Source organism: Comamonas sp. SY3 (assembly GCF_041730275.1).
GTDB classification, from domain to species: Bacteria; Pseudomonadota; Gammaproteobacteria; order Burkholderiales; family Burkholderiaceae_C; genus Comamonas; species Comamonas sediminis.
Genome location: NZ_JBGTYN010000029.1, coordinates 1 through 54,591 on the forward strand (window position 1 = coordinate 1; position 54,591 = coordinate 54,591).

Annotated in this window: 63 protein-coding genes (1 of these 63 only partly in view); 54 read left to right on the top strand and 9 right to left on the bottom strand. The window is 65.3% G+C overall.

All coding sequences use genetic code 11. The features are described 5' to 3' along the window. Positions 1-310: 310 nt before the first annotated feature. Positions 311-631 carry a transposase gene (locus ACCQ08_RS23480; RefSeq protein WP_074167576.1) on the bottom strand — a complete coding sequence of 107 codons (321 nt, stop codon included), beginning with the start codon at positions 629-631 and terminating at the stop codon, positions 311-313. A gap of 300 nt (positions 632-931) precedes the next feature. Next, positions 932-1,072, bottom strand: a complete 141-nt coding sequence (locus ACCQ08_RS23485) for a hypothetical protein (RefSeq protein ID WP_153573857.1) — start codon at positions 1,070-1,072, stop codon at positions 932-934. Between the two features lie 27 nt (positions 1,073-1,099). On the opposite strand from ACCQ08_RS23485, the gene ACCQ08_RS23490 reads away from it, so the two are divergent. From ACCQ08_RS23490 to ACCQ08_RS23670, 37 genes are all read left to right on the top strand, one after another. Beyond that, on the top strand, positions 1,100-1,846 hold the full coding sequence (locus ACCQ08_RS23490) for a hypothetical protein (RefSeq protein WP_003821040.1): 747 nt from the start codon (positions 1,100-1,102) through the stop codon (positions 1,844-1,846). Positions 1,847-1,964: 118 nt separating this feature from the next. After that, positions 1,965-2,177, top strand: coding sequence for an AlpA family transcriptional regulator (locus tag ACCQ08_RS23495; protein WP_003821041.1), 213 nt, complete (start codon positions 1,965-1,967; stop codon positions 2,175-2,177). A gap of 42 nt (positions 2,178-2,219) precedes the next feature. Then, on the top strand, positions 2,220-3,095 hold the full coding sequence (locus ACCQ08_RS23500; RefSeq protein WP_003821043.1) for a ParA family protein: 876 nt from the start codon (positions 2,220-2,222) through the stop codon (positions 3,093-3,095). Continuing rightward, positions 3,079-3,327 carry a hypothetical protein gene (locus tag ACCQ08_RS23505; protein ID WP_003821044.1) on the top strand — a complete coding sequence of 83 codons (249 nt, stop codon included), beginning with the start codon at positions 3,079-3,081 and terminating at the stop codon, positions 3,325-3,327. The genes ACCQ08_RS23500 and ACCQ08_RS23505 overlap by 17 nt, the downstream gene beginning before the upstream one ends. After that, positions 3,320-4,957, top strand: coding sequence for a ParB family protein (locus ACCQ08_RS23510; RefSeq protein ID WP_033470938.1), 1,638 nt, complete (start codon positions 3,320-3,322; stop codon positions 4,955-4,957). The genes ACCQ08_RS23505 and ACCQ08_RS23510 overlap by 8 nt, the downstream gene beginning before the upstream one ends. 15 nt (positions 4,958-4,972) lie before the next feature. Further along, positions 4,973-5,533, top strand: coding sequence for a DUF2857 domain-containing protein (locus ACCQ08_RS23515; protein ID WP_003821054.1), 561 nt, complete (start codon positions 4,973-4,975; stop codon positions 5,531-5,533). Positions 5,534-5,535: 2 nt separating this feature from the next. Then, complete coding sequence (locus ACCQ08_RS23520) at positions 5,536-6,798, top strand: STY4528 family pathogenicity island replication protein (protein WP_003821055.1); 1,263 nt, start codon at positions 5,536-5,538, stop codon at positions 6,796-6,798. Between the two features lie 315 nt (positions 6,799-7,113). Next, entirely contained in the window at positions 7,114-7,887 is a 774-nt protein-coding gene (locus ACCQ08_RS23525) for a PFL_4669 family integrating conjugative element protein (RefSeq protein ID WP_003821056.1), read from the top strand. Next, a complete protein-coding gene (locus ACCQ08_RS23530) occupies positions 7,884-8,411 on the top strand; it encodes a DUF3158 family protein (protein WP_003821057.1) in 528 nt (175 codons plus the stop codon). The genes ACCQ08_RS23525 and ACCQ08_RS23530 overlap by 4 nt, the downstream gene beginning before the upstream one ends. A gap of 73 nt (positions 8,412-8,484) precedes the next feature. Further along, entirely contained in the window at positions 8,485-8,937 is a 453-nt protein-coding gene (locus ACCQ08_RS23535) for a single-stranded DNA-binding protein (RefSeq protein WP_003821059.1), read from the top strand. Positions 8,938-9,211: 274 nt separating this feature from the next. Further along, positions 9,212-11,236, top strand: coding sequence for a DNA topoisomerase III (locus tag ACCQ08_RS23540; protein WP_003821061.1), 2,025 nt, complete (start codon positions 9,212-9,214; stop codon positions 11,234-11,236). A gap of 537 nt (positions 11,237-11,773) precedes the next feature. Beyond that, entirely contained in the window at positions 11,774-13,372 is a 1,599-nt protein-coding gene (locus ACCQ08_RS23545) for a DNA cytosine methyltransferase (protein WP_003821062.1), read from the top strand. Between the two features lie 243 nt (positions 13,373-13,615). Next, the gene (locus ACCQ08_RS23550) at positions 13,616-14,173 is read left to right on the top strand and encodes a hypothetical protein (RefSeq protein ID WP_033470935.1); all 558 of its coding nucleotides are present in this window, start codon (positions 13,616-13,618) and stop codon (positions 14,171-14,173) included. A 330-nt stretch (positions 14,174-14,503) separates the two neighbouring features. Then, the gene (locus ACCQ08_RS23555) at positions 14,504-14,728 is read left to right on the top strand and encodes a hypothetical protein (RefSeq protein ID WP_033470933.1); all 225 of its coding nucleotides are present in this window, start codon (positions 14,504-14,506) and stop codon (positions 14,726-14,728) included. A gap of 22 nt (positions 14,729-14,750) precedes the next feature. After that, positions 14,751-15,143, top strand: coding sequence for a hypothetical protein (locus ACCQ08_RS23560; RefSeq protein ID WP_003821065.1), 393 nt, complete (start codon positions 14,751-14,753; stop codon positions 15,141-15,143). 143 nt (positions 15,144-15,286) lie between these two features. Next, positions 15,287-15,973 carry a hypothetical protein gene (locus ACCQ08_RS23565; protein WP_003821066.1) on the top strand — a complete coding sequence of 229 codons (687 nt, stop codon included), beginning with the start codon at positions 15,287-15,289 and terminating at the stop codon, positions 15,971-15,973. Positions 15,974-16,053: 80 nt separating this feature from the next. Continuing rightward, complete coding sequence (locus ACCQ08_RS23570) at positions 16,054-16,791, top strand: hypothetical protein (protein WP_003821067.1); 738 nt, start codon at positions 16,054-16,056, stop codon at positions 16,789-16,791. A gap of 94 nt (positions 16,792-16,885) precedes the next feature. Then, positions 16,886-17,164, top strand: coding sequence for a hypothetical protein (locus ACCQ08_RS23575; protein WP_003821068.1), 279 nt, complete (start codon positions 16,886-16,888; stop codon positions 17,162-17,164). Between the two features lie 284 nt (positions 17,165-17,448). After that, the gene (locus ACCQ08_RS23580; protein ID WP_003821069.1) at positions 17,449-18,252 is read left to right on the top strand and encodes a hypothetical protein; all 804 of its coding nucleotides are present in this window, start codon (positions 17,449-17,451) and stop codon (positions 18,250-18,252) included. A gap of 78 nt (positions 18,253-18,330) precedes the next feature. Then, positions 18,331-18,684 carry a DUF3085 domain-containing protein gene (locus tag ACCQ08_RS23585; protein ID WP_003821070.1) on the top strand — a complete coding sequence of 118 codons (354 nt, stop codon included), beginning with the start codon at positions 18,331-18,333 and terminating at the stop codon, positions 18,682-18,684. Positions 18,685-19,045: 361 nt separating this feature from the next. Next, positions 19,046-19,963, top strand: coding sequence for a DUF3577 domain-containing protein (locus ACCQ08_RS23590; RefSeq protein WP_031692692.1), 918 nt, complete (start codon positions 19,046-19,048; stop codon positions 19,961-19,963). A gap of 57 nt (positions 19,964-20,020) precedes the next feature. After that, a complete protein-coding gene (locus tag ACCQ08_RS23595) occupies positions 20,021-20,710 on the top strand; it encodes a DUF3275 family protein (protein ID WP_003821074.1) in 690 nt (229 codons plus the stop codon). A 94-nt stretch (positions 20,711-20,804) separates the two neighbouring features. Beyond that, positions 20,805-21,128 (top strand): hypothetical protein, encoded by a 324-nt coding sequence (locus tag ACCQ08_RS23600; RefSeq protein WP_003821078.1) that lies wholly within the window; start codon positions 20,805-20,807, stop codon positions 21,126-21,128. 100 nt (positions 21,129-21,228) lie between these two features. After that, complete coding sequence (locus tag ACCQ08_RS23605; protein ID WP_003821084.1) at positions 21,229-21,636, top strand: hypothetical protein; 408 nt, start codon at positions 21,229-21,231, stop codon at positions 21,634-21,636. A gap of 16 nt (positions 21,637-21,652) precedes the next feature. Continuing rightward, positions 21,653-21,913 (top strand): hypothetical protein, encoded by a 261-nt coding sequence (locus tag ACCQ08_RS23610; RefSeq protein ID WP_003821086.1) that lies wholly within the window; start codon positions 21,653-21,655, stop codon positions 21,911-21,913. Positions 21,914-21,989: 76 nt separating this feature from the next. Beyond that, positions 21,990-22,640, top strand: a complete 651-nt coding sequence (locus tag ACCQ08_RS23615) for a hypothetical protein (RefSeq protein WP_003821087.1) — start codon at positions 21,990-21,992, stop codon at positions 22,638-22,640. 40 nt (positions 22,641-22,680) lie between these two features. After that, positions 22,681-23,814 carry a DUF6094 domain-containing protein gene (locus tag ACCQ08_RS23620; protein WP_255632234.1) on the top strand — a complete coding sequence of 378 codons (1,134 nt, stop codon included), beginning with the start codon at positions 22,681-22,683 and terminating at the stop codon, positions 23,812-23,814. A 103-nt stretch (positions 23,815-23,917) separates the two neighbouring features. Continuing rightward, positions 23,918-24,229: a hypothetical protein gene (locus ACCQ08_RS23625; protein ID WP_003821089.1), complete on the top strand. Its 312-nt coding sequence runs from the start codon at positions 23,918-23,920 to the stop codon at positions 24,227-24,229. A 102-nt stretch (positions 24,230-24,331) separates the two neighbouring features. Next, on the top strand, positions 24,332-26,611 hold the full coding sequence (locus ACCQ08_RS23630) for a helicase-related protein (RefSeq protein WP_021205692.1): 2,280 nt from the start codon (positions 24,332-24,334) through the stop codon (positions 26,609-26,611). A gap of 113 nt (positions 26,612-26,724) precedes the next feature. Beyond that, entirely contained in the window at positions 26,725-27,594 is an 870-nt protein-coding gene (locus ACCQ08_RS23635; RefSeq protein ID WP_003821092.1) for a hypothetical protein, read from the top strand. 158 nt (positions 27,595-27,752) lie between these two features. After that, on the top strand, positions 27,753-28,352 hold the full coding sequence (locus ACCQ08_RS23640; RefSeq protein ID WP_003821093.1) for a PilL N-terminal domain-containing protein: 600 nt from the start codon (positions 27,753-27,755) through the stop codon (positions 28,350-28,352). Further along, entirely contained in the window at positions 28,349-28,990 is a 642-nt protein-coding gene (locus tag ACCQ08_RS23645) for a hypothetical protein (protein ID WP_003821094.1), read from the top strand. The genes ACCQ08_RS23640 and ACCQ08_RS23645 overlap by 4 nt, the downstream gene beginning before the upstream one ends. A gap of 14 nt (positions 28,991-29,004) precedes the next feature. Next, on the top strand, positions 29,005-29,730 hold the full coding sequence (locus ACCQ08_RS23650; RefSeq protein ID WP_003821095.1) for a TIGR03759 family integrating conjugative element protein: 726 nt from the start codon (positions 29,005-29,007) through the stop codon (positions 29,728-29,730). Continuing rightward, positions 29,712-30,302 (top strand): transglycosylase SLT domain-containing protein, encoded by a 591-nt coding sequence (locus ACCQ08_RS23655; RefSeq protein WP_003821096.1) that lies wholly within the window; start codon positions 29,712-29,714, stop codon positions 30,300-30,302. The genes ACCQ08_RS23650 and ACCQ08_RS23655 overlap by 19 nt, the downstream gene beginning before the upstream one ends. Beyond that, complete coding sequence (locus ACCQ08_RS23660) at positions 30,299-30,838, top strand: integrating conjugative element protein (RefSeq protein ID WP_003821097.1); 540 nt, start codon at positions 30,299-30,301, stop codon at positions 30,836-30,838. The genes ACCQ08_RS23655 and ACCQ08_RS23660 overlap by 4 nt, the downstream gene beginning before the upstream one ends. Positions 30,839-30,842: 4 nt before the next feature. Further along, positions 30,843-33,035 carry a type IV conjugative transfer system coupling protein TraD gene (traD, locus tag ACCQ08_RS23665; protein ID WP_003821101.1) on the top strand — a complete coding sequence of 731 codons (2,193 nt, stop codon included), beginning with the start codon at positions 30,843-30,845 and terminating at the stop codon, positions 33,033-33,035. Further along, on the top strand, positions 33,032-33,793 hold the full coding sequence (locus ACCQ08_RS23670; protein WP_003821103.1) for a TIGR03747 family integrating conjugative element membrane protein: 762 nt from the start codon (positions 33,032-33,034) through the stop codon (positions 33,791-33,793). Before traD ends, ACCQ08_RS23670 begins: the two co-directional genes overlap by 4 nt. 46 nt (positions 33,794-33,839) lie before the next feature. On the opposite strand, the gene ACCQ08_RS23675 is transcribed toward ACCQ08_RS23670, so the two are convergent. Beyond that, the gene (locus ACCQ08_RS23675) at positions 33,840-34,769 is read right to left on the bottom strand and encodes a hypothetical protein (protein WP_003821104.1); all 930 of its coding nucleotides are present in this window, start codon (positions 34,767-34,769) and stop codon (positions 33,840-33,842) included. Positions 34,770-34,977: 208 nt separating this feature from the next. On the opposite strand from ACCQ08_RS23675, the gene ACCQ08_RS23680 reads away from it, so the two are divergent. The 16 genes from ACCQ08_RS23680 to ACCQ08_RS23755 all read left to right on the top strand — a co-directional run bounded on the left by ACCQ08_RS23680 (position 34,978) and on the right by ACCQ08_RS23755 (position 49,035). Continuing rightward, positions 34,978-35,358, top strand: coding sequence for an RAQPRD family integrative conjugative element protein (locus ACCQ08_RS23680; protein WP_003821105.1), 381 nt, complete (start codon positions 34,978-34,980; stop codon positions 35,356-35,358). Continuing rightward, positions 35,355-35,588 carry a TIGR03758 family integrating conjugative element protein gene (locus ACCQ08_RS23685; protein ID WP_003821106.1) on the top strand — a complete coding sequence of 78 codons (234 nt, stop codon included), beginning with the start codon at positions 35,355-35,357 and terminating at the stop codon, positions 35,586-35,588. Before ACCQ08_RS23680 ends, ACCQ08_RS23685 begins: the two co-directional genes overlap by 4 nt. A 16-nt stretch (positions 35,589-35,604) precedes the next feature. Further along, positions 35,605-35,964: a TIGR03745 family integrating conjugative element membrane protein gene (locus ACCQ08_RS23690; RefSeq protein WP_003821107.1), complete on the top strand. Its 360-nt coding sequence runs from the start codon at positions 35,605-35,607 to the stop codon at positions 35,962-35,964. A gap of 12 nt (positions 35,965-35,976) precedes the next feature. After that, positions 35,977-36,387, top strand: coding sequence for a TIGR03750 family conjugal transfer protein (locus ACCQ08_RS23695; protein ID WP_003821108.1), 411 nt, complete (start codon positions 35,977-35,979; stop codon positions 36,385-36,387). Further along, complete coding sequence (locus ACCQ08_RS23700; RefSeq protein WP_003821110.1) at positions 36,384-37,076, top strand: PFL_4703 family integrating conjugative element protein; 693 nt, start codon at positions 36,384-36,386, stop codon at positions 37,074-37,076. Before ACCQ08_RS23695 ends, ACCQ08_RS23700 begins: the two co-directional genes overlap by 4 nt. Beyond that, entirely contained in the window at positions 37,073-37,990 is a 918-nt protein-coding gene (locus ACCQ08_RS23705) for a TIGR03749 family integrating conjugative element protein (protein WP_003821112.1), read from the top strand. The genes ACCQ08_RS23700 and ACCQ08_RS23705 overlap by 4 nt, the downstream gene beginning before the upstream one ends. Then, on the top strand, positions 37,980-39,398 hold the full coding sequence (locus ACCQ08_RS23710) for a TIGR03752 family integrating conjugative element protein (protein ID WP_003821113.1): 1,419 nt from the start codon (positions 37,980-37,982) through the stop codon (positions 39,396-39,398). The genes ACCQ08_RS23705 and ACCQ08_RS23710 overlap by 11 nt, the downstream gene beginning before the upstream one ends. Next, positions 39,379-39,819, top strand: a complete 441-nt coding sequence (locus ACCQ08_RS23715) for a TIGR03751 family conjugal transfer lipoprotein (RefSeq protein WP_003821115.1) — start codon at positions 39,379-39,381, stop codon at positions 39,817-39,819. Before ACCQ08_RS23710 ends, ACCQ08_RS23715 begins: the two co-directional genes overlap by 20 nt. After that, positions 39,819-42,695 (top strand): conjugative transfer ATPase, encoded by a 2,877-nt coding sequence (locus ACCQ08_RS23720; RefSeq protein WP_003821116.1) that lies wholly within the window; start codon positions 39,819-39,821, stop codon positions 42,693-42,695. Before ACCQ08_RS23715 ends, ACCQ08_RS23720 begins: the two co-directional genes overlap by 1 nt. Positions 42,696-42,708: 13 nt before the next feature. Next, on the top strand, positions 42,709-43,494 hold the full coding sequence (locus ACCQ08_RS23725; RefSeq protein ID WP_012614069.1) for a thioredoxin domain-containing protein: 786 nt from the start codon (positions 42,709-42,711) through the stop codon (positions 43,492-43,494). A gap of 182 nt (positions 43,495-43,676) precedes the next feature. Continuing rightward, positions 43,677-44,171, top strand: coding sequence for a JAB domain-containing protein (locus ACCQ08_RS23730; protein ID WP_003821118.1), 495 nt, complete (start codon positions 43,677-43,679; stop codon positions 44,169-44,171). A gap of 162 nt (positions 44,172-44,333) precedes the next feature. Next, positions 44,334-44,780 (top strand): TIGR03757 family integrating conjugative element protein, encoded by a 447-nt coding sequence (locus ACCQ08_RS23735; RefSeq protein WP_003821119.1) that lies wholly within the window; start codon positions 44,334-44,336, stop codon positions 44,778-44,780. Beyond that, positions 44,777-45,724, top strand: coding sequence for a TIGR03756 family integrating conjugative element protein (locus ACCQ08_RS23740; protein WP_012614067.1), 948 nt, complete (start codon positions 44,777-44,779; stop codon positions 45,722-45,724). The genes ACCQ08_RS23735 and ACCQ08_RS23740 overlap by 4 nt, the downstream gene beginning before the upstream one ends. Positions 45,725-45,733: 9 nt before the next feature. Then, complete coding sequence (locus ACCQ08_RS23745; protein ID WP_212136804.1) at positions 45,734-47,131, top strand: integrating conjugative element protein; 1,398 nt, start codon at positions 45,734-45,736, stop codon at positions 47,129-47,131. Then, a complete protein-coding gene (locus ACCQ08_RS23750; protein WP_003821125.1) occupies positions 47,128-47,499 on the top strand; it encodes a hypothetical protein in 372 nt (123 codons plus the stop codon). The genes ACCQ08_RS23745 and ACCQ08_RS23750 overlap by 4 nt, the downstream gene beginning before the upstream one ends. A 15-nt stretch (positions 47,500-47,514) precedes the next feature. Continuing rightward, positions 47,515-49,035, top strand: coding sequence for a conjugal transfer protein TraG N-terminal domain-containing protein (locus ACCQ08_RS23755; protein ID WP_003821126.1), 1,521 nt, complete (start codon positions 47,515-47,517; stop codon positions 49,033-49,035). A gap of 11 nt (positions 49,036-49,046) precedes the next feature. Here ACCQ08_RS23755 and ACCQ08_RS23760 read toward each other — a convergent pair whose 3' ends face one another. The 3 genes from ACCQ08_RS23760 to ACCQ08_RS23770 all read right to left on the bottom strand — a co-directional run bounded on the left by ACCQ08_RS23760 (position 49,047) and on the right by ACCQ08_RS23770 (position 50,768). After that, positions 49,047-49,412 carry a DUF3742 family protein gene (locus ACCQ08_RS23760; protein ID WP_003821127.1) on the bottom strand — a complete coding sequence of 122 codons (366 nt, stop codon included), beginning with the start codon at positions 49,410-49,412 and terminating at the stop codon, positions 49,047-49,049. Positions 49,413-49,496: 84 nt separating this feature from the next. Continuing rightward, on the bottom strand, positions 49,497-50,129 hold the full coding sequence (locus tag ACCQ08_RS23765; protein WP_012614066.1) for an RES family NAD+ phosphorylase: 633 nt from the start codon (positions 50,127-50,129) through the stop codon (positions 49,497-49,499). A gap of 12 nt (positions 50,130-50,141) precedes the next feature. Continuing rightward, entirely contained in the window at positions 50,142-50,768 is a 627-nt protein-coding gene (locus ACCQ08_RS23770; RefSeq protein WP_003821129.1) for an integrase, read from the bottom strand. Positions 50,769-51,084: 316 nt separating this feature from the next. Between ACCQ08_RS23770 and mobH the strand changes: the two genes are divergently transcribed. Further along, entirely contained in the window at positions 51,085-52,956 is a 1,872-nt protein-coding gene (gene mobH / locus ACCQ08_RS23775) for a MobH family relaxase (RefSeq protein ID WP_003821130.1), read from the top strand. A gap of 50 nt (positions 52,957-53,006) precedes the next feature. Here the strand turns inward: mobH and kdsA are convergent, their stop codons facing one another. From kdsA to ACCQ08_RS23790, 3 genes are all read right to left on the bottom strand, one after another. Next, complete coding sequence (gene kdsA / locus ACCQ08_RS23780; protein WP_024082531.1) at positions 53,007-53,852, bottom strand: 3-deoxy-8-phosphooctulonate synthase; 846 nt, start codon at positions 53,850-53,852, stop codon at positions 53,007-53,009. Positions 53,853-54,053: 201 nt separating this feature from the next. Next, positions 54,054-54,311 carry a glutaredoxin family protein gene (locus ACCQ08_RS23785; RefSeq protein WP_003821132.1) on the bottom strand — a complete coding sequence of 86 codons (258 nt, stop codon included), beginning with the start codon at positions 54,309-54,311 and terminating at the stop codon, positions 54,054-54,056. 10 nt (positions 54,312-54,321) lie between these two features. Next, positions 54,322-54,591, bottom strand: partial view of a DUF305 domain-containing protein gene (locus ACCQ08_RS23790; protein WP_003821133.1) — the final stretch only. The gene runs 432 nt beyond the window's last position; only the last 270 of its 702 coding nucleotides appear in the window; its start codon lies off the right edge, out of view; the stop codon is at positions 54,322-54,324.

Genomic DNA, 54,591 nt, shown 5'->3' on the forward strand with positions numbered 1-54,591 from the left:
CGTCGACCTATACCTTGGCAAGGTATCGCTCTACCAACTGAGCTATTCCCGCAAAAACCAGCATGAACGGATCCACACCAGCTTTGAAACTGGAGCGGGAAACGAGACGTTTACTAAGACCGTAAGCCGTTGTTTCCCAATCACTTTCTTCGCTGGCTTGACTAGCGAAGACCTTAATTGTAGCCTCATTTTTCACCCTCGGCAACAAGTTCGTCCAGAAACTTCCAGTAAGGTCCAAGGACACCTCCTCAGCGCATCGTCCCCACACCTCGTTCATCGCCGGCTACGGTGGTCTCGAACTCACCAATGATCACCTTTCCATATGCTTGGCTAGCTGCGTCGAAAGGCATTCGAGCACGTCACGCAAGTCCGCATAGAGGTCATGCCCGTTGGGCCGAGCCGAGCGCACCAGGCTCATCACCGAAACAGCGCGCTGACCGGCACGCAAGCTACCGACGAACAACTGGTTCGCCCTTTGAAGTGCCACTGGACGAATTTGCCTCTCGACGCGGTTGTTGTCTGGCGGCAGACGCCTGTCGTCGTTAGCGCCTCCCGGCGACCAAGGTTGGACTGCATGGCTCTCGCCGTGCCTGAGCTGTTCGGCACACCGGCTCGCTGCAGAAGCGACCACCCATACCCGTCTGCGCAAGTTGCGCGGGAAGAACCCATACGCTTGTCACTGGGACTGGATGCGCGATTCTTTATCGGTATATCAGGATACCTGGGAACGCATGACAGGCTCGGGATCAGTACGCCTGCCTTGGCATCTAGAAGCCACTGCGCGCCTATTGCGCCCTGTGAAACCGCAGGGGTATCACACCATGACAAATTGCTCTTGATGAGATTGCGGTAACGCATGACGCTGCCAGTGTGAGCGCCATTCTTCGTGTTGATCAGCGACAGGACCGATCAACCTACCACTCACGGATTCTTACACATTGAGCACATGGCGGCTACCACTGACTTGAGCTACTGAAAAGTGCTCAGGGCTCATGAAGAAGCGAGACTCGGGACTCGCTTCATCCACAGACAACTGCCCGGCCATGAGGTTGGCGCCAAAGGAGTCGGCCATGTAGTTCTCCTGGAAGGAGATGGGAGCATGAACCACAATGCACCAGCATCGAAGGTGTTCTATCGTCCGATCGAAGCCTCCCTCCGGTGGGCTGGGCTTCTGCGGTTTGAGCATGTCATCCTCACTTCGGTCTCGTCGTCAAGGAACCTGCCACAGTCGTTGGATTGCCCACGTTGGGGTGAGCTGAGGCTGTATACCGAACGCATCTACGATGGCATCCTCAATGCGGAACTTCCTTTCGGGAGGAACGGCATCACGACGCACGACACCGCGCTGATCGACTCCCCTGATCTCACTGTCCGTCACGTCGATCTGAAGCGTTGGATGCGCCAGCACTACCCCGAACAGCGCCCCGGCTTTCTCTTCTCGCGCAGCGAGCGCATCGCCCATCCCTCCATCTCTCTGGAAACCGGGCAGGCCATGCTGGTCGAGCGCTTGGCCCTCAAATCTGCCCTGGAGCAGTCCAAGCGCCAACTCCGCGAGCTGCAAGACAAGCACGACGCACTGCTCAAACAGTCCAAAATCATCCCGGCCTGCGCGCAGTACCCAATCAGTGATCGGGCCGAAGCCACCTACCTGAACATCATCGGCGGCATATTGGAGCTGATGCTCGGCCAATCGCCCTCGGGCACACCGTACTCCAGCTTCAAAACGCAAGAGGCTGTCGTAAGCGCATTGGTCGCCCATCACCACGGCGTCATGGGGATCGCCGAGCGGACGTTGAACGGCAAGTTCGCCACGGCCAGACGCCGGCTGCATAGCGCCACCCTCTGAGGATTGCCAGCTTGTATGTGCAGTCGCGGAGATTGCATTTGCAATGTCTTTCCGTAGCCATGTCTATTGAATAGAGGTCACGCCAACAAACGCCACTGAGCGTTCAGGAGTGACCACCATGTCGCAAACACCTGTTCTGCCGCCCAACGAGCGCCGCATCCTGCGCTTGGAAGAAGTCGAATCGAAGTCCGGCTTCAAGCGCGCCCACCTCTACAACCTGATGCGCGCGGGCAAGTTCCCCAAGGCGCTGCGCCTGGGTGTGCGCGCCGTCGGCTGGGATTCCATCGAAATCGATCAGTGGATCGCCGAGCGCGTCAACAACCGGGCCTGACCCATTCTCCCGCGGACCTTCCATCCTCACACGGAGAACGCCATGCAGGTTGTATCCATCATTTCAACGAAAGGTGGCGTCGGCAAGACCACCACTGCCGCGAACCTGGGCGGGCTCGTCGCCGACGCGGGGCTGCGCGTGCTGCTGCTCGATCTCGACGTGCAGCCCACCTTGTCGTCCTACTACGAACTGGGACACCGTGCGCCTGGTGGCATCTATGAGCTGCTGGCCTTCAACGAGCGCGACCTCGGCCAGCTCGTGTCCCGCACGATCATTACGGGTCTGGACCTGGTGCTGTCCAACGACCACCGGGGCGAGCTGAGCACCTTGTTGCTGCACGCGCCGGATGGGCGCCTGCGGCTGCGGCACCTGCTGCCCATGCTGGCTCCTCTCTACGACCTGGTGCTGATCGACACCCAGGGCGCGCGTTCGGTGACGCTGGAGATGGCGGTGCTCGCTTCCGATCTCGCGCTGTCACCCGTGACCCCGGAAATCCTCGCCGCCCGCGAACTGCGGCGCGGCACCATGCAGTTGCTGGAGGACATCGCTCCGTACCGGCACCTGGGCATTGAGCCGCCGCCGCTGCATCTGCTCATCAACAGGGTCCACCCGGTGTCGGCGAACGCCCGGCTGATCCAACAGGCCTTGCGCGACCTGTTCCAGGACCACGCCGGCATCCGCGTGCTGACCACCGACGTGCCGGCCATCGAAGCCTATCCGCGCGCCGCGACGCGCGGCCTGCCAGTGCATCGGGTCGAATACCGCCAGCCACCGGGCAGAGTCGCCCCCGCCGCGCTCGACACCATCCGCGGCCTCGCCGGCGAACTGTTCCCGCAATGGCAGCACCGATTTGCCACGGTGTCCGGCCGCCCGCCATTTCCTCTGGATACCGGGAGGCCCCATGGCGAGCGCACATGAACTGGCCCGAGGCCATAAGCGGCTGCGCGCCCTGATCGAATTCGCCGTCGGCGAGGGCTGGCACGTCAAGCGCACGCCGGGCGGCCACCTCAAATTCACCAAGGCCGGCTGCGCCGCGATCTACACCAGTTCGACGGCCAGTGACCACCGGGCCGCCCTCAACGCCCGCGCGCAGATCCGCCGCGCCGAGCGCGAGGCCCGGTCCCCAGTGCAGGGAGGCCGCCATGGCTGAAATGACCTCCCAGCAGATGGCCGGCAAGCTGCTCGCGGCCGGGTTCGAGCGCAGCGGCCCGTCCACCTCGGCCTTGAGCGACCCGATCGCCGACACGCCCATGGTCGTGACCCTGGACCAGTTGCGCCCCTACGACCACGATCCCAGGAAGAAGCGCAACCCGGCCTACGAGGACATCAAGGCGTCCATCCGCGAGCGCGGCCTGGACGCAGCCCCGGCGATCACCCGGCGCCCGGGCGAGGACCACTACATCATTCGCAACGGCGGCAACACGCGCCTGGCGATCCTGCGCGAACTGTGGTCGGAGACCAAGGACGAGCGGTTCTTTCGCATATCGTGCCTGTTCCGGCCGTGGCCCAGCCGCGGCGAAGTCGTCATGCTGACCGGCCACCTGGCCGAGAACGAATTGCGTGGAGGCCTGACGTTCATCGAGCGCGCCCTCGGCGTCGAGAAGGCGCGCGAGTTCTACGAGCAGGAAAGCGGCGCCGCCCTGAGCCAGTCCGAACTGGCACGCCGCCTCGCCGCCGATGGTTTCCCGGTCCAGCAGTCGCACATCAGCCGGATGAACGACGCGGTGCGCTACCTCCTGCCGGCGATCCCGACCGTGCTCTATGGCGGGCTCGGCCGCCACCAGGTCGAACGCCTGTCGGTCATGCGCAAGGCCTGCATGCTCGCGTGGGAGCGCTACGCCAAAGGCCGCACACTACTGGTACAGGACTTCGATGACTTCTTTCAGGAGGTGCTGTCGCAGTTCGACACGCAGGCCGACGAGTTCGCCCCCCAGCGCGTGCAGGACGAGCTGATCGGCCAAATGTCCGAACTGCTCGGCATCGACTACGACGTACTGGCGCTCGACCTCACCGAATCCGAAAGCCGCCATCGCGCCCTGGTCAGCGATCCGACCCCACCAACGGCACCCCCCACGCTGCCTGAGCCTGACACCATGGCACGCCCGCCCGCGGCGCCGGCCCCATCGGCCCCGACGCCGGCAACCACACCTGGGTCGCGCGAGCGCGAGGGCGGCTCAGGGTCGGACGGCTCACCCGCAGGAAGCCCCATGGCTGCTCCTGGTGATCGGCTGCAGGGGCACATCGTTTCGCCTGCACCGACGACGGAGCGGCTGCAATCCATTCAGCGGATGGTCGCCGACGAGCTGGGGGATGCGCTGCCCGATTTCTCGGCCAACGTCTTGCAGTCCATTCCCGTCCAAGCAGGCGGTCTCTACCCGATTTCCGACGTCTGGCACATCGACGCGAGCCTGGACACGCCCGAGCGCCTGCGCATCCACGTCGCGCAGTTCGCCCGCGAGATCGCGGGCGAGGCTCGCCTGGACGAGTGCATCGATGACCGTCCAGACGGCATCGGTTTCGCCTGCCGTGCCCACGCCCAAGACCTGGAGCCGCTGGGCCGTGCCGTCCTGGCGCTGCTGGCATGCATGGCCGGTCAGCAGCCCGCCGACGTCGGCTTGGATAACAGGCAATTCGTCATCGACCTGTCGGCGTTGCTGCACGGACAAGGCGACGCAACCCGGCGACTGAGCGACACCGCACTGGTCAAGCTGTTCCGGCTGCTGCGGCTGGCCCGCCGTCTGCTCGACCTGGACGCCGGCGCTGCGGACCCTGGAACGTGACCGAGGGAGACCAGCATGTCCGCACCACACCCACTCAACCAGGCCGTCATCGCCCAGGCCCTCTATGACCTGCGCAATGGGCAACTGCGCCGCTGCAAGCTGATGGGGTTTGGCGAGGAAGAGCTGGACGCCCTCAAGCATCCCGCGCTGATCAGCGTGCTGGCCAACGCCAACGTCTCGTGGTGCTCGGTGACGGTCAACCGCGAAGTGCTCCGGCGTCTGCTCAGGCAGGCGCAGGATGTGGAGAAGGAGATCGCCACGGTCGATCGCATGCTGCGCCTCGGCGCGAGCACCGAAATGGTCAGCCGCTTCTACGGCCTGACCCACCAGGAAGTGGCGCTTCGCCGCGAAATCCTCGGCCTGCCCAAGCGCAAGGGTCGCCATCCCGTGCTGGACGAGAAGCAGGACACGGAGCTGTGGCGGCAATGGAAGGCCGTGACCAGCAGCAGGAACGTCGATCTCGAAGACGAAACCTCCATCCTCGATGCCGCCATGGACCTCGCCGAAGGCATGTCGCTGCCTCTGTCGGTGGTCTGGGCTTCGATCAAGAGCTGGGTCGATCAAGGATTGGGTTAACCATGGCCGTGGACGACACCGCACCACGTCGTGGCCCCATCGCACTCGCAGACCTGTTCGACGCTGCGCTGAAAGACCTTGTGCCCAAGCCCAACGCCGACGCGCCCCCGCCCACACCTACACCTGTCGCGATGCCCACTGGTCCGGCGTCTGGCGATGCCTTCCTGTTCAGCGGCAACCGGCACGAGACCGTACCGCGACGGCTGTTCCTCGACCGCCGCCTGACGCCGCTGGAGCGCAATGCCTGGCAGGTCTTCCGGCTGATGCTCAACGACGATGGCGTGACGGCGTTCCCGACGTATGAACAGCTTCGGCCCTGGCTGGCGTCGATGCCCTGCGCCGGGCAAGCCTCGCACGAAACCGTGGCGCGAGCACTGACGCTGCTGCGGCTGACTCGATGGCTGAGCCTGGTGCGGCGACGGCGCGACGCCAAGACCGGCCGCATCCTCGGCAACCTCTATGTCCTGCACGACGAGCCGCTGACCCCCTTTGAAGCGATGCAGCTCGACCCGGACTACCTGCAACTCGTCAGCCAAGCGCTCGGCCATTCGGCCAAAGCCGTGCAGATCGTAGGCCTGCACACCCTCAAGGAAATCGGCGAAGACCCGATGCTGGCCGGGCGCACCCTGCCATCGAGGCTGCAAGTCCTGGCCGAACGCCTCGCCAGCCAGGGCGTCGGGGCGCACGAAAGTTATCCACAGGAGGACGCCACGCACGAATCCGAAGAAGGGGCGACGAGCCTTCTTCGGAATCCTGACGATCCCACTTCGGAATCCGAAGCAGGGTCGAAACCCGCGCCAGACGCCTCTCTTCGGAATCCGAAGCAGGCCCGTACAGTACGTAGTAGTCGTATTAATGAAGTACGTACTACCGCGCAGGCACAAGCGCATGCGCGCGCGCTGGGCGACCTGCAATGGCCCAAACGCTTCGCGGAACTGAAGGCAGAGCAGCAGACAGGTGCGAGGGTGGCACTACAGCAGGTCGATGCTGCGCTGAGGCAGGCCGTGCTGGACGAATGGGCTGCACGATGCAGCAACCATGGCATCCGCAATCCTGCAGGGTATCTGTTCGGCATCATCCAGCGGGCCATCCATGGCGAGTTCAACGCCTGGGCCAAGAAGGACGCGCCATCGGCGCCCGTTGCGCCGAACGAGCGGCCGCCACCACCAGCACCGCCACCATCCCAGCCGCAGGGCAAGCCTGTGCCGCCAGAAGTCGCCAGGCAGCACATCGAGCGGCTGCGCAACCTGCTCGCCAGCAAGTGAGCGGGCCTGCAAGGTGGTGAAGTGGATGCCGGTGGCTTCCAGTAGAGCTATCCCCTGGGGATAGTTCCACTGACGGCTACACGTCGAACCGCTGCACGCCAGGCCTCGATCGCCTGCAGCGGGATCGGCCTTGTTCGCGCTGATCCGGGTGTGCAGCGTTCCTTGGCGCTCCATGGCGCTATCCCCAGGGGATAGATCGCGACGCATGCACCCACCGCGCCGTGAACCGGGGACGGGCGGGTTTCGGTTTGTTGACTGACTGCCTTCCGCTACCTGCCGAAGCTGTCCGCTCTTTTCCAACAACGAGCGGACACCATGGCAACCACCAACGAACCCCTGCAACTGAATCTCGGCTCCTTGCGCAGCGCGATGTCGCTGACGCTGCACACGCACCACGCCTCGCGCATCTGGCACGGCCGCGCCGCCGCCGAAGGGCGACCGGGCATCGTCGGCCTGAACGGCTACATCGCCCAGATGAACAAGATGCGGCGCGGCTCGGAGCAGGACGACCCGTACAGCGACTTCTGGATGCTCCGCATCGAGGACAAGCTCGACCAGACCAAGGCCACGCTGCAATCGCTGCGCGAACAGGTGGACCAGGCCCTGGCGAGCGTGCCGCCGGCACTCACCCTGGGCGAAAACCTCAACGTCCAGCCGGTCAAGCTGCCGCTGTTCGTCAATGCGCAGCTCGGCTTTGCCGCCGTGTACCTGCTCGCCGACTACGACGATATCGCCCGCAAGCTGATCCTCGCGCACCACACCGCGCTGATCGATCGCTCGACGCTCGAACGCTGGCTCAACGAAGGCGCGCATGCACTGCGCAGCCTGTTCTCGCTGGCCCAGCAGTACCGCTACTCGGGCTGCACCCGCGACGACTTCGCCGCCAAGAATGCCGCAGCGCGGGCGGCGTTGGAAAAGTTCGGCGAGATGCCGCCGGACGTGCTGGAGGGCACGCGCCGCTCGAAGTTCGCGCCGCCCATCATGCGCCGTGGCCTGCAGCAGCGCGGTGACGGTCCTGCCGCAGCCGCATCGCCCAGCGACGAGGCCGCCGCCCCCGAAGCGACGGCCGGCGAGGACGCGCAGGCATGAGCGACCCAAACCGCGACACCCGCTACTTCCGCCCTCTGCAACAGACAGCCTTCATGCAGTTGGAACACGCAGCCTCTCAAAAAGGCCTTTTAAAGCCCTTTAAGGGTAAAGGGGACTTGGAGGCCTGGGCCAGCCAGTGCTTCGCCATGCGCGACGAGTTGATTGGCTTGGCGCAGCGACAGGTGCTGCAACAAGCCCTCGGGCATCCCTTCCACCTGCTCCCCATCGAACTGGCCCAGCAGACAACTGGCGCAGGCACGGCGTTTCTTCGCTGGCGCAAGCACGACCGCTCGGCCATGGGCGTGGCACTGTGGCAGGAGCTGATGGCGAGTACCAGCACGCCGGTCAACCTGCTGGCCGACTTGCACGCCATCGAGCTGCAGCGCATCACGCTGAACATGCAGATCAGCCTGTTGCACACCTTGGGCAGGCTGGCCCAGGAGTGTGCCAGCAAGGCCACCGAGGCGGAAGACGCTTACCTGCGTCGGCTCAAGTCCATCCCACCCGCACTGCGCGATCAGTGATCGCGCCGGGCAACCCAGCACGCGCTCGTCACCGACCAGGTGCGGGTATTTCAACCACCACGGAGATTGCAACATGAGTACGCATTTTTCTGGCGAGGGCAACATCGGCTCGCCCCCCGAGTACCGGGAGTTCCCCAACGGCAACGACGAGCCCAGCCGCCTTCTGCGCCTGAACGTCTATTTCGACAACCCCATTCCCAAGAAGGATGGCACCTTCGAGGATCGCGGCGGCTTCTGGGCGCCGGTGGAAATCTGGCACCGCGACGCCGCGCACTGGAAGGACCTCTACCAGAAGGGCATGCGCGTGCTGGTCGTCGGCCGGATGGAGCGCGAACCTTGGACGGACAACGAGGATCAGCCGCGCGAGACCTGGCAGATCAACGCGCGCAGCGTCGGCATCCTGCCGTTCCGCATCGAGTCCGTAGCCCTCAGCCCCAGGCAGCAAGAGGCCGCGCAGGATGCGCAGCCGAAACCCCCGGCCGCCCAGGAACCGACCGCGCCGAAGGAGCCGAAGCGCAGGAAGTGATCCGGCATGGGGCGGTGGCAGTCGTCCGTCGCCCCCATGCCCTCGCGAGCTATCCCCAGGGGATAGCTCCATCAACGTCCACCGGCGTCCGTGCGCTCCAAAAAATCGCGGCTCCCGGCCCGCACATCCCCGGCCGAACGCCACTCCCGTCCCCGCCATCCCATCCCGTAAAAGTGGTCGCCACCGCATGCGGCTTGTTTGCTGCTGCCCTTGGTGGTGTTCGGCATCCTCGATTCCCGCAACTCAATGAACCATGGAAATCGGATGGACTGACATGCGGCTGTTCTTGTGCGAGAAGCCCTCCCAGGGCAAAGACATTGGCCGGATTCTCGGCGCGACGCAGCGCGGTGAAGGCTGTCTCAGCGGCTCCGGCGTCACCGTCACCTGGTGCATTGGCCATCTCGTAGAAGCAGCAGCTCCCGAGGTCTATGACGCGGCGCTCAAGCGCTGGTCGCTGGAGCAGTTGCCCATCGTTCCCCAGCAGTGGCGGGTCGAGGTCAAACCGAAGACCGCCACGCAATTCAAGGTCGTCAAAGCGCTTCTGGCGAAGGCGACCCATTTGGTCATCGCCACCGATGCCGACCGCGAGGGAGAGCTGATCGCCCGCGAGATCATCGACCTGTGCGGTTACCGCGGCCCCATCGAACGGCTGTGGTTGTCGGCGCTCAACGATGCGTCGATCCGCACCGCGCTCGGCAAGTTGCGGCCCTCATCCGACACGCTGCCGATGTACTACTCGGCGCTTGCGCGCTCACGCGCCGACTGGCTCGTGGGCATGAACCTCAGCCGGTTGTTCACGGTGCTCGGGCGTCAGGCCGGCTACGACGGCGTGCTGTCCGTCGGGCGCGTGCAGACGCCGACCCTGAAGCTCGTCGTGGACCGCGACCGCGAGATCGCGGCCTTCAAGTCGGTGCCGTTCTGGGCCATCGACGTGTCCCTGTCTGCGGGTGGACAGGCTTTCAGCGCGCAGTGGGTTCCGCCCGATGGCTGCACCGACGACGCTGGCCGCTGCCTGCAACAGCCGGTTGCCCAGCAAGCCGCGCAACAGATCCGCGCTGCGGGTAGCGCTCAGGTGGTGTTTGTCGAGACCGAACACATGCGTGAAGGCCCGCCGCTGCTGTTCGACCTGGGCACCTTGCAGGAGGTCTGTTCCAAACAGCTTGGGCTGGATGTTCAAGAAACCCTGGAGATCGCCCAGTCCCTGTACGAGACCCACAAGGCCACTACGTACCCGCGTTCCGATTCAGGCTACCTGCCCGAAAGCATGTTTGCCGAGGTGCCCACTGTTCTGGACAGCCTGCTCAAGACCGATCCCTCGCTGCGCCCGATCATGGGCCAGCTCGACCGCTCCCAGCGCTCGCGCGCCTGGAACGACGGCAAAGTGACGGCGCACCATGGCATCATTCCCACCTTGGAACCCGCGAACCTCTCGGCCATGAGCGAGAAGGAACTGGCGGTGTACCGGCTGATCCGCGCGCACTACCTGGCGCAGTTCCTCCCTCACCACGAGTTCGACCGCACTGTCGCCAAGCTGTCCTGCGACCAGCAGAAGCTGGTGGCCACCGGAAAACAGGTGATCGTCAAGGGCTGGCGCCTGGTGCTGGCCGAGCCGCAAGCGGACGAGGACGGTGAAGCCACGGCACGCAGCCAGGTACTCCCCGTGCTGCGCGAAGGCATGGCGTGTCAGGTGACCGAGGCCGAGATCAAGGCGCTCAAGACGATGCCGCCCAAGCCTTACACGCAGGGCGAGCTGGTCAAATCCATGAAGGGGGTCGCCAAGCTGGTGACGGACCCGCGCCTGAAGCAGAAGCTCAAGGATACGGTCGGCATCGGCACAGAGGCCACGCGGGCCAACATCATCAGCGGGTTGATCGCCCGCAGCTACCTTGTGAAGAAAGGACGCTCCATTCGCGCATCGGATGCAGCGTTCACCCTGATCGACGCCGTACCCGCGGCGATTGCAGACCCCGGCACGACGGCAGTGTGGGAACAGGCGCTCGACATGATCGAGGCTGGTCAGCTCACCCTGGATGTGTTTATCGGCAAGCAGGCCGCATGGATTTCGCAACTGATCGCGCAGTACGGCAGCACCTCGCTGTCCATCAAGGTTCCCCAGGGACCCGCTTGCCCGCAGTGCGGCGCACCCACGCGCCAGCGCACCGGCAAGACCGGCCCCTTCTGGTCGTGCAGTCGCTACCCCGACTGCAAAGGTACGCTGCCGGTCGAATCCGGCGCGTCCAAACGCGGAGCCTCGCGATCTCTACGCCTTTATGGCAGTAGCGGCCGCAAAGGCTCTTGACCGACCCCGTTCCCCGAGAGCCGTGTCCGCCATCGGCGGCGTGGCCCATGTCCCGCACGCCCTGCGGGACGCCCAGCGCGCAACGCCTTCTCTTGTCCGTGTGCGCGTCCCGCCCGGCCGTCCCCGGCCGCGGGACCTGAAGGTAGCTTCTCCACGAACCATGTCCGGGGTTTCCCGGCGCGTTCTACTGATCTGCATTTTTCCGCTTCTGCGAAGGGTCCCCCGATGGCTTGCCCGCCTGCGAGCCACCCGGAGACCCTTCGTGGTCAGCGGTATTCGATGCCGTGCCCAACGGCGAAAAACTGGGCTCCTTTTGTGCGCGGATGTGCGCCAGAAGATGCCGGCGCCAACCACGACATGCGCCGGGTGCGATTGCTTGATGAGCAGCCGGTTCTAGCGACAACCGGGCCTGCAACAGCCCACGGGTGGTTCTGTCATCCCGAGCCGGAGGCCACTGGGCCTTCGGCGCCTTTCTCCTGCCGATCAACGTCCCGGCCCGGCCACACAGTCCAAGGCCACACAAACAGGAGACCCGACATGAACCCGCAACCTCGCCCCCCACGCGGTGTGCCCCAAACCGCGCCACTGCTGTACGGCAGCGTGTGCAGCGGCATTGAGGCCGTGAGCCTCGCCTGGCAACCTCTCGGCCTCGAAGCCGCATGGTTCGCCGAGATCGAGCCGTTCCCGAGCGCCGTGCTCGCCCACCGTTACCCCCGCGTGCCCAATCTGGGCGACATGACCGCGATCGCCCGCCAGGTGCGTGCCGGCACTGTGCCAGCGCCCGACATCCTGGTCGGCGGCACGCCGTGCCAGTCGTTCAGCGTTGCAGGTAGCCGTCGCGGGCTGGATGACCCGCGCGGTGCCCTTTCCCTTGCCTATGTGGAGCTTGCCAATGCCATCGACCAAACCCGCCAACAAGACAGCCGCCCGGCGGCCACGCTCGTCTGGGAAAACGTCCCAGGCGTACTCAACGACCGCAGCAATGCCTTCGGGCATTTCCTGGGCGCACTGGCCGGAGAAAGCCGTGCGCTCCAGCCGCCAGGGGAAAAATGGGCGTACGCTGGTTGTGTGTCTGGACCCCGCCGCCGCATCGCCTGGCGCGTGCTCGATGCTCAATATTTCGGTGTCGCCCAACGCCGCAAGCGTGTGTTTCTTGTGGCAAGTGGTGGAGATGACCTCGATCCCGCAGAAGTACTTTTTGAGCGCGCAGGCCTGCTCGGGGATTCTTGTGCGGGCAGCGCGCCGTGGCAAGAAGCTGCCTGCACTGCTGAACCTAGTGTTGACCCAGCAGACGGATATGCAGGACTGAAGCAGCCCTGCGGCAAGGTCACGACGACGTTTGGGTTCAGCAATGGGCGTGGCCCGACCGATCTTGCAGCCAGTTTGATGGCTGGCGGCCCGAAGCACGACATCTGCACCGAGACCTACTTGGTGCAATCCGTCGCAGGCAACATCAGCCACACCCTCGACACCGCCAACAACGGCAAGGGCAGCAGCGAGGACGGCACCGGCAAGGGTGTTCCGATCATCGCCTTCATCGCGCAGGGCAGCGGCGCCGATGCCACGCTCGACCTGACACCGACGTTGCGCGCTGGCGGCCATTGCAACAGCCATGCGAACGCCGGGGTCGTGCCCGCCATCGCGTTCGCGCAGAACAACCGCGGTGAAGTGCGCTTCGAGTCGGGCCATGGCCAGGTCGCTTGCACCGTGCTGTCCAACGGCAAGCCGGGCTACGGCGTACCTATGGTGGCCTGCGTGTCTCTGCACGGCCGCGAGCAGGGTCTTGCCGCCGAGCTGGGCGGCAGCGTAGCGGGCGCACTGCGCACCAGCGGCGGCGGCGCGGACAAGCCCTATGTCCTGGCTCCCGACTTCGAGGCGCATTTCCGCTACGACTGGAACGACCCTGGCCCCGGCGACTGGTCGCATTGGCGGGTGCGGCGGCTGATGCCCGTGGAGTGCGAGCGGCTGCAAGGCATGCCCGACGACTACACGCTGATCCCGTACCGCGGCAAGCCCGCTGCAGATGCTCCGCGCTACAAGGCGATCGGCAACTCCATGGCCGTCCCGTGCATGGCGTGGCTGGGCCAGCGCCTGGTGCAGTACCTGCACAAGACGGGCTCGACCGCTTCGGATTGATCGGCGACGCAGCCTGCGGGCCACTCCATTCTCCCTCTTGCATTGCCGATGGTTCGGCAACAGCCCGTAGCCAGGGTGTCAAGGCTGCCGCGGGTTTCACCCACGCCACCCGCCAGTTCGCCTCGGCATCTCACCGGCGAACGCTGCCCACTGGGCATCGATGCCTCATTTCTCCAACCCACGGGATGGCCGCCACGTCCCGTCAGGAGCATGTCGCCACCCGGTCGATCTCAGGACTTCCCCATGGACAACATCACCAAGCAAGACCGCATTACGCTGAAGAACCTCAAGGTGGCCGACTTCGCCAGCGAGGAAACACTGTGCTTCAACGCAACCGTCGTGTTCGACGGTACTCCCATCGCCGAGGCCCGCAACGACGGCCACGGTGGCTCGACGTTCCTCCACGCGCTCAACGGCAAGGCGGGGCTACTGGCGCAGGCCGAAGCCTTCGCCAAGGGCCTGCCGCCTGCGCCGCTTGACCTCGGCCACGAGAGTGAAGACCCTCACTACATCGACATGACGCTCGACTTCCTGGTCGATGAGCTGGCCGACGCCATGCACGCGGAACGCAAGGTGCGAGCCGCATTCAACCGCGACATCGGCAACAAGGTGCTGTTCATCAAGGAAGGCAAACTGCTGTTTATCAAGGGCATCAAGCTCAAGGCCATCGCCGACCGGAAGGCGTACTTCGCTTCGCTGCGCGCCCGGCAGGCCCAGCCCATCGTCATCCTGGCCGAGCTTCCACCCGAGCAGGCATTCGATTTGTGGAAGCAGTATGTCCTGGGCGACAAGCCCGACTGACCCAGCGTCACCGCACCCTCCTGACAGCCCCGCACTCGATGCGGGGCTTCTTTCTTTCGGTCCCCATCAATCGGGTCTGGGCTGGATGCCATTTTCCAACTGACGCAGCGCGGTCCGCGCACGAAGCTGCCCGCATGTTCGCTGATTCGTCAGCACATGCCAGCAGCCAGGGTTTTAGGCTGTCGCGGGTCTCTCCCGCGTTACCCACCAGTCCGCATCGCATCAAGTCTGCGGACGCGCGTCCTCGTGACGTCGATGCCTTTTATCAACCGCGTGCGGGAGCCGCCATCCCGTGAGGGACGAGGCCCCGCTTTTCCAAGGAGCCTATCCATGTCCCAGCAAGCCTCTTTCGGCCAAACCTTCGGGCAATTGGCCTCGACCTACTGCGGCAAGTTCCTGCCGCTCGAAGTCCTGCAAAGCGCCGCCGGCCACTACATCGGCACGCGCGATACCGAAGGCCCCGTTTCGCGGGAATCCCGCGAGTACTTCCGCAGCTATGCCGCGGCTCAACGTGCCCTCGAAAGAGGCGGCTGGTCCCAGCTCGCCGTTCCTTGATCCAAACTGGAGGAATCACGTCATGAACCAGCTACTGCCGCGGGAAGTCGTCGATCAGATCATGCGGGAAGAACAGCATTTCGCCGCCGCGCCTCAAGCCTTTTTCGAGGCATGGAAGCGTGGCGTCGAGATTGCTGGCCCCGAGTGGTTCGGCGACGGCACCCGTGAAGGTCTGAACCAGGCCAAGAGCAAGTGGGATCTGCGTCCCAACATGCTGCGGCTCAACGACGCCCTCGGCGTCCTGAGCAGCGGCGAACGCATGTTCCTGTCTGCCATGGTCAGCTTCTACAACGCGCGTGAGGGCGGTGCCATGCTCAAGCGCTGCCACTTCCACGGGCTGTCGGACTTCGACGGTCTCGACCTGCAACGCCGCAAGGTCATCGCCGACCTGCTCGTGAACTACAACGGTTGGTGAGCCGGTCTCCGGCACACCACTGTCTTTCGTTCCCCCCGAGAGGGACATGCGCCCAAAAGGCCATGTCCCTCAATTTCTTCTCCATCACCCTGCGGATGCCATCGTCCGCATGGGCTGGCTCCGCTTTCTCGAAAGGAGCCACCATGGCGAACAACTACTACGAAGGCACGGGCGTTCTCGTGCTGGAGCGTGTCACCCCCGTCATCAAGGCGCTGTTCGGCGCCTTCGCGCTGAACGAAGGCCATCCCGGCAACGGGCAGGCCTACATCGCCCAGATCGCCGAGACCAATGATCCGCGCTGGACGGATGTGCTGGACGGCCTGGAAGACCTGGCCGCACAACTCGGCATCCCCATGCCCGACGACGAAGAGTTGTCGATTCCACCTCTGCTCGAACGGCTGGCCGCGCACTTCGGTGCCGAGCAGGACGCGGAGCTGGAGAACCTGATCGAGCACCACAAGTTCGAGGACAGCGCCGACCTGGAAGCCTTGCTTCTGATCGCTTCCTGCTTCGATGACGGCCATCGCCTGACCGCCATCCAGTTCGAAGGCTGCTGGCATTGCAGCAGGCCGAGGCTGTTCGAGTTCGGCGGCAACGGCTGCTACCTGAGCCGCGAGGTCCAGGTCTTCAGAACGTCCTCGCAGGCGCTCCAACTCGGCGACCAACTGCGCAAGACGATCCTGTCCGCCGACATCGAAGAGGCCTCGGCATTGATCGCGCTGGAGGCCGCCAACCTGCTCGCAGGCATCAACGACGAGCAGTTCCGCCTGAATGTGCGCCGTCGCGTCGCCGACCGACTGGCCCAGATGCCAACGATCAGCGCCGCCTGACGCATTTTCCATTTTCAACCCACCGGGTCCAATTCCCGGTGGCGGGAATTGGCTCCATTATTCAATCTGGAGAGTTCCCAATGTCCCAGAAACCCAATCCCTTTCACCGTGGCTACTGGAATCTGAAAATCGTCCGCACGCTGTGCATCAGCTACGAGGACGGAAGCCCGCATGTCTGGCGCAACATCCACGCGAGCCAGCAACACCTCTCCGACGAGGAACTGGTTTCATCGTCCTGCATCGTCGCCAACGATTTCGCCGTGGTCAGCGATGGCCGCGAAGCCGTGAACGCCGAGGTACTGGCCGAATGCGATGCCGGTGAAGGCGTCAGCGGCGAAGGTGTGATCGGTGCCGTGGTCTATGCCATCCATGGCGAGGACTTCGACGGCCGCCCAGTCCACGTCGGTGACGCCTATTCGGCCGAGGCCGCGCGGGAAGCGATGCAGCGCCTGAGTTTCGAGACCGGCTACTACAGCCGGTGCTGGGAAATCAGCCGTGAGCACATCACGGTCGATAGCTGGCACTACCTCGCCGGCCTGGCGGACATCGCCACGCCGGAGGCCATGTTGTTCATCGCCTTCCGTGTGCCGTACAGCCCGGCGATCGGCGTCAAGCTGATTTCCACGCCCTGGACGGACCAGAACCTGGAGCACGCCGAGGGCATCACCGCCGAGCAGCTTCGACAGGAGCACCGGAACAAGGGCATGCCGGACGACCTGGCGAACATCCTTGAACTGGCTGGCCAGGCCGATGTGCGCATCCTCATCCTCGATGCAGACGCACCCGCGTTGCTGGGCCTGCCGCTGGCCGAGGGCTAGCAGCCGCGCGACACGCGGGTCTTCCTCTTTGTCCCCTCATGCCAGCCCGTCTCCCCCAAGAGTCGGGCTGGTCCATTTTCATAGGAGCAACCTCATGTTCCCCAACCTCATTTCGCGCGCACCGGACTTCGAGCACCAGCTCGGAGCCTGCGTCAACGCCATGAGCCAGGACGACGCCATCGGCCAGATCCTGGTATTCGAGCGCACGCACGGCACGCTGCACATGCGCCATATCGCCGGCGCCGACTTGGTGGACACCGACATTGACGACTACGAGATGGTCGTCTTCGACGGTGGCAACACCGGCGGCGACACGTGGAAGCATGTGTTCTTCCCGCGTCAGCGCGAACACTACTTCGTGTACCAAGCCTGATCCAACCAGCCCCTTTCGAGGGGCCTTTTTCTTGTCCCCAGCGCGGGAAACCGGGTGCGGCGCAGTGCCGTTTCATGCGGGCGGGTAGCCCGGCCCAGGGCCATCCTTGCCCCCATGTTCGTCGGCGTTGCCGACACATGCCCAGGCAGCCGAGACCTTCGAGGCTGCAAGCACGGGAAACCGCGCTGGTTGTTTCTTCCTACGGACGCACCGCGTCCATCCACCCACAAGGGACCTCTCCCTTGCGGGCGGGGAATCCCTTGTTCTTCCTCAAGGAGATTCCCATGGACCGTTCCCTCATCAAATCCATGATGCCTTCGCTTGTCGCAGGCCATGTGCCCCGCAACGTGCGGTCGTTCAAGTATCGCGTGTTCGATGATCAGCCGCAGTCCTCGACGCTGGGCTTCGCCATCGACCCCCAGCCCTTCGACGGCAAGGTGGTCGCGGCCAGCGACGACGCCATCGTCGTCAAGCTCAAGCCCAGCGAGTTCGCGGTGCTCGACCCCCACCTGGTGACCACCCTTCCCAGCGAAGGCGCCAAGGTGCATGTCCAACCGTATGCCCGCCGCCGCTTCGACGGCCTGCGCGCGGACACCCCGGAAGTAATCACCGAGAAGACCGCGGACGGTGTTCCCTACACCATCACCAGGCACATCCTCGGCTCCGCGCCTGCCAAGCTGCCCATCCCCGAGCCGCAGTGCATGGAACTGGGACAGCTCATCCAGCAGTTGGAGGAAATGCCGGCTCCCGATGGGTTCCGGCGCATCACCCACATGCTGGTCGATGCGGGTGCCCGCGACTTCACCTGGGTCGATCCGAAGCCGTCCAAGATCATCGAGACACCCCCGGCGATCAGCTTCTCGGTTTCGACCTCGAAGTTCGAGGGCCAGGTGACGATCCTCTACGACCGCGGCGGCGACACCTACGCGGTGGAACTGAGCCGCGACGGCGAACTGGTCGATCGGCACGACGAGGTGTATTTCGACATGCTCGGTGAAGTGCTGGAGCGGCTTATCGACGACGGGCACTGGCGTCTGATCGACGTGAGCGTCATCGACGCCAAGGCAACCAAGCGGCGCTACGGCTGACCGCAGCCTACCGGCGACTTGCCCCCATAGGCCTTCCATCCATTCGGGTGGAGGGCCTTTTTCTTCAGGAGATCAACCATGTCACTGCGATTCAAAGGTTCCGACCTGCGCCCCGTGCTGGCCGAGGCCGTTGCCAACCAATGCCGCGTCGTCCTCGCCAAGGACCAGGGCGTGTACTTCCTCGCCGAGCAGGGAGAGCGCCGTCCCGATGGCCGCGTGAAGCTGCTGGCCTATGCCGTCGGCTGCAACCCGGATACCGACCCGTTTGACGGCTGGTGGGAACTGGCGCGTGCCGAGCTGGGTGGCGACGACTTCGGCGAGTTCTTCGATCCGAAGGAAGGCGTCTTCGCCCGCATCCTGCGCGGCATGGACGATCTGATGCTATCCGCCACCACGACGCACCTGTCGCTGGAGGTGGTGCCATCGATGTAGTGCGAATACCACTGTCCCCTCACGGCCCCCTTCATGGGGGCTTCTTTTTTTGCGGCGCTGGCGGCATGGACAAAGGGAAGCGTCCGGATGCCGATTGATTACTGCCGCGCGCGCGAAGCCCGTCCATGCTGCCCCCATGCCTGCTGACGTTGTCAGCGACATGCCAGGCAACCATCGGTCTTCGAGGTTGCCGCGCAGTTTCCACTGCGTGACCGAGCCAGCTCGCACCGCATCCATCCGCGAGCGGCCACCAGTCCTGGTGGCGGATGCTTTCGCCTTATCAACCCACCGCGGGGTTACGCACCTTTCCCCGCATGCGTGGGGCCGGTGTGTCTCCGCTTCATCCCAATGGAGATTCACCATGAGCACCACGTCCAACGAGAAATCGTATTTCGACCTCCACACCTCGGGCATCGGCTACATCCAGCGTGTCCGCGAGGTTCCCGTCCGGGGCGGCCGCCGTGCGCAGCCCTTCCTGGCATGCACCATCGCCGCGCTGGTCGGCTCCGCCAAGGACCCCAGCTACCGCTACTTCGACGTCAAGGTCTCGGGTGCCGAGGCCAAGAAACTGGTCGAGCGCTACATCGGCGTTGACGATCCCAAGCAGCGGCCGCTGGTGCGCTTCCGCCTCGGCGACCTCTGGGGCGATGCGTACATCCGCGACAAGGGTGAGCACAAGGGCCAGGCCGCCGCGTCTCTGAAGGCGCGACTGCTGAAGGCCGAGCCGCTTGACCGGGCCGAACTGGCTTCGATCAAGCTGCACGAGCTGATCACCCGCGGCATCGGCTACCTCAGCCGCCCGAAGGACGTCTCCCCCAAGGATGGCGATCCGTTCCTGTCGTGCTGCGTCGCGGCGCTGGCCGGACCTGTCGGTGAACCGGAATATCGGTACTTCGACACCATCGTCGCCACCCCTGAAGCCGAGCACCTGGTTCGCCGGTGCGTGCAGGCCATCGAAGGGGACCGCAAGGTGCTGATCGCCTTCCGTCTGAACGACATGAAGATCGATCCGTACATCCGCACCAAGGGCGAGCGCGCCGGGGAACCGGGAGCGAGCCTGGAATCGACGCTGGTCCACATCGGTCTCATCAAGATCGACGGCACCCAGGTCTATCCGACGAGCCAGGCGCAAGCCGAGGCGCCGCAAGCCGAGGACGCACCCGCGCCCGAAGCCGAGGTTGCCGCCGACACCGCTGCCGACCAGCCTGTCGAGCCCGCCGTGCGCGAGCCCGCAGGTGAAGTCGAGGAGCAGGAGCCGGCATTGGCTGCTTCGTTCTGATCCGGCATGGCCCCTCACGGGGCCTTGCCTTTTTCCTATTCCCCAAGGAGAACCATCATGGCAGTCACATCGGCGCCCGACCAATCGGGTTCGCCCATCACCGTCCCAGGCCAACTCACGCTGCGCACGATCCGCGGAAGAAACGGCCCTTTCAACGTCGGCCGACTTGTCACCCCCATCGGCAAGTTCGCGGTGAAGGATGCGGAGCTGGAGCAGTACCCCGAAGGCAAGTACGACGGGGAGTTCGTCATCCGCTACATCTTCCCGAAGTCCTATCCCGTCGGCGACGGCATGCGGTTCGAGATCCGTGCCAACCTGGACGGGATGACGCTCAACGGCATCGACAAACTGAGCCGTGACGAGGCACGCAGCTTCACCACCCAGGAAGTCGATCCGCTCGATGAAGAACTGGGCGCGCAGCCTGCGTCAACGCCGGCCAAGCCCGCCAAGGCATCCAGACCCGCCAAGCCCGCATCCGTGCAGGCGTCCGCGGACCCGCTGATCGATACCACGCCTTTTGGTGTGGATGCCCCGCCGCCCGCTGCGGCTGCTGCCCCCGGCAGCACCGAAGATGGCGACGCCGCGCTGTTCGGGCTGCTCTGGCCGCTGGGAGAGTCCGTGAAACTGGATTCGACCATCGACCGCCGCACCCTGCGCGCGCAGATCGCCCGCCTGGGTGAACTGGGCTACGCGCTGGACTTCAAGACGCAGGAGTGGAGCCGCCAGGCCGAACTGCAACCTGCGTGATCGCAGACGCCGCATCCGCGGTGTTCTTGATCCATCCGCCGGGGTTCCTTCCCCATGCGGGGGAGGCTCCGACTTTCTTCTGGAGGTCTCCATCATGTCCACCATCGCTTGCGATGCACCTCATTGCACGCTGGACGAACCCGCGTGGCGCGCTGTCTGCAAGACGGCCGCCGAGCACGCCCAGCGTGGTTGCGGCCTGTCCTGGGATCACTGGGTCACGCTTTTCAGTTCGGAGATCGACGCGCAAGCCAGTCGGTTGCCGGAAACCCAGCGGGCTCAGGCCCTGGAAATCGCGACCCAGGAATGGGACTACGCAACCCCTGCCGAACGGCAGGAAACGCAGGAGTGGAACGCTGCGAACGGCTACTGCTCCCATGGCATCGAACTGGGCTACTGCCCAGCCGGTTGCGGCTCCTAGTCCGCACCGGACTCCATCGCCGCACGCGCGGCATTCCATCACCCGCTGGGGGCTCTCCCCCACGGGGAGGCCTCCGGCTCGATTCTTCAGGAGGCCTTTCATGGGCTGGTATTTCTCCCCCCAATCGCGGTCTGAACTGATCGCGGAACTGATCGCACCGCAAGAGACCGAGCGCGCCAGCGTCAAGGTCATCGCCCACGCGCTGCGCGGCAACGTCCTGTGGTCCGTCACGGAAGTGACGGCCAAGGTCGAAGGCGTGCATCGTCATCTGGCGCCAGGCCAATCCCTGCGCTACATCCGCTGCGATCTTCTCGAACGCAGCGGCGACCAGTGGGGCTACAAGCCACTGGACGAGTCCATGCACCCGTACTACTACACGTGCCCGCTGTCCTATCTGGACCTCGCACCAGAGCAGTCCGCCGACTGGCGTGCAGGCGTTCGCGCCTACCACGCGCGGCGGCGCACACCCACGGCACCTGCGGCACCCACCGCAGCGCTGATGGCCTGAGCCAGGAGGAACCGACATGGACCCGATCCTGGCTGCGCTTCCGCCCTCGCTGTTGAAGCTCGTTGAAGGGAGTTTGTCCAACGACGAAGTTTCTTCCGACGAGGAAATGCTGGAGTACTTCATCAGCAACGGCCTCACCGAGGCACAGGCACGGCAGGCACTGACCCACCGCGACCAGTACCTCAACAACATCTACCTGGAGGGCTTCACGCCAATCACTTCGGTAGATGAGGCGCTTCACTTCAACCCGCACACCCGGCAGTTCGAGCCGGACTGAGCGGCTTTCTTCCACCCCCTGGGGCAGTACTTGCCCCAGCGGGCGGTGCTGTTCCCGTTCATCCGAGGACACCACCATGCCCGAAAACACTTCTTCCACCACGCTGTATCGCATCGACGAATGCTCCGACGTGATGGCCGATGCTTGCGTCGGCGATGACCAGGGCAATCTGATCTTCCTGTCGATCTGGGCGCGCGACACCGCCGTCCAGCAGTTCCTCGCTCGTCTGACCCTCGGGCGCGACGAACAGGGCCTGGACCAGTTCCACGTCATCACCGACCAGGGCGGCAGCGTCCCGGTGTTCGTCAGCAACGTCGATCGTCTGGAAAAGCGCATGACCCGCGCCTACCGGCGAACGCTGTTCGGTTCGCTGTCCAACGTGTGGCTGTTCGACCGCCGCTGCGTCAAGCCCGACAAGGCCAACGCCAGCGCACTGGCATTGCTGCCCAAGGGCAGCGCCCACCGGCTTGACCGCCTGTGGATGCTGGTGCGGGACACCTGCCCACTGCCGCTGCTCGACCACTGGCGCGAAACCGTGCTGGAGCTGCTACAGACCCGCGAGATGCTGGCCCGTCTTCCGTTCGCCCTCGGGTCGCTGGAAGGCCATCGGCTCGCCATCGACGTGCCGGCGCTGACCCTGGCGCTGGGCTCCCTGATCCGCAGTGACGTGCTCACCGCCTATCCGTATCCGGCCAAGATTTGGACGCCGGAAGCGGTAGCGGCTTGACCCGCCCGCGAGAGCACGCCAAGGCGTGCTTTCGCACTTCATCCCCGCCAACCAGGAGACTTCCATGGCCCTCATGTTCCCGCGGCTCGCCCGCAATTTCTCCAAGAACGGGTACTACCCGACCGACGAACCCACGCTCGAAAGAGCCCTCAACGCACTGATGCCCAGCGATGGCCCGATGTGCATCCTCGATCCCTGCGCCGGCGAAGGCGTGGCGATCGCCGAAGCCGCTCATGCTCTCGGGCGCGAGCAAGCCAAGGCGTTCGCCGTCGAGTTCGACGCGGAGCGGGCACGCCATGCCCGCGGCCTGGTCGATCATTGCCTGCACGCGGACCTGATGGACACGATGATCTCAAAGCAGTCGTTCGGGCTGCTCTGGCTCAACCCACCGTATGGCGATCTGTCCAAGGACGTCAACGGCAACATCGGCTATCAGGGCCAGGGCCGTGCCCGCTTCGAGAAGCTCTTCTATCAGCGCAGCCTCTCGCTATTGCAGTATGGCGGCGTGCTGGTCTTCATCGTCCCTGGCTACGTGCTCGACGCCGAGCTGGTCGGCTGGCTGACACGCCACTACACGGACCTACGCATCTACCGAGCGGTGGAAACGCAGTTCAAGCAGGTGGTGATCTTCGGCCGCAGGGTGCGCCAGCGCGAGCTGGCACCCGATGGTCTCAAGGCCGTGCGCAATCTGCTGCTGCAGATCGGGCTTGGTGAAGTCGAAGCCGAGGAACTGCCGAGCGAATGGCCGTTCCTGCCGTACATCGTCCCCGCCAGTCCGGCCGAGCCGGAGCATTTCTTCCGCGTGACGATGGAGCCAGAGCAGTTCGCCGATGAAGTCGGCCGGCTGCAAGGCCTCTGGCCGTCGCAGGACACGCACCTGGGGGCCGCGCAGCAGTCGCTGCGTCCACCGGCGCGTGCCTTGTCCCACTGGCATCTCGCCCTGGCTCTGGCCGCGGGCGCGATCTCGGGGGTTGTGCGCTCCAAGACCGGGCGCGTGCTCGTCGTCAAAGGTGACACCCACAAGGACAAGACGCTCCAGCGGGAATTCACCGAACGCGAAGACGGCTCCATCGCCGAGACCCGCATCCTCACCGACAAGTTCGTGCCCGTCATCCGCGCGTGGGACATGACGCCCGGCTCCGCCACGCGGGGCGAGGTGTTGACCATCCGCTGATCGCTTCTCTACCGCTGACGGTCACCGTCGGCTTCCTCCACCCACCGGGGTCCAGTCGCCCCGAGGGGGCGCCGTGGCCCCTTCATCTTCAAGGAGCCTTTCCATGGCAGCCCAAGCACTTCCCATCGGCCAAGCATCGAGCCGGCGCTTCTTCCCTGGCGAGACCGTCGTGACCTGTGGCGTTGACGCCCTGGTCCAGCAGGGCCGGCTCAACCCGGTGCCGTATCTGCACCGCCACCTCAATGGCGACTGGGGCGACCTCGACGACTACGACAAGCGGCAGAACGATGCCGCGCTGGAGTCCGGCGAGGACCGCCTTTTCTCTTCCTACCAGGTCGCACCCGGCCTGCAGCTTTGGATTATCACCGAATGGGATCGCAGCGTGACCACGCTGCTACTGCCCAGCGAGTACTGATCTCTCCCAGACGACGGCCGCCTGCCGTCTCTTCATCCCACCACGGGGCATGCCATCGCCCCGCGGGGGTGGTGCATGCCCCATTTTCTTTGGAGCATCACCATGTCCCTCGATCTCGAAACCACTGCCGCTGAAGCCGCGCCCGTACAGGGCGAACTGCTCGATGCGGAATCTTCCCCTCTGACCCTGAGCCTTCAGGATTTCGTCGGCGAGTTCGGCGACGAACTGCTCGACGCCCTCAACAGCGCGAACCCGCCGGTCTATAACGGCCAGCCGCAGGCGCACCGGCAACTCGTCGTCGCCAGCCTCAAGCGCAAGCTGTTTCCGGCCCAGGCCGAAGTCGTCCACGCCGCCGCCGAGCTGCTGATCGACCGTGGCGAACGCGCCGCGATCGTCAATGGCGAAATGGGCTGCGGCAAGACGACCGTCGGCATCGCCACGGCCGCCGTGCTCAACGCCGAAGGCTATCGCCGCACCCTGGTTCTTTCGCCGCCGCACCTTGTTTACAAGTGGCGGCGCGAGATCCAGGAGACGGTGGCAGGCGCCAAGGTGTGGGTGCTCAACGGGCCGGACACGCTCATCAAGCTCATCAAGCTGCGCGAGCAGTTGAATGTCCAGCCCACGGGCCAGGAGTTCTTCGTCTTGGGCCGGGTCAGGATGCGGATGGGGTTCCACTGGAAGCCCGTCTTCACCCAGCGGCGCACCCGTCACGGCAACGTGGCGGCGTGCCCGGACTGCGGCACGGTCATCACCGACCTCGACGGCGAGCCGGTCAATCCGGTCGCGCTCCAAGCCGAGGAATACCGCAGGAAGTGCAGCCATTGCGCCGCCCCCCTGTGGACGCTGATCCGCCCGCGCAGCCTGTCCGGCAGCGACCAGTCCTCGGCCGTGCTGAAAGCCCTCAAGCGCATCCCGACGATCGGGGAAGTCACCGCGCAGAAGCTGATGCAGAAGTTCGGCGAAGGCTTCCTCGCGTCGATGCTGGGCGACAACATCCATGAGTTCATCAACCTCATGGACGGCAACGGCGAACTGGTCTTCTCTGACCGCCAGGCGCATCGCATGGAAAGAGCGATGGCGAACATGGAGTTCGGCTTCGGCGAAGGCGGCTACCAGCCGTCCGAGTTCATCAAGCGCTACCTGCCTCAAGGCACGTTCGACCTGTGCATCGCGGACGAGGCCCACGAGTACAAGAACGGTGGCAGTGCCCAGGGCCAGGCCATGGGCGTGCTGGCGGCGAAGGCTCGCAAGACCTTGCTGCTGACAGGCACGCTGATGGGCGGCTACGGGGACGACCTGTTCTACCTGCTGTTCCGAGCCCTGCCTGGGCGGATGATCGAAGACGGCTACCGCCCGACCACGAGCGGCAGCATGACCTCGGCGGCCATGGCGTTCATGAGGGACCACGGGGTCCTCAAGGACATCTACTCCGAAAGCACCGGCACGGCGCACAAGACGGCCAGGGGCACCAAGGTATCGGTGCGCACGGTCAAGGCTCCCGGCTTCGGGCCGAAAGGGGTCTTGCGGTGCATCCTGCCGTTCACGATCTTCCTCAAGCTCAAGGACATCGGCGGCAACGTCCTGCCGCCGTATGACGAGGAGTTCCGTGAAGTCGCAATGGACACGGCGCAAGCCGCGGCCTACCGCGACCTGGCGGGTCGGCTGACCGCGGAGCTGAAACAGGCTCTGGCGCGACGCGATACGACGCTGCTGGGTGTGGTGCTCAACGTGCTGCTGGCCTGGCCGGACTGCTGCTTCCGGTCGGAAACCGTGGTGCATCCGCGCACGCGCAACACCTTGGCGTTCGTCCCGGCTCAGTTCAACGAGTTTGAGGTGACGCCGAAAGAGCGCGAGCTGATCGACATCTGCAAAGAAGAGAAGGCGCAGGGCCGCAAGGTCCTGGCCTACACGGTCTATACCGGCACGCGCGACACCACGTCGCGCTTGAAGGTGCTGCTGGAGCAGGAAGGTTTTCGGGTGGCGGTGCTGCGCGCAAGCGTGGACGCCAGCCGCCGCGAGGACTGGATCGCCGAGCAACTGGACCGTGGCATCGACGTGCTCATCACCAACCCCGAGCTGGTCAAGACGGGCTTGGACCTGTTGGACTTCCCGACGATCGTTTTCATGCAGTCGGGCTACAACGTGTACTCGCTCCAGCAGGCGGCACGCCGCTCCTGGCGCATCGGACAGAAACAGCCGGTGCGCGTGATCTACCTCGGCTACGCCGGTTCCTCGCAGATGACCTGCCTGGAGCTGATGGCCAAGAAGATCATGGTCTCGCAGTCCACCTCGGGCGACGTGCCCGAATCGGGCCTGGATGTGCTCAACCAGGACGGTGATTCCGTCGAGGTCGCGCTGGCCCGGCAACTGGTCGCCGCCTGATCCCCACGCCAACGCCGGCCTCGCGCCGCCGGCTTTCCATTGTTCCCACCTTGCAGCCACGCCCACGGTCTCCGTGGACGTGGCTGCGCATTTTTCATTCCAAGGAGATTTCCATGAACACCCATACCCAATCCACGCCCGAAAACGTGAAGGCCCGCCTGACGCTGGACGTGACCTGTTTGCTCAACGGCGAGGCCGCGTCGGAAATACTGGCACGGCTGCAACGCATGTGGGTCCGCGCCATCGGCGAGAGGTTGCTAATCGATGAGACCGCCGCGAAGGTGGATGTTTGGTCGATCGAGGTGACCGAGTTGCCCTCGGCGACTAACAGCGATGCGCTCGAAGCCGAGATCGCCGCCTTCATGCAGCAACGCATCGGGGACGGCAACCTCTGTGCAGAGGACATTCCCTTGCGCCTGGCGAGCTATGGCCTGATGGCCCCCGAGGATTTCATCGACGAAATGCGCGAGCGCATGGGCATGGAAGACGACGCCCCCACGGGCCGAGCCGTCATCCCCTCGACCGAACCTGCCGACGGCGGTGAGATCGAGATGCAAGTCGCGGTCGTCTGCATCGGTGCCTCCGGTAGCCCCAACGTGCCGGTCTTCAAGGTCAGGATCACCCAGGAGGAATACGACCTGGGTATCCACTACGACAAGGCCAGGGACCTGGCCGAAGAGGCCCGGTACGAAGGGCCGTTCATCTGCTTCGACGCCGCCGAATATGGCCCCATCCTGTCGGCCGCCCGCGAACTTGGCCTCGTTCCGCAGGTCGTCGTGGTCGATATGACCGACGGCCAGATCCACTCCATCCGCTGCGACAGCGGCGAGATCAAGGTCATCTGCTACGACACCAGCGACACTGACGAGTATTCGGCGGCGGTGGCGAACCGGCCGCTCGGCGAGAACGGGCAGTTCGTGCGCTGCTGGTCGCACACCCAACTGGCACGGGTCGATCCCGGCCTGAAGCTGGCTCGGGATTGATCGGGCGAAGCCCGATGCGTTTTCACAGGCCCCTTCGGGGGCCTTTTCCTTTGGAGGGAGGCTGCCGGGAAATCGGGCGCTGCCTGGTTCGCATTGTTTGCTGCCGCTCGTGGCCCGAGCGGCGATGGTGAGGGCTCGATGTTTCAGGACGACGCGCCATGTGCCCCTCTCCACCTTGGTTTCACCATCCCGAACGCCGTCTGCTGGCGGGTTTTCTCGGCCTGCTTTGGTCGGTGCTGGCTGGCGGCTGCGCGACGACGAGCGCGCCGGTCGCGCCCGACACCATCGAGGAAGTCTCGGCCGCACCCGTACCCGAGGCGCCCGAATACATCCCCGTTGTGCGCTACGGCCGCTACACCCTCGTGGAACTGGCACCGACAGCAGCGCAGCGCGACCTGCTGTTGCAGACCATCGACGTGTCGATGCCCGAGGATGCACGCGCTACGGTCGGCGACGGGCTACGGCATGTGCTCAAGCGCAGCGGTTACGGCTTGTGCCAGACGACGCACGCGGTGATCGAGCTGTACGCACTGCCGCTGCCGGCGGCCCACCTGCACCTCGGCCCCATGACCCTGCGGGATGCGCTGCTCACCCTGGCTGGTTCGGCCTGGGAACTGCACGCGGATGACCGCGCGCGGCAAATCTGCTTCGAGCGGCCCGGCGACAGCATGACCGCCGACAACGTACCCGCGCCGCCTGCCACCGAGGCGGTGCAGACGTTCCCGCTGGCGCCCGCGGCATCGGGAGGCCAGCCATGAACGCCCCGCAGCCCGCCCATCGTTCAACGGCCGCCGTGGTGGTGCAGAGCCTGATGTGGCTCTGGCTGATCGGCCTCAGTGTCCTCGTTGCCCTCGGCTACCAGACGATGAACGACCAGGCCGACCAGGAGCGCCTCGATTCCCGCCTGCAACGCCTCGAAGCGCAGGCAACAGGCCTGGCCGAGACCGTCGAGGCCATCCAGCAGCGTCCAGCCGTCGCCACGGCGGCAGACCTCAAAGACACCCGCCAAATCCTGGAAGCACGCGCGGCCCAGGTCGAGAAATCGCTGAGCGCCTATGCCTCCGCCGACGACCTTCAGGCACTGCGCGCCGAAGTCGAGCAAATCAAGGCGCGGCAGACCGCTGCGCGCGCCGCTGCACCCGCCCAGCCGCGCACCAGGAACAAGCCCACCGCCAAGCCCGAACCGACGCCGCTCCCGTTCCGCATCGTCGGTGCCGAACTGCGTGCCGGCGAGCGCAGCGTGTCCGTCGCGCCGAGCAATGGCGACTTCACGCCCGACCAGCTTCAGGTGCTGCTACCCGGCGATGCGGTCGGCCCGTGGCGCTTGCAGGCCGTCGAGGGCAGCACTGCGGTGTTCCAGGCCGGCGACCAGACCCGCCACGTGGCGATCCCCTGAACGGAGCACACCACATGAAGCCGTCGATCATCCTTTCCGCGCTTCTGCTGGCGTCCACCCAGTTGCCCGCGTGGGCGCAGCAATCCGCCACGGCTCCCGCCCGCAATGCGCAGAGTCAGGAACGCCCGCTGGTCGCCCGCATTCTGGACGACCGGGTGGCGAGCGACTGGGGCCTTCAACCTCAGGAGTGGGCGCGCTATCGCGAACTGATGGACGGTCCACTGGGCATCTATTCGCCCAACCTGGACCCGCTGTCGGCCCTGGGCATCGAGGCGCGTACCGAAGAGGAACGGCGACGCTACGCCGAGCTGCAGGTGCAGGTCGAAGCGCGCCGCGTGGAGAAACTGCTCGCTTATCAGCGGGCCTATGACGAGGCCTGGCAGCGCCTGAACCCCGGGATGCAGCGGGTGAACCTGCCGGACGACAAGCCGGTCGCCGGGGCCACGCGCGGCTCCGGCCGCACGGCAGTGTTCGTGAAAGATAACTGCGTGGCCTGCGGCCAGCTCGTGCAGCGCCTGCAATCCTCGGGCGCCGAATTCGACCTGTACATGGTCGGCAGCCGCCAGGACGACGCGCGCATCCGCGATTGGGCCAAGCGCGCGAACGTCGATCCGGCGCGCGTGCGCAGCGGCAGCATCACGCTCAACCACGACGGCGGCCGCTGGTTGACCTTGGGGGTACCCGGCGACCTGCCGGCGGTCGTGCGCGAGGTGAACGGCCAATGGCAGCGCCAGCCATAGCCGCCCCCCTGCGCACACTGGTGCTCGCCGCTGGCCTATGCGCCTGCGTCGCCCAAGCCCAGGAGGTTCCGCCACCGGCCTACCAGCTCGCCGCGCAGCGCGCAGGCATCCCCTCGACGGTGCTCTACGCCGTGGCCTTGCAGGAGAGTGGCATCCGCCGTAACGGACGCATCGTCCCGTGGCCGTGGTCCCTCAACGTCGCCGGCCAATCACGCCGCTATGCGACCCGCGCCGATGCCTGCGCGGGTTTGCAGCAGGCGATGCGCTCCACGCCGCACACGCGCATCGACGCGGGCCTGGGCCAGATCAACCTCGGCTACCACCAGCAGCGCTACGCCAGCGCCTGCGACCTGCTCGACCCGTACCGGAATCTCGCCATCGCTGCCGAGATCCTGCGCGAGCAACACGCCCCCGGCGAGGACTGGTTGCTGGCGATGGGCCGCTACCACCGCCCCGCGGGTGGCGAGCCCGCCGCCCGCTACCGGCGCAGCGTGTCGCGCCACCTCGCCCGGGTGCAGGGCGCACGCCCAACCGCCGCGGTTCTCGCCGCACGCAAGGAGACATCCCCATGACGACATCCCATCTGGCCTTGCGTGGCCTGCTCGTACTGCTGGCGGGTCTGCCGCTGGCCTCGCTTGCCGGCGAGCCGCTGATCGTGGTCGAAGACCGCGGCGGCGCGTCGGCGCTGCCGTACTACGAAGCCCTGAACCTCCAGCCGCGCACCAACGCACCGGCCCGGCCGCCGATCCCGACGCCCCAGGTTCCCGCCACGCCGGCGGACGAGGCCGCGATGCTGCCGGTGCGCAGCGCCAAGCTCACCCCCGGCACCGTCCCGCGGCGTGTCATCGAGGCTCCGGGTCTGCGGCCTTTCGTTGTCGTCGGCGACGACGAGGCATCTCGGGCCTGGCTGCGCAGCCAGGCAGCCGCGCTGCGCGAGCGCGGCGCGGTCGGTCTGGTGGTCAACGTCGAGACCGTGCAGGGCCTGGCGCGGCTGCGCACCCTGGTGCCCGGCGTACCCCTCGCGCCCATGTCCGGCGACGACCTGGCCGAGCGCCTGGGCCTGCGGCACTACCCGGTGCTGATCACAGCCACCGGCATCGAGCAATGAAGCCATGTCGGGGAAACAGCCGGTCGAGGTACTGCTTCGCCCAGCGGTGGAGCTATACACCGTTGCCGCATGCGCGGGCGCCGCGTTTCTGTCCCTGGTGGCCCCATGGTCGCTCGCGCTGAGCCCGTCCATGGGCGTCGGCAGCGCGCTGGCGTTCGGCGCCTACGGTGCCATCCGCTACCGCGATGCCCGCGTCATCCTGCGCTACCGGCGCAACATCCGCCGCCTGCCGCGCTACGTGATGACCAGCAAGGACGTGCCGGTCAGCCAGCAGCGGCTGTTCGTGGGGCGCGGGTTCCTGTGGGAGCAGAAGCACACCCATAGGCTCATGCAAACGTACCGGCCGGAGTTCCGCCGCTACGTCGAGCCCACACCAGCCTACCGGCTGGCGCGACGGCTGGAAGAACGGCTGGAGTACGCGCCGTTCCCGCTGTCCCGGCTGTCGAAACTCACCGGCTGGGACGTACCTTTCAACCCGGTGCGGCCGTTGCCGCCTGTGGGCGGCCTGCCGCGCCTGCACGGCATCGAACCCGAGGAGATGGACGTCAGCCTGCCGCTGGGCGAGCGCGTCGGCCACTCGCTGGTGCTGGGCACGACGCGCGTCGGCAAGACCCGGCTGGCCGAACTATTCGTGACCCAGGACATCCGGCGCGTGAACGCCGCGGGCGAGCACGAGGTGGTGATCGTCATTGACCCCAAGGGCGATGCCGATCTCCTGAAGCGGATGTACGTCGAGGCTAAGCGCGCCGGCCGCGAAGGCGAGTTCTACGTCTTCCACCTGGGATGGCCGGACATCTCCGCGCGCTACAACGCCGTGGGGCGATTCGGGCGTATATCGGAAGTCGCCACCCGCGTTGCGGGGCAGCTTTCCGGTGAAGGCAACTCGGCCGCCTTCCGAGAGTTTGCGTGGCGGTTCGTCAACATCATTGCCCGCGCCCTGGTGGAGCTGGGACAGCGGCCCGACTACATGCTGATCCAACGGCACGTCATCAACATCGACGCGCTGTTCATCGAGTACGCCCAGCATTACTTCGCCAAGACCGAGCCCAGGGCCTGGGAGGTGATCGTCCAGATCGAGGCCAAGCTCAACGAGAAGAACATCCCGCGCAACATGATCGGGCGCGAGAAGCGCGTGGTGGCGCTGGAGCAGTACCTCTCGCAGGCGCGCAACTACGACCCGGTGCTGGATGGCCTGCGCTCGGCGGTTCGCTACGACAAGACGTACTTCGACAAGATCGTCGCATCGCTGCTGCCGCTGCTGGAGAAGCTCACTAGCGGCAAGATCGCGCAGCTCCTGGCCCCGAACTACTCCGACCTGGCCGACCCGCGCCCGATCTTCGACTGGATGCAGATCATCCGTAAGAGGGCCATCGTCTATGTGGGCCTGGATGCGCTCTCCGACGCCGAGGTCGCCACCGCGGTCGGCAACTCGATGTTCAGCGATCTCGTGTCGGTCGCCGGGCATATCTACAAGCATGGGATCGACGATGGCCTGCCGGGCGCATCGGCCGGTGCGCGCGTGCCGATCAACGTCCATGCCGACGAGTTCAACGAATTGATGGGCGACGAGTTCATCCCGCTGATCAACAAGGGCGGCGGTGCCGGCCTGCAAGTCACTGCGTACACGCAGACCCTGTCGGACATCGAGGCCCGCATCGGCAACCGCGCGAAGGCAGGCCAGGTGATCGGGAATTTCAACAACCTGTTCATGCTGCGCGTGCGCGAGACCGCGACCGCCGAACTGCTGACCCGGCAATTGCCGAAGGTCGAGGTCTATACGACCACCATCGTCAGCGGCGCGACCGACAGCTCGGACATTCGCGGGGCGACGGATTTCACGTCGAACACTCAGGACCGCATCAGCATGTCCAGCGTGCCGATGATCGAGCCGTCGCACGTCGTCGGCCTGCCGAAAGGCCAGTGCTTCGCGTTGCTGCAGGGCGGCCAGCTTTGGAAAGTGCGCATGCCGCTGCCGGCGCCGGACCCGGACGAAGTGATGCCGGCAGACTTGCAGCAACTGGCCGGGTACATGCGCCAGAGCTACAGCGAAGCGACGCAGTGGTGGGAGTTCACCAGTTCCCCCGCCTTGCAGGACACGGGCCTGCCCGACGACCTGCTGGATGACGCCGCTGCGGCCGAACCTCCCGCGGTGGCCATTGCCACCGACGAGGACACCGGCAACAAGGCCTCGCCATGAAGGACGCCGCCTCGACTGCACAACGGGAGCAGAACCAGCGCCAGGGCCTGATCGTCGGCACCATCACCTTGCCGTTCCGGCTGCTCGGGGTGCTGATCGGCTCGCTGCTGTTCTCGATCGTCGTGGAGTGCGTCGGCATGCACCTGTTCTGGAAGGACCAGGGCTGGCGGCACTCGCAGCAGATGTTGCAGTACGAACTGGGGCACCTGTCCAGCCACTTCACGCGCAGCGTCGTCGTGCAGGAGCCGGGGCGCACCGCGCACGAACTGGTGGATACCGGCTACGAATGGGTATTCGTTCGCTCCGGGCTGCTGGAGCGCATGAGCCAGACCGCCGAGCGCGCCCGCGCGCCGAGCCACGGGAGGATCCAGGACGGGGGGCGCAACTTTCGCTACTACATCAGCCAGGTCTATGTCTGGACCGAGAACTACCTGATTGCCGCGGCCTTCACCACCCTCACGTTTCTGGTGCGCCTGCTGGTTCTGGTGCTCACGTTGCCGCTGATCTGCACCGCGGCGTTCGTCGGCCTGATCGACGGTCTTGTGCGGCGGGACGTGCGCCGGTTCGGCGCAGGCCGGGAATCCGGCTTCATCTACCACCGCGCGAAGGCGAGCCTGATGCCGCTGGCCGTGCTGCCGTGGGTCACGTACCTGGCCTTGCCGATCTCTGTGCATCCACTGCTGATCCTGCTGCCCAGCGCAGCCTTGCTGGGACTGGCCGTGAGCCTGACTGCGGGCAGCTTCAAAAAATACTTGTGATGACAGAGAAACCAGATCATTAGGCAACTCATTCAGTATTTCTTATTTATTGAATTTGCTGACCAAGGATTTTCTCGCGATACATATTGGCCAAATGGCGCGCCCTCATGCTCCACTGCTCTGTAATCTTTGGGAAATCTGTTGCGCCGCGCCCATCCATTCCTTGCAATGTAACGTAGCCCTGCCCATCCTGTCCGCGTACAAAAGCTATGTAGTTATATATTGAATCTCGAAATTCAGTGAGAGCATAAAAGAAGGCATCGCCAGCCGGAAGCGCACGAGATAAGTCAATGCGACCTTGGGCATATAAAAAATCATTGACACCCTTCATTCCCCATCCTACCCGATCCAACTCAATGTAAAGATTGTCCACGGCGTCATAATGCACAGATGGAATGTAACCACATGAAAAGTCCCATGTTTCGAGCCAGTCGAGAAAGTCAGACCTGAAATATGAAGGAACAATATTTTGAAGTGTGGCTATGGAATCCGCCATCTGCTGAGGCGTTAATGCGCTCCTGGCAACTTGAAATGCTGATGGGAAAATTCTCTTACAGACATCTTGTGGGATAAAACTAATATCAGAAATTTCACCCCAATAGACCACGTGAACCGGAAAAATCGATCCATCCAGCCTTTTGTGTTGAGTGCCATGGAACTGATGATGATTTATGCTGGTATGGCGATTTGCCGTTGTGAAAATCACATAACAACCAATCGGCTCAGGGAAGGAATCGGTCTTACTCAACTCAGCCGTAACGTCTGTAGAGTTTAGTTGATTAACAAATTTTGCCTGCCCAAACACTGAGTAGCCGCCAACGGCAGGAAAAATGTCAATGCCATGCTGCCTTTGCCCATTTCCGCCGTATCTTCTGAATTGCACGTCATACCTCATATTCCGCGCGACCCAGTCCCTCATGAGGTAGCAGCAAATTTCCTCAAAATCTTGATCAGTTCTAAAGGTCAGTCCTTGCATTTTTATCCTGGATCTTTGTAAGAGCGTTGATATTTTGCCACGCGGCCGGTGGAAATTCCCTTCTTGAATTCTGGCCTGACGACCACTCCCTGAGCGAACTGGACGCACGCTGCCAATCAAACCGATCAGCGCAGTTTCCTATTGTTTGCTGCCTGCAGTCACCCTGAACTCCACCATCGCACTATTCTGATCACACAGGAATGGCGCGATGTTGGCTCCGATCTGGCAGCGCGCCGCGCATCGCGGCGTGCCCATTTTTCTCGTGACGGCCCTGCTGCTGGGTCAGTCCCCGATGGCGTTGGCCGAGTCCCCCGCACAGCGCCAGGAGCTGGTCGCCGCGCTGCGCCAACTCGACGCGCTGGAGCGCACCGTCGCCGACAGCGCCGCGCGTGCCCCCATCCAGCCGGGCGAGCGCTACCACTTCGATTACCCGCGGTTGCTGGCTGACTTGGCGCGCGTGCGCGCCGGCATCCAGGCCCATCTCACACCGTCGCGTGCCCAGCCGCGCGACCCCTCCGAACTGGCCAGCGACTACCGCACCGAGCGGTCCGCTTCGCCATCGCCGACGACTACGGAAGCCAAGCCATGAACGGCGCCCAGGTCTCGGCATTTCAAGCCAACAGCGGCATCGCGCCTTCGGCGATGGCGACCGTCCTGGTCGGCGCCGTGTTCGCGGTGCTCCTCGTCTGGGGCGTCTGGGCCATCCGAACGGCCTACGTGGGGTGGTCCGAGAGCCGCCTCAACCAGCGCCAGTTCCTCGGCGTCTGCATCCGCTTCGTCGCGATGTACCTCGTCCTGAGCTTCTTCCTCCTCTCCTGACCTGAAAGGCACGACCATGCAAAACCGCATCCTCCATTCCCGCCTTGCCCAGCGCGCCGCTGTGGCACTGGGCTCCGCCGCGCTGCCCGCGCTGTCGTTCGCGCAAGGCTTGCCGCAGTTGGAAAACCCGACCCGCGGCACCGGCAACGGCATCATGGAAACGATCAGGAACTACGGCTACGACATCATCATGCTCGTAGCCCTCCTGGTCGTGGCGTCGATGTTCATCGGCGTCTGCTACCACGCCTACGGCACCTACGCGGAAATCCACACCGGCCGCAAGACCTGGGGCCAGTTTGGCCTCACCGTCGCGATCGGTGCCGTGCTGCTCGTGATCGGCATCTGGCTGCTCACCGAAGCCACCGGCATCCTGTAAGGCGAGGCCGGTATGTCCGAGCAGCAGCACGTCCGTGCGGACGGGACGGTCACGTTCCTTCCGCATCGGCTCAACCGCCACCCTGTTGTCGTGCGCGGCCTCACCGCCGACGAACTGTGGATCTGCTGCGGCCTGTCCGGCGCCGCCGGCCTGCTGGTCGGCGCGCCGCTGTCCTGGGTGTTCCGCACGATCGCCATCGCGCCGACGTTCGTCGTCCTGGGCGTGGCCCTGGGCGTCTTCATCGGCGGCGGCATCCTGCGCCGGCTCAAGCGCGGGCGCCCCGACACCTGGCTGTACCGGCAACTGCAATGGCGCATCGCCACGCGCCATCCACTGATGGCGGGATGGGTAGGCGGCCACGTGCTGATCTCGCGCTCCGGCTTCTGGTCCACCCGAAGGTCCGTTGCAAGGGGGGCACGATGAGCCGCTTCAAGAACGAGATCACCCACCTGCAGGCGCACATCAAGACGCTTCGCCTGGGTGCTGGTGCGCTGGTCATCGTCGCCCTGGTCATGGGCGGTGGCTGGTGGAGCGCGCCGCGCGACCTGACCATCCACGTCCCGCCCGACCTGCGCTCGGGCAGTACCCGCAAGTGGTGGGAAGTGCCGCCCGAATCGGTCTATGCGTTCACGTTCTACGTGTTCCAGACCCTCAACCGCTGGCCGACGAACGGCGAAGAGGACTATCCGCGCAACCTCCACACGCTCTCGCCGTACCTTACCCCGTCCTGCCAGGCCTTCCTGCGCGCGGACTACGACTACCGCCGTTCCACGGGCGAGCTGCGCCAGCGCGTGCGCGGGATTTATGAGATCCCCGGCCGCGGCTACGGCGACGACCCCACGGCGCGCGTGCGCGTGGTCTCCGACCGCGACTGGGTGGTGACGCTCGACATCACCGCCGACGAGTACTACGGCGCCGAGCAGGTCAAGCGCGCGCTCGTGCGCTACCCGGTGAAGGTCACGCGGGTGGACGTCGATCCCGCCCGCAACCCCTTCGGCCTGGCGCTGGACTGCTACGACGGCGCGCCCCAGCGCATCAGCGCACCGGAGCCGACTCGCCCGGCACCTGGCGGCCTGTCTCCGCAAGCGCCCCAAGGAGGAAACACCCCATGAAGCATCCTGTACTCGTGCTGCTGGGGCTGCTGGCCGTGGCCGCGGCACCCGTCTCCCATGCTGTGGAGATTCTGCGGTGGGAACGCATGCCGCTGGCGGTGCCGCTGAAGGTCGGCCAGGAGCGCATCGTGTTCATCGACCGGAACGTCCGCGTGGGCGTGCCCGCAGGCGTGGGCGAACGCCTGCGCGTGCAGAGCGCAGGTGGCGCGGTGTACCTGCGCGCCAGCGAGCCGATCGAGCCCACGCGGCTGCAATTGCAGGACGCCGACACGGGCGCGCTGATCCTGCTCGACATTGCGGCCGAGCCGCCCAAAGACGGCGAAGCCGAGCTGGAGCCGGTGCGCATCGTCGAGGGCAGCAGCACCCCTGCGCGCTACGGCGATCAGCCAGGCGGTGCCGATGAGGCCCCGGCACGCGCCCAGGACCAAGCAGGTACGCGGGCGACCCGGCGCGAAACCCCGGTTCCGGTCGTCCTGACGCGCTTCGCCGCGCAGAACCTCTACGCGCCGCTGCGCACTGTGGAGTCGCTGCCTGGCGTCATGCGGGTGAACCTGCGCCGTGACCTCGACCTCGGCACGCTGATGCCGACGCTGCCGGTGCGCGCGGTCGCGCTCGCGTCGTGGCGTCTGGAAGACCAGTGGGTCACGGCCGTGCGCCTGACCAACAGCAGCAGCGGCTGGGTCACGCTCGACCCGCGCGTGCTGCAAGGCGATTTCCTCACCGCCACCTTCCAGCACGAAGCGCTCGGACCGCGCGGGACGCCCGAGGACACGACCGTCCTGTACCTGGTGACGCGCGGGCACGGCCTCGCGCAATCGCTGCTGCCGGCGATCCACCGCTTCGACCCGGCCGTGCATCTGCCGCAGCGGGAAGCTGAAGCCGACGATGGCAAGGAGGCCCGCCATGCGCAGTAACGGCTTGCTCAAGTGGCTGATGATCCCGGTCGCCTTGCTGGTGCTGTTCGTTGCCATCCGGCTGTTCTCCGGTGGAAGCACGTCGGCACCGCCCGCCGCGGATGCTGGCTCCAAGCTCACGCCCGAGGAAATGAAGGCGTTGGGCATCGAAGGCGATACCCCGCGCGATACCGTGGCAACGCTCGTCGCCCAGGTGAAACAGTTGCGCACCGAGCTTCAGACCGCGCTGACCGACAACAAGTCGCAGCGCGAGGAAAACCAGCGGCTGCGCCAGCGGGAGAACTCCATTGATCAGCGCATCAATTCGGCCCTCGAATCCGAGCGCTCCAACCTGCGCCGCGACCAGGAACAGGCGGCCAGCGCGCGCCAGCAGACCGAGGGGCTGCTCGCCGACCTGCAGCGGCGCCTGGACAGCATTGGCGGGCGCGGCGGCGGTCACGCTGATCTGCCGGTGGGCCTGGGGCTGCGCGGCGGCGACGAGGCCGGCATGGAAGGCGGCATGCGCTGGGTCGAACCGGACGACGCGAAGAAGGCCGAGGGCCGCAATGGCAGTCGTGGCGCAGGCAGCGGCATGAGCTTCCCGACGAGCTTCGGCCCGGCACAAAGCACACTGGAAACCACCGCGGAAACCGTGGCGAACGCCGGCGCAGGTGCGGCAGGCGTCAAGAGCGCCAAGCCGGTCTATACCGTGCCGACCAACTCGACACTGATGGGCTCCGTGGCGATGACGGCGCTGATTGGGCGCGTGCCGATCGACGGGACGGTGAACGATCCGTACCCCTTCAAGGTGCTGGTCGGGCCGGACAATCTGACTGCCAACGGCATCGACATTCCCGACGTGGCCGGCGCGGTGTTCTCCGGAACCGCATCGGGCGACTGGACGCTCTCGTGCGTGCGCGGCCAGGTTCGCAGCATCACCTTCGTCTTCAACGACGGCACGATCCGCACGATTCCCGAAGACCGCGAAGGCAACCAGCAGAACAACCAGCAGCGCGACGGCCTGGGCTGGATCAGCGACCCGCACGGCATCCCGTGCGTCAGCGGCGAACGGCGCAGCAACGCCCAGCAGTACCTCGGGTCGCAAGCTCTGATCACCGCGGCCGGAGCCGGCGTGGCCTCGCTCATCGAGAGCGACAGCGGCCGCATGTCCTACGTCGGCTCGGACGGCGCCATCGGCACCGTGGGCATCAGCGGCAAGGAAGCAGTCGGCCAGATCCTCGCGGGCGGCGTCCGGGACATGTCGACCTGGGTCAACAAGCTCTACGGACAGGCTTTCGCCGCCGTCTATGTGCAGCCAGGCGCCAAGGTCGCCGTCCACCTCGAAAAGCCGCTGGCCATCGATCACGACCCCGAAGGCCGGCGCGTCGATCACCGTGCAGGAGAAAGCCATGCGCTCGAACTCGATTAAGGGCCTCGCGCTGGCCGCGGCCGTCGCCGTGCTCAGCGGTTGCGCCACCAGCAAGGAAGAACTGCTGACCCATAGCGACCGCACCATGATGGACATCTGGCAGCAGGAAACGGGTGGCGGCGGCAGTGGCACCGGCCAGGTCGCGCGCCGGCAGTTGCTCGACGCGCGCCAGAGCCTGCGCCGGCCGCTGACCGACGCCGATGTGCAGGCTGCGCCCGTCGAGCAGATGCGCTACACGCGCACGGCGCGCAACGAGGTTTATCGCCAGTTCCAGCGCCTGCCCAACCCCGATCTCGTCATGTATGTGTACCCGCACCTGGCGGGCACGGACCCCGTGCCGGTTCCGGGCTACACGACGGTCTTCCCCCTGTACCAGCGCGTGCAGTACGCCATGCCCGGTGAACGGCTGGAGGACTATTGATGCGCTGGGAACTTCCCTGGCCGAAGCTGGCCGCATCCGGCACCGGCGACGAAGAGAAGCCGGACGGCTGGCAGCGCCACGTCGAGGCCTTGCGCCAGGCCGGCGTCCCTGAACCCGGCGCAGCGGTCCAGGGCCGCAGGCCGGCGACGGTAGCCGACGAGCAGGCGCTGTACGACGTCGCGCCGTCGTTCGCGGAACTGCTGCCTTGGGTGGAGTTCTTGCCGCAGTCGAAGTCCATGCTGCTGGAGGATGGGCAGTCGGTCGCTGCCTTCTACGAGCTGGTGCCGCTGGGCACCGAGGGGCGGGAGCCCGGCTGGCTCGCGCATGCCCGCGATGCCTTGGAGAACGCGCTCCAGGACTCGTTCGATGAGCTGGACGAAAACCCCTGGGTACTCCAGCTCTATGCCCAGGACGAGCCCAGCTTCGACCAGTACATGCAGACCCTGCGCGACTACGTGCAGCCGCGTGCCCGCGGCACCGCTTTCACCGAGTTCTACTTGCGCTTCTTCGGCCACCACCTGCGCGCGGTCGCCAAGCCGGGCGGCCTGTTCGAGGACACGGTGGTCACGCGGCTGCGCTGGCGCGGCCAGACGCGGCGGGTGCGCATGGTGATCTATCGCCGTGCAACTGGGCAGGCAAGCCGCCGCGGCCAGACGCCCGAGCAGATGCTGAACATCGTCTGCGACCGCCTGTGCGGCGGCCTGGCGAACGCCGGCATCCAGGCACGGCGCATGGTCGCAGCCGACGTCCACGACTGGCTGCTGCGGTGGTTCAATCCGCGCCCGGCGATGCTTGGACCGAGTGCAGAGGACCGGGAGCGCTTCTACGCGCTGGCGCGCTACCCCGACAGCACCGAAGAAAGCGAGGCCGGCGAAATCGAGCTGGCGAGCGGGCGGGATTTCAGCCAGCGGCTGTTCTTCGGCCAGCCACGCTCCGACGTGGAGCACGGCACCTGGTATTTCGACGGCATGCCGCACCGCGTGCTGATCACCGACCGGCTGCGCATGCCGCCCGGCACCGGACACCTGACCGGCGAGACCCGCAAAGGGGATGCCATCAACACGCTGTTCGACCAGATGCCGGAAGACACCTTGCTGTGTCTCACGATGGTCGCCACGCCGCAGGATGTCCTGGAAGCGGATCTCAACCACCTGGCGAAGAAGGCCGTGGGCGAGACGCTGGCGTCGGAGCAGACGTTGAAGGACGTGCAGGAAGCCCGCTCCCTCATCGGCAGCGCACACAAGCTCTACCGGGGGACGCTGGCATTCTACCTGCGCGGACGCGACGAAGCGGAACTGGACCGGCGCGGCCTGGACCTGGCGAACGTGATGCTCAATGCTGGCTTGCAGCCGGTGCGCGAGGACGACGAGGTGGCGCCGCTCAACAGCTACTTGCGGTGGCTGCCATGCTGCTACAACCCCGGCCAGGATCGGCGCAAGTGGTACACCCAACTGATGTTCGCTCAGCACGCGGCGAACCTGTCGCCGGTGTGGGGCCGCGCTCAAGGTACGGGGCACCCGGGCATCACGATGTTCAACCGCGGTGGCGGGCCGATCACCTTCGACCCGCTCAGCCGCCTGGATCGGCAGATGAACGCCCATCTGTTCCTGTTCGGCCCCACCGGCTCCGGCAAGAGCGCCACGCTCAACAACCTCTTGAATCAGGTCACGGCCATCTACCGACCGCGGCTGTTCATCGTGGAGGCTGGCAACAGCTTCGGCCTGTTCAGCGACTTCGCACGCATGCTCGGGCTGACGGTAAACCGGGTCAAGCTGGCCCCAGGTTCGGGCATCAGCCTCGCGCCATTCGCAGACGCGCGTCGGCTGATCGAGACGCCCAGCGACGTGCAGACGCTCGACGCCGACGCGCTGGATGAAGACCCGCCACCAGATGCCTCGGCCATGGAGGCGGACGAGCAGCGCGACGTGCTCGGCGAACTGGAGATCACGGCGCGGCTGATGATCACGGGCGGAGAGGACAAGGAGGAAGCCCGGATGACGCGGGCTGACCGCTCGCTGATCCGTCAGTGCATCCTCGACGCCGCCGAGCACTGCGTGGCCGACAAACGCACGGTGCTTACGCGCGACGTGCGCAACGCGTTGCGCGCCCGCGGCCAGGACCCGACGCTGCCCGAAATGCGCCGCGTGCGGCTGCTGGAGATGGCGGATGCGATGGACATGTTCTGTCAAGGCACGGACGGCGAAATGTTCGACCGCGACGGCACGCCGTGGCCCGAAGCCGACATCACCTTGGTTGACCTCGCGACATACGCCCGCGAGGGCTACAACGCGCAGCTCTCCATCGCTTACATCAGCCTGATCAGCACGGTGAACAACATCGCCGAGCGCGACCAATACCTGGGACGCCCGATCATCAACGTCACCGACGAAGGCCACATCATCACGAAGAACCCGCTGCTCGCGCCCTACGTCGTGAAAATTACAAAGATGTGGAGGAAATTGGGGGCCTGGTTCTGGCTCGCGACGCAGAACATCGACGACCTGCCGCGCGCCGCGGAGCCCATGCTCAACATGATCGAGTGGTGGATCTGTCTCAGCATGCCGCCCGATGAAGTTGAGAAGATCGCGCGGTTCCGCGAACTCTCGCCCGCGCAGAAGGCGCTGATGCTTTCGGCGCGCAAGGAAGCGGGGAAATTCACCGAAGGCGTCATCCTCTCCAAGAGCATGGAAGTGCTGTTCCGCGCCGTGCCGCCGTCCCTGTACCTCGCCCTCGCGCAGACAGAACCCGAGGAGAAGGCCGAACGCTACCAGCTCATGCAGCAGTACGGCTGCACCGAACTGGAAGCGGCTTTCAAGGTGGCCGAGAAGATCGACCAGGCCCGCGGCATCGAGTCGCCGGCCCTGGAACTGTCGTAAACCGGAGAACGCCATGGAACAGAAACGTCCTTCCATTCCGATGCAGGTCCAGGCGTTCCGCCGTCGCCGCTGGCGGCCTCGCTGGCCCTGGGTATTGGCTGCTGCGCTGGTCGCGCTGCTGCTGATCTGGCTGGTGTCCCGGACGCCCGGCGAATCCTCAGCGCCGTCGCGCGCGCCGGTCAGCACGGCGCAGGTCGCTGGGCCACCCTGGCAGATGGGCAACCCGGAAGGCCGTTTCACGCTGACGCTCTATGCCGACCTGGAATGCCCGTTCTGCCGGGAGTATTTCCCGCAGCTCAAGCGCTGGGTCGGCAACAACACCGACGTGGCGCTGCAATGGCATCACCAGCCGCTGGCCGCGCACGAGCCTGCCGCGTCGGCCGAGGCACGTCTGGCCGAGTGCGCCGCCGAAGCGGGCGGGCATGCGGCGTTCTGGCAGGCGGTCGAATGGGTCTATGCCCACACGCGCAGCGACGGCCAGGGCTTGCCCGATGGCTTGCGTTACCCCGAAACAACGTCAGCCATCGAACAGTGCATGGCTAGCGAGCGCCCCAACGTGGCCATCCGCGCGCAGGCCGCGGAAGCCACCAAGAGCGGCGTGACCGCCACGCCGTCGCTGCGACTGCTCGATCGCCAGACGGGCCAGGCCATCCTGTTGCAGGGGCCGATCGAGGGCGATGCCTTGCTCTCGGCCATGGACCTGCTGGCGGCCGGGGAAATGGCCAGCGACGCGCCGGGTTCGCCCGCCACCCCCACATCCGAAATGCCTGCCGACGTTGTCGGCGACATGCCCAGGTAGCCCTCGGTCTTGAAGGCTACGGCGCGGCTCGCCGCGCTGACCGCTACCCGTTCGCTTTCGCATCCTGGCCGCGAACAATCACCGCCGCGCGGTGATGGATGCACCTTGTTCCGCTGTTTCCATCCCCAGGAGGGCTTGCCCTCCCAGGGTGGCGCCCTCCGCTCACTTTCTGGAGGTCCGCCATGTCTCTCGTCGCCAACGACTCCTGCGTGGAGCCACGTTTTGCCCCCATGTCCCAATCCGATGACTGGATCATCCGGCAAGCCATCGCGCTGCTGGAGCAGCGGGTCTTCAAGAAGGGGCCATCCCTGGAGAGGCCTGCCGCCGTCAAGGACTACCTGCGCCTGAAACTGGCCGCCGAGCCCAATGAAGTCTTCGCCATCGTGTTCCTCAACAGCATGCACGAGGTGCTGGCCTACGAGCCGATGTTCAGAGGCACGATCCATTCGACCTCGGTGCATGCGCGTCCGATCGTGCAGCGTGCCTTGGAACTGAATGCGGCAGCGGTCATTTTTTCTCACCAACACCCTTCGGGCTGCACGGAGCCGTCGAGCGCGGACCGTGCGTTGACCCAAACGCTGAGGGCCGCGTTGTCGCTGATCGACGTGAGGGTGCTGGATCACCTCATCGTCGGCCAGGGCACGCCGTACTCGTTCGCGGAATCCGGCCTGCTGTAGCGACGGCATCGGCTCCCTGATCCACGCGGAGGCTTCGGCCTCCGCTTTTTCATGGGCGCGAGACAAGCAGGTATGCGGGCAGTGCGCGATGCGCATTGTTTGTTGGGGCCGCGTCGGCTTCGCGTTTGACTACTGCTCTGATCAACTTCAAGGGCACGCGACATGACAGCATCCCTTTCCAGGTTCGCGCCGGGCTGGCGAACCCTCGGCCGGGCCGTGGCGCTGCCGGCAGCCCTGGCCGTTTTCAGCCCGGCCACCTTCGCCGCCGACGTGGTGGTCGTCACCGACAGCCGCCACCCGGTCAAGACCATGGGCGGCGAGCGGCTGATCGAGCTGGACGAAGCCCACAGGATTGAAGCGGAGCTTTCCGCGGGACTGCCCACCGACCCCGAACAGGCGACGGCCATCGTCAAGCGCCGGCTGAATGGCGGCGGTGCCGATCTGCAGCGACGCATCGCTTCCGCATACCAAGGCGTTACCGACGCATGGAGCCTCGGCATCACCAGCCTCCCGGCCGTGGTGGTGGACAGGCGCTATGTGGTCTATGGCGAGCCGGATGTGGCTCGCGCTGTCGCGCGCATCGAGCAGCACCGGAGGACCCAGCCGTGACCCGACCATTCGACCTGATGCGCCGCCTGCGCGCTGGCGTGGCTTCGTTGCTGCTGCTCAGCGCCACGGGCAGCTACGCCCTCAATACAGCGACCATCATCGGCTCGGTGGCATCGCCCGATTGCCTCGAATACCGCGTCGTCGGCATCTGCTACTGGCTCTACTGCACATGGACGGGCTGCACCGTGCGCACGTCGATCAAGGTGCGCCACTACATCCCCGATGCAGTGGTGTCGTCGTACTCGAATACCGGAGAAAACCCCTGGGTCGAAGTCCAGGCAATGAGCACGCCCAACCCGTCCGCCCAAGCTGGCGGCGACGGAACGACGAACGAGGATCACGAAAACAGCCTCGCCAAATTCAAGAACGCGGATGTCATCGGTCACCCCGGCGCAGAGGTGTTCAACCAGTTCGTCTCTTCGTCAGGCTACTTCTGTGAGGGCGCGGGCACGGCGTTTATGCCGTACTTGCTCAGCACCCTGGATACGCTGGCCTGGCGCTACAACGTGCCCGAGATGGCCTACCCGGAAGCGCTGATTCCGGGCCGGCGCGAAGTCGGTGCCCGTACCACGATGAATCTCTGGGGCAACGTGTATCCCCGTGGCGGCTTCCTGCACCAGACCGACGACTTCAAGGCCGGCGCAGTGGTGGCCCAGCGTGCGGGCGATGTGGTCACGCGCCGCGGGCAGATCCACGTCTATCAGCCGTTGCTTGCCAACTCCCGTGACGGCTACTGGCCGGCCGGCGCGCTGATGGAGGGCGATGCCTCGACCGGCAAGTGGCAAGAACTCACGCCCGTCCTGTCCTCGTCCTGCACGGTCTTCCCGCGCAGCGGCTTCCTTACCCAGGCCCAGCAAGGCGACTACGCATGGGCGCTGTGGCGGCCGTATGCCTGCTGCGAGCGCCGGGGCCAGGTGTTCCTGGGCAGCGTCGATTTCCTCTGAGGGGGTGCCATGAAGTTCCGTCCTGCATTCAATCCGTTCTCCCGCCGGGTACGTCGCACGGAGATCGTCCTGGCACTGGCCGGCGCGCTCGCGCTGGGCAGCGGCGTGGCCTGGGGTCAACTGGGATACCAGACCAGCGGCAGCGTCATCGGCGATGACGTCATGTACTCGATCGGTGGCGGCAACGCCGTGTCGATGGGACGTGCAGCCGGCATGCGCTCCATCGGTGTCGGCGTGGGTTGGAACAGCAACTTGATCTGCGGCGACATGAACATCCAGACCACGTTGAAGAACCAACTTAACGGCATTACCAACGGCTTCCAGCAAATCATGTCGTCGGTGATCCAGAGTGCCACCAGTGCGGTGGCATCGTTGCCCGCACTGATCATCCAGCGGGCCGATCCCGGTCTGTACAACCTGCTCACCAATGGCGTGCTGCAGGCGCGGCTGGATTTCGACCGCAGCAAGCTGACGTGCCGTGCCATGGCCGAGAAGATGGCCGAAACGGCGGGCGGCCAACTCGGCTGGAGCCAGATGGCCGAAGGGCTGGCGCTGCGCGATGCCGTGTCGAGCACGGATGCGGTCTCGGCCATCGAGCAGGCCGAGACGCGCCGCGGCAATGACGGCGTGCCGTGGGTCGGGGGCAGCAACGCGGGCGGCTCCGGCCAGCCCGCGATCAAGGTCGTCGGCGATGTCACCCGCGCTGGCTACAACCTGGTCAACGGCCGCGGCGTGACCGACACCTCGTCCATTGCGCCGGCCAGTTGCAGCAGTCTCTCGTGCCAGACCTGGACCTCGCCGCAGGCTGCCGTCGAGTGGGCCACGCGCGTGCTCGGCGAGAAGGAGCAGCGCACGTGCGATGCCTGCACCAAGACCGAGACGACGCCGGGCGTCGGGCTCACGCCGCTGATCCAGGAGGAGTACGACGCCAAGCTGCAGGCGCTCCAGGACCTGGTAACCAAGGCCAAGAACACGACGCCGGAGAACCTGCGCGAAGCTGGCAGTGCGTCGCTGCCGATCACGCGCGGCGTGATCGAGGCGCTGCGCGACGAGCCCGACCAGCACCTGCTGTCGCAGCGCCTCGCGTCCGAGGTCGCGCTGGCATCCGTGCTGGAGAAAGCGCTGCTGCTGCAGCGCACGCTGCTCACGGGCAAGAAGGAGCCCAACGTCGCGGCGAACGAACTTGCCGTGGAGGCGGTGAACCACGAGAGCGACACGCTCGACCGTGAGATTCGCAACCTCAAGACCGAACTGGAGCTGCGGCGCGAACTGGCGAACAACTCGCCCATGGCGATCATCCAGCGCCACGGCGCGCGCGCGGCCGGTTCGCGCGGCATCTACGAGGGCGATCCTGTGCCGGACCGTCTCGACCAGCTCCAGAAGGGCAATCCGGGGAGTCGGCCATGAGCCCGGCGCGCATGGCCTGGCGGCCGCTGCGCTGGTTGTTCAGCCGGCGCGCGGCGAAGACGCTGCTGTGGCTGGTGCTTATCGTTGCCGCCGCAGTGGGGGCGAACGTCGCGGGCATCAACCTGGTCGGCAGCGTTGCAGGCTGGGAACGGTGGCTGGCGGCCTCCGCAGGGTATTTCTTCATCTGGCGGCTGTGCGTGTACGCGGCAACGGCCTATGGATGGTTCTGGATGCGCCGCCGGGTGCTGGCCCGCGAAGACCAAAGCGGGACAGATGGGCAGGCGCGGCGCCGGCTGATCCGTACCGAGGTCGCCGGCGTCGTCGCCATCGTCGCGCTGGAAGCCAGCCTGTTGATGCAGGCCGCTTGAGGGGAGATCGGGGCCATGACGCTCTTCACGACCGACTATCTGGAGTACTACCTCACCCTCGTGTCCTGGATCGTCAACAACGGTATCTGGGCCGTGCTGGTGTCCAGCGGGGTGTTCGCGCTGCCTTTCGTCGCCATCGTCGTGCAGGAGTGGCTGAAGGCCCGCGCGGAAGGCGCTGACGAGGGCAACAAAGGCGTTCTGAGTGCCGCCCGTATCGAGAACCGGGTGTTCGTCGCGATCGTGGTGGTGATGTTCGCGGGCATTCCGTTCATCGACGTGGACCTCAGCACCATCCAGTACGACAGCTCGCGCTCGGCGCAGTGCCAGGTCAGCGTGCCGCAGCCCACGGAAACCGGCTGGTCGCAGTCCTTCAGCACCATCAACAACCAGTCGGCGAAGGTGCCGGTCTGGTGGGCTTTCATGCACGCGCTCTCGCGCGCCGTCACGAGCGCCTCGGTAGCGGCGATCCCGTGCGGTACGGACCTGCGGCAGATGAGGATGGAGATCGACGCGACCCGCATTGACGACCCGGTACTGGCTCAGGAGGTCGCGGACTTCTCGCGGGATTGCTATGGGCCTGCGCGGGCCAAATTGTTCATGCAGCGCCCGGATCTCGATGAGCAGCAGATGCACGACGTAACCTGGATCGGCTCGCGCTTTTTCACGGACACGGGTGGCTACTACGACAGCTACCGCTCCAGCACGGCGCGCGAGGCATGGCCCTATGACGACACCCGCGATGCAGGCCTCGCGCAGGTTGCCAATGGTGGCGGCTACCCGACCTGCAGGCAGTGGTGGTCAGACGGCAGCAACGGCCTGCGCGCGCGGCTGCTGGGGCAAGTGGACCCGACCCTGCTGAATCGCCTGGCGGGCTGGGCCGGGTTCCTCAGCCGGGCCGAGGTGGACGATTCGGTGATCCGCGCCATCGCGTCACCGCGGCAGCAGAAACTGAACCAGGGCAGCGTCTATACGGACTACGGCGGCCAGATCGACAAGACCCTGCCGAACATCGTGACGCGCGCCACGGGCGACGTGGGGATGGCAGTCGGCGCGATTGCCGCGTTTCCTGCCATGGATGTCGTGCGCCAATCCCTGCCCATGATCCTCGCCTTACTGAAGATGGCGCTGGTCATCTGCATCCCGCTCGTGCTGGTTGTGGGCACCTACGACCTGAAGACGGTCGTCACCGTCAGCGTCGTGCAGTTCGCGCTGTTCTTCACGGACTTCTGGTTCCAGCTCGCACGCTGGATCGATTCAACGATTCTGGACGCGCTTTATGGCTGGGGCTTTGGCTGGAACCGGCCGCACACCAACTTTGACCCGCTGGTAGGGTTGAACAACGCCTTCGGCGACATGCTCCTGATGTTCGTCATGGGCACGATGTTCCTGGTTCTGCCGGGATTCTGGCTGGCGAGCCTTACCTGGGTTGGGATTCGGGCCGGGCACGTCATCCAGGGACTTTCCGATGGCAGCAAGAGCGCCGGCCAAGCTGGCGGCAAGGGTGCCGGGGCGCTCACCGGAGGAAAACTGAAATAGCGCGAGGCCGGTCAGTCGTCGGTGTACAACTCGTGCGACGTGTCGTTGTACAGGTTGGGATCGTAGCCCGGCGTCTTGCGCAGCTCGGTGAGGTCGGTGAAAGGCCACTCGTCCTCATCCGAAGTATTTGCAGCAGCAGCCCATCCCGCCGCCGCAACGCCCAGCATCACGAGTGCAAACCAAAACGCAACGTAGAGCAGCACCCCCAGTACAGCCAGCTTGGCTACCCACACGAGCGCGGTAGCGCCAGCTCGCGGCATGCCCTTGGACACCAACCAGTTCGACGCCCGCCGTTCGCGTCGCGCATAGGCACGCCATCCGCGGCCAAAGGCGCGGCCGAGGCGTTCTGCGGTGCTGGTGCGGGTCGTCGTGTTCATGGTCGTCTCCTGCTGTTGAGGAATGCCTATTCCAGTTTGCTCCACTTCATTCGGTTTGCGGCTTCAATGTGTTTTCTTGCTGCTTCAGGACGCTTCGTCATCCGGCCCCACCGGGCCGGGGTCGGGTTCAACGCCGATGCGGTAGGTAACAACGAAACGCGGCCAGTCCACATGGTCCACCAGGTCGATGTCCTCGATGACGCCAACCTTCGCTCCCGCACGCTCGAACAGGGCGATGCTCTTGGCGGGATAGTTGTTGCGCGACGGATAGAGCACCCCGTCGAACAGCGCCTGGCCATCATCTCCGAGCATCGCATGCACCTGGGCGGACACCCGCTGCGTGTGCGTGTAGTCGCGGCTGGCCAACTGCTCCAGGTTCAGGCCGAAGTAGCCCGCCATGACGCCCTGCGCCGTGAGATCGGCCAGAAACACGTCGTCCATCACGCCTACTGCGCGCACCATCCGGGCTTGGACTTCTTTCAGCGCGATCGAGCGTTGCGTGTCCGCAAGCCACTGGTGCTTGTGAAACACCGACTCCATCAGCGCCGTGGGCAGGTCGCGCCCCAGGTAGAGCACGCCGTAGGCCCCCGCTGGGTCATCGTAGCGATTCGTGCTGCTGCGGCCATAGTACAGCGGGCTGCCCCGATAGACGACGCGGCTCACATGCTGGAGCAGTTCACCGGCATCGATCAGGAACGAAGGCAGCTCGTGGCTCATGGCGGTCTCGCTTCAATGCACCTGGACGCCCAGCACGTTGAACACGGCCTCGGCCACGTCATCGATCGTGCCATGCGTCACCGCATCCACGGGCGAGCGACCACCCAGGCCTTCGAGGGGTTCGGACAGCGCGCGGTAGATCGTCCAGTGGTCGATGCCCTCGACCTCCTGGAGCACGGTTTGGGTCAACTGCTGCTTCACCGGGTCGAGCTGCCAGTCGGGCAGCTTCTGGCCGCGCGGCCCCACGTTCAGCGCCAGCAGCCGACGGGCGAGGATGTCCTTGTAGATTTGCTGGCGCGACTTGTCCGCCAGCTTGGCGAACTCGGCAGGCGGCAGGTTGTCCGGCTGGTTGAAGGCTTCCAGCAGCAAGGCGCGGCCTCGCTGGACATCGGTTTCAGCCGGTGTCCAGCGCGTGTCGGAGCGCAACGCGGCCGCCTTGCGCTGCAAGGCCTGCGCCACCGTTTCACCTTCCAGGTTGGCGGGCAGCGTCACCGCCTCCACGCGCTCGTGGATGAACGCCTGCAACTCAGCCGCGAACGCCGGTGCATCCCGGATTTCGACGGTATCGGCGAAGCGTCGCACATCCTCCACCGTGACTCGCGGCAGCCGGTCGGCAATGAATTCGATCGCAGTGGGCATGGTCAGCTCCCAGGTAGGTTTGAGACAGGATTCACTCTAGTCTCCTTTGTCGCATTTGTCAACTTAGTCGCCCGGGTGGGAGCCTACCTGGCGGTGTAGCGCCCCGGCAGCATAGGCCGGGGCCCAGCGCCAGGTCGCCGTCTAATCCATTCGTGCGGGTTCCGCATTGACGCTGGAGCCGCAGCCCAGGCCCCGCTATACCGAAACGGTTAAAGGCCAAAGGGTCGAAACGGCAAGGGAATGGGGTGCAAGGGGAAAGGCCCTACCTTGAAAAGGCCAAAAGGCCTCCCGCCCGGCCCGCCATCAGGACACCGACATGCTCTCCCTGTTCCAGCGAAAACGGCCCCCGGTCGCTGCCGCGCCGTCGCCAGCACCCGCCACCGACCTCCCGAAAGGGTTGATGCGGCCGGAGTCGGCCGCATCGTTGCTCGCCACCCCGCGCCGGCAGAAGCTGCTGGAACACATCTGGCAGCGCACCTCGCTTTCGCGCAAGCAGTTCGCCTCCCTGTACCGCGCGCCGCTGGAGCGCTACGCCGAGCTGGTCCAGGCCTTCCCGGCTTCCGAAGCGCATCACCATGCCTACCCGGGCGGCATGCTCGACCATGGCCTCGAAATCGTCGCCTACAGCCTAAAGCTGCGGCAGTCCCATCTGCTGCCCATCGGGGCCAGCCCCGAAGACCAGGCGGCGCAGGCCGAAGCCTGGACTGCGGCCGTCGCCTATGCCGCACTGCTCCATGACATCGGCAAGGTGGCCGTCGATCTGCACGTCGAGCTGGCCGACGGCAGCACCTGGCACCCATGGCACGGCCCGCTGCGCCAACCGTACCGCTTCCGCTACCGCGACGACCGCGAGTACCGGCTTCATAGCGCCGCGACAGGCTTGCTGTACCAGCAATTGCTCAATCGCGATCTGCTGGACTGGCTCAGTGGCTATCCATCCTTGTGGGCGCCGCTGCTCTACGTCTTGGCTGGGCAGTACGAGCACGCCGGGGTTCTGGGCGAGCTTGTCGTGCAGGCCGACCGCGCCTCCGTCGCCCAGGAGCTGGGCGGCGATCCCGCGCGCGCCATGGCCGCGCCCAAGCACTCGCTCCAACGCAAGCTGGTCAACGGGCTGCGCTACCTGCTCAAGGAAGAGCTGAAACTGAACCAGCCGGAGGCCTCCGATGGCTGGCTCACCGAGGACGCGCTGTGGCTGGTGAGCAAGACCGTCTCGGACAAGCTGCGCGCGCACCTGCTGTCCCAGGGGGTCGATGGCATCCCCGCGAACAACACGGCCGTGTTCAACGTGCTACAGGATCATGCCATGTTGCAGCCCACCGCCTCCGGCAAGGCCATCTGGCGCGCAACTATTACCAGTGAGAGTGGCTGGTCCCATGCCTTCACGCTCCTGCGCCTGGCCCCGGCGCTGATCTGGGAGCCCTCGGAGCGACCCAGCCCATTTGCGGGAACCGTGACCGTGGACAACGCCGGCGAGGCCGAGGACGGGCCGCGCCCGTCCGCACCCGACGCTGCATTGCTACCTGGAGCAGCGGTGGCAACGGAGAAGGAGCCCGCAGCAAGCAGCCGTCCAGATCAGTCGGGCGGAAGTCACGCCATACCTCCCAGCACGCAGCGCAATCCGGCCGACCCACTGGAAAGCATGCTGGCGATGTTCGAGACAACGCCTGAGCCGGAGCAGTCCGTCGAAGCCCCGCCAGAGGGTGCCGACGATGCAGCGGTGCCGCTCGACCCTCCCGCATCGGCCCCAGGTCCTTCGGCGCCGACCGCCGCGCCTGCGCCGCACGATTTCGCCTCATTTACCGGGCGGCCATCGGGCGAGCATTTCATGGCCTGGCTGAAACAGGCCGTCCAGACCCGCAAGCTCATCATCAATGACGCCAAGGCCCTGGTACATACCGTGTCCGACACGGTTTACCTGATCAGCCCTGGTGTTTTCCAGCGCTACGCACAAGAGCATCCAACCATTGGGCCGCTTGCGAAGGACGCGGCCCTGCAGGACTGGCAGTGGGTGCAGAAGCGCTTTGAAAAACTCGGACTCCACAGGAAACAGCCATCGGGTCTGAACATCAGGACGTGCGAGGTCATGGGACCGCGCAAAACGCGCCAGGTGCATGGCTATTTGCTCGAAGACCCATCGCACATATTCGATGCCGTTCCACCGAACAATCCTTATCTGTCGCTCAAATAGCCGACTAAGAGGGGAAGTGCCACACGTTCTGTTTGAACGGGTGGCAAGCTTCAGTCGATCCGAAGAGGCTCGAACGACTTGACGAGTTGGTCCACCGCCTTGACCTGCCGCAGCAGCGGTTCGAGCGTGTCCAGTGGCAGAGCGCTGGGTCCGTCACAACGTGCATGCGCCGGGTCGGCGTGTGCTTCGAGGAACAAACCGCCAATGCCGACCGCCATGCCGGCCCGCGCGAGTTCGGGCAACTGTTGGCGACGCCCACCCGAAGCCAACGCATCCGCTTCTCGCCGCTGCAGGCTATGGGTTACGTCGAACACCAGTGGCAGGCCACTGCTGGCAACGCTCATTTCGCGGAAGCCCAACATGTCCACGACGAGATTGTCGTAGCCGAACTGCGTGCCACGCTCGCACAGCAGGACGCGCGGGTTGCCAGCCTCGTGCAGTTTGTGGACGACATGCCTGATCTGGCCCGGGCTGAGGAACTGCGGCTTCTTGACATTCACTACCCGACCGGTGCGGGCAATGGCGGCCACCAGATCGGTCTGCCGGGCCAGGAAGGCCGGAACTTGCAGTACGTCGGCAACGGCAGCGACCTGCATGGCCTGCTCAACCTCATGCACGTCGGTCAAGACTGGGCATCCGAACCGCGACTTGACCGCATCGAGGACCCGCAGCCCTTCCTCCAGGCCGACACCTCGGAAAGAATGGATCGACGAGCGATTGGCCTTGTCGAACGACGCCTTGAAAACGAAGGGTATCCCCAGCTTGCGCGTCACCTCCGCGAAGTGCTCAGCCGCAGCCAGGGTCGTATCGAGATCCTCGATGACGTTGATGCCGCCGAACAGCACGAACGGCAGGTCGTTGGCGACTGTGATGCCCTCGGAAATGGCGACGTGCAGGGAGGTGGCTGATGATGTCGATCGCATAAAAATTCCTCTCGTGATGTCAACGACCGCAGGCGAAAGCGCCGAGCGTCGTCGGCGAAGAATGCCTCACGGTCTTGAGCTTTGCGTGCAGACGCGTCCACAACAGCGCTTACAGGGTCCGACCGGGGTCCGCACCGGCGACTCCGCCCGTGACCACGGTCTTCCTTCAGCGGCTCACTGAAGACCGAGCGCCTTCATCAGCCTCGGCTTCTGGCTCGCGAAGGTGCCATAGAAGACCTCGTCGCCGACGATCGTGATCGGGGCCACGCGCACGCCGGTTCGTGACTTGGCCTCCGCGGAAATCTTCGGGTCGGTCAGGTCGCGCTCTTCAAACGCGATGCCCTGCTGGGACAACCACTCCTTTAGTGCCCGGCAGTCCGGGCAAGTTGGAGTGCTATAGATGAGGATGCGCGGGGTGTTGGCTTGGTTCATGGTCGTGCCTTCACTTGCCCCGAGCGACAAGCCAACTCTTCATCATGGCGATCTCGCCTTCCTGCGCGGAGATGACCTCCTGAGCCAACTTGCGGACCTCCGGGTTCTTGCCGTACTGCAGCGCCACCTTGGCCATGTCGATCGCACCCTGGTGGTGCGGGATCATGCCGCGCATGAAGTCCACATCGGCGTCGCCGCTGAAGTCGATCATCATGTCCGCATGCATGCGGTCGTTGCCGGCACGGTAGGCGGCCGTCGAGGCATCGCCCGAGCTGCCGGC

Coding starts and splice junctions, on each gene's coding strand:
- ACCQ08_RS23560 (WP_003821065.1), top strand. CDS start 14,751: ATGAACCAGCTACTGCCGCGGGAAGTCGTCGATCAGATCATGCGGGAA.
- ACCQ08_RS23785 (WP_003821132.1), bottom strand. CDS start 54,311: ATGAACCAAGCCAACACCCCGCGCATCCTCATCTATAGCACTCCAACT.
- ACCQ08_RS23565 (WP_003821066.1), top strand. CDS start 15,287: ATGGCGAACAACTACTACGAAGGCACGGGCGTTCTCGTGCTGGAGCGT.
- ACCQ08_RS23660 (WP_003821097.1), top strand. CDS start 30,299: ATGACGACATCCCATCTGGCCTTGCGTGGCCTGCTCGTACTGCTGGCG.
- ACCQ08_RS23505 (WP_003821044.1), top strand. CDS start 3,079: ATGGCGAGCGCACATGAACTGGCCCGAGGCCATAAGCGGCTGCGCGCC.
- ACCQ08_RS23755 (WP_003821126.1), top strand. CDS start 47,515: ATGACGCTCTTCACGACCGACTATCTGGAGTACTACCTCACCCTCGTG.
- ACCQ08_RS23720 (WP_003821116.1), top strand. CDS start 39,819: ATGCGCTGGGAACTTCCCTGGCCGAAGCTGGCCGCATCCGGCACCGGC.
- ACCQ08_RS23670 (WP_003821103.1), top strand. CDS start 33,032: ATGAAGGACGCCGCCTCGACTGCACAACGGGAGCAGAACCAGCGCCAG.
- ACCQ08_RS23515 (WP_003821054.1), top strand. CDS start 4,973: ATGTCCGCACCACACCCACTCAACCAGGCCGTCATCGCCCAGGCCCTC.
- ACCQ08_RS23605 (WP_003821084.1), top strand. CDS start 21,229: ATGGGCTGGTATTTCTCCCCCCAATCGCGGTCTGAACTGATCGCGGAA.
- ACCQ08_RS23750 (WP_003821125.1), top strand. CDS start 47,128: ATGAGCCCGGCGCGCATGGCCTGGCGGCCGCTGCGCTGGTTGTTCAGC.
- ACCQ08_RS23485 (WP_153573857.1), bottom strand. CDS start 1,072: ATGGCCGACTCCTTTGGCGCCAACCTCATGGCCGGGCAGTTGTCTGTG.
- ACCQ08_RS23495 (WP_003821041.1), top strand. CDS start 1,965: ATGTCGCAAACACCTGTTCTGCCGCCCAACGAGCGCCGCATCCTGCGC.
- mobH (WP_003821130.1), top strand. CDS start 51,085: ATGCTCTCCCTGTTCCAGCGAAAACGGCCCCCGGTCGCTGCCGCGCCG.
- ACCQ08_RS23535 (WP_003821059.1), top strand. CDS start 8,485: ATGAGTACGCATTTTTCTGGCGAGGGCAACATCGGCTCGCCCCCCGAG.
- ACCQ08_RS23725 (WP_012614069.1), top strand. CDS start 42,709: ATGGAACAGAAACGTCCTTCCATTCCGATGCAGGTCCAGGCGTTCCGC.
- ACCQ08_RS23695 (WP_003821108.1), top strand. CDS start 35,977: ATGTCCGAGCAGCAGCACGTCCGTGCGGACGGGACGGTCACGTTCCTT.
- ACCQ08_RS23630 (WP_021205692.1), top strand. CDS start 24,332: ATGTCCCTCGATCTCGAAACCACTGCCGCTGAAGCCGCGCCCGTACAG.
- ACCQ08_RS23585 (WP_003821070.1), top strand. CDS start 18,331: ATGTCACTGCGATTCAAAGGTTCCGACCTGCGCCCCGTGCTGGCCGAG.
- ACCQ08_RS23705 (WP_003821112.1), top strand. CDS start 37,073: ATGAAGCATCCTGTACTCGTGCTGCTGGGGCTGCTGGCCGTGGCCGCG.
- ACCQ08_RS23545 (WP_003821062.1), top strand. CDS start 11,774: ATGAACCCGCAACCTCGCCCCCCACGCGGTGTGCCCCAAACCGCGCCA.
- ACCQ08_RS23530 (WP_003821057.1), top strand. CDS start 7,884: ATGAGCGACCCAAACCGCGACACCCGCTACTTCCGCCCTCTGCAACAG.
- ACCQ08_RS23570 (WP_003821067.1), top strand. CDS start 16,054: ATGTCCCAGAAACCCAATCCCTTTCACCGTGGCTACTGGAATCTGAAA.
- ACCQ08_RS23700 (WP_003821110.1), top strand. CDS start 36,384: ATGAGCCGCTTCAAGAACGAGATCACCCACCTGCAGGCGCACATCAAG.
- ACCQ08_RS23610 (WP_003821086.1), top strand. CDS start 21,653: ATGGACCCGATCCTGGCTGCGCTTCCGCCCTCGCTGTTGAAGCTCGTT.
- ACCQ08_RS23685 (WP_003821106.1), top strand. CDS start 35,355: ATGAACGGCGCCCAGGTCTCGGCATTTCAAGCCAACAGCGGCATCGCG.
- ACCQ08_RS23590 (WP_031692692.1), top strand. CDS start 19,046: ATGAGCACCACGTCCAACGAGAAATCGTATTTCGACCTCCACACCTCG.
- ACCQ08_RS23575 (WP_003821068.1), top strand. CDS start 16,886: ATGTTCCCCAACCTCATTTCGCGCGCACCGGACTTCGAGCACCAGCTC.
- ACCQ08_RS23645 (WP_003821094.1), top strand. CDS start 28,349: ATGAACGCCCCGCAGCCCGCCCATCGTTCAACGGCCGCCGTGGTGGTG.
- ACCQ08_RS23730 (WP_003821118.1), top strand. CDS start 43,677: ATGTCTCTCGTCGCCAACGACTCCTGCGTGGAGCCACGTTTTGCCCCC.
- ACCQ08_RS23735 (WP_003821119.1), top strand. CDS start 44,334: ATGACAGCATCCCTTTCCAGGTTCGCGCCGGGCTGGCGAACCCTCGGC.
- ACCQ08_RS23690 (WP_003821107.1), top strand. CDS start 35,605: ATGCAAAACCGCATCCTCCATTCCCGCCTTGCCCAGCGCGCCGCTGTG.
- ACCQ08_RS23520 (WP_003821055.1), top strand. CDS start 5,536: ATGGCCGTGGACGACACCGCACCACGTCGTGGCCCCATCGCACTCGCA.
- ACCQ08_RS23525 (WP_003821056.1), top strand. CDS start 7,114: ATGGCAACCACCAACGAACCCCTGCAACTGAATCTCGGCTCCTTGCGC.
- ACCQ08_RS23760 (WP_003821127.1), bottom strand. CDS start 49,412: ATGAACACGACGACCCGCACCAGCACCGCAGAACGCCTCGGCCGCGCC.
- ACCQ08_RS23490 (WP_003821040.1), top strand. CDS start 1,100: ATGAACCACAATGCACCAGCATCGAAGGTGTTCTATCGTCCGATCGAA.
- ACCQ08_RS23635 (WP_003821092.1), top strand. CDS start 26,725: ATGAACACCCATACCCAATCCACGCCCGAAAACGTGAAGGCCCGCCTG.
- ACCQ08_RS23655 (WP_003821096.1), top strand. CDS start 29,712: ATGGCAGCGCCAGCCATAGCCGCCCCCCTGCGCACACTGGTGCTCGCC.
- ACCQ08_RS23555 (WP_033470933.1), top strand. CDS start 14,504: ATGTCCCAGCAAGCCTCTTTCGGCCAAACCTTCGGGCAATTGGCCTCG.
- ACCQ08_RS23745 (WP_212136804.1), top strand. CDS start 45,734: ATGAAGTTCCGTCCTGCATTCAATCCGTTCTCCCGCCGGGTACGTCGC.
- traD (WP_003821101.1), top strand. CDS start 30,843: ATGTCGGGGAAACAGCCGGTCGAGGTACTGCTTCGCCCAGCGGTGGAG.
- ACCQ08_RS23765 (WP_012614066.1), bottom strand. CDS start 50,129: ATGAGCCACGAGCTGCCTTCGTTCCTGATCGATGCCGGTGAACTGCTC.
- ACCQ08_RS23600 (WP_003821078.1), top strand. CDS start 20,805: ATGTCCACCATCGCTTGCGATGCACCTCATTGCACGCTGGACGAACCC.
- ACCQ08_RS23675 (WP_003821104.1), bottom strand. CDS start 34,769: ATGCAAGGACTGACCTTTAGAACTGATCAAGATTTTGAGGAAATTTGC.
- ACCQ08_RS23500 (WP_003821043.1), top strand. CDS start 2,220: ATGCAGGTTGTATCCATCATTTCAACGAAAGGTGGCGTCGGCAAGACC.
- ACCQ08_RS23510 (WP_033470938.1), top strand. CDS start 3,320: ATGGCTGAAATGACCTCCCAGCAGATGGCCGGCAAGCTGCTCGCGGCC.
- ACCQ08_RS23625 (WP_003821089.1), top strand. CDS start 23,918: ATGGCAGCCCAAGCACTTCCCATCGGCCAAGCATCGAGCCGGCGCTTC.
- ACCQ08_RS23715 (WP_003821115.1), top strand. CDS start 39,379: ATGCGCTCGAACTCGATTAAGGGCCTCGCGCTGGCCGCGGCCGTCGCC.
- ACCQ08_RS23680 (WP_003821105.1), top strand. CDS start 34,978: ATGTTGGCTCCGATCTGGCAGCGCGCCGCGCATCGCGGCGTGCCCATT.
- ACCQ08_RS23540 (WP_003821061.1), top strand. CDS start 9,212: ATGCGGCTGTTCTTGTGCGAGAAGCCCTCCCAGGGCAAAGACATTGGC.
- ACCQ08_RS23550 (WP_033470935.1), top strand. CDS start 13,616: ATGGACAACATCACCAAGCAAGACCGCATTACGCTGAAGAACCTCAAG.
- ACCQ08_RS23640 (WP_003821093.1), top strand. CDS start 27,753: ATGTGCCCCTCTCCACCTTGGTTTCACCATCCCGAACGCCGTCTGCTG.
- ACCQ08_RS23770 (WP_003821129.1), bottom strand. CDS start 50,768: ATGCCCACTGCGATCGAATTCATTGCCGACCGGCTGCCGCGAGTCACG.
- ACCQ08_RS23595 (WP_003821074.1), top strand. CDS start 20,021: ATGGCAGTCACATCGGCGCCCGACCAATCGGGTTCGCCCATCACCGTC.
- ACCQ08_RS23710 (WP_003821113.1), top strand. CDS start 37,980: ATGCGCAGTAACGGCTTGCTCAAGTGGCTGATGATCCCGGTCGCCTTG.
- ACCQ08_RS23650 (WP_003821095.1), top strand. CDS start 29,005: ATGAAGCCGTCGATCATCCTTTCCGCGCTTCTGCTGGCGTCCACCCAG.
- ACCQ08_RS23580 (WP_003821069.1), top strand. CDS start 17,449: ATGGACCGTTCCCTCATCAAATCCATGATGCCTTCGCTTGTCGCAGGC.
- ACCQ08_RS23615 (WP_003821087.1), top strand. CDS start 21,990: ATGCCCGAAAACACTTCTTCCACCACGCTGTATCGCATCGACGAATGC.